The 57,671-nt window shown below is 62.5% G+C and carries 47 protein-coding genes (1 of these 47 only partly in view); 17 read left to right on the top strand and 30 right to left on the bottom strand.

Annotation, left to right across the window (positions count from 1 at the left end):
• Positions 1-106: 106 nt before the first annotated feature.
• The 4 genes from R3F00_RS01680 to R3F00_RS01695 form a co-directional block, all read right to left on the bottom strand.
• The gene (locus R3F00_RS01680) at positions 107-1,195 is read right to left on the bottom strand and encodes a peptidoglycan -binding protein (RefSeq protein WP_371279956.1); all 1,089 of its coding nucleotides are present in this window, start codon (positions 1,193-1,195) and stop codon (positions 107-109) included.
• Positions 1,192-2,247: a MotA/TolQ/ExbB proton channel family protein gene (locus R3F00_RS01685; RefSeq protein WP_371279957.1), complete on the bottom strand. Its 1,056-nt coding sequence runs from the start codon at positions 2,245-2,247 to the stop codon at positions 1,192-1,194. Before R3F00_RS01685 ends, R3F00_RS01680 begins: the two co-directional genes overlap by 4 nt.
• 513 nt (positions 2,248-2,760) lie before the next feature.
• Complete coding sequence (gene hrpB / locus R3F00_RS01690; protein ID WP_371279958.1) at positions 2,761-5,265, bottom strand: ATP-dependent helicase HrpB; 2,505 nt, start codon at positions 5,263-5,265, stop codon at positions 2,761-2,763.
• Between the two features lie 109 nt (positions 5,266-5,374).
• A complete protein-coding gene (locus R3F00_RS01695; RefSeq protein WP_371279959.1) occupies positions 5,375-6,553 on the bottom strand; it encodes a hypothetical protein in 1,179 nt (392 codons plus the stop codon).
• Between the two features lie 147 nt (positions 6,554-6,700).
• Between R3F00_RS01695 and R3F00_RS01700 the strand changes: the two genes are divergently transcribed.
• A complete protein-coding gene (locus R3F00_RS01700; protein WP_371279960.1) occupies positions 6,701-7,486 on the top strand; it encodes a TatD family hydrolase in 786 nt (261 codons plus the stop codon).
• A gap of 186 nt (positions 7,487-7,672) precedes the next feature.
• Here the strand turns inward: R3F00_RS01700 and R3F00_RS01705 are convergent, their stop codons facing one another.
• Positions 7,673-8,455, bottom strand: coding sequence for an ABC transporter permease (locus R3F00_RS01705; protein ID WP_371279961.1), 783 nt, complete (start codon positions 8,453-8,455; stop codon positions 7,673-7,675).
• Positions 8,452-9,387, bottom strand: coding sequence for an ABC transporter ATP-binding protein (locus R3F00_RS01710; protein WP_371279962.1), 936 nt, complete (start codon positions 9,385-9,387; stop codon positions 8,452-8,454). The genes R3F00_RS01705 and R3F00_RS01710 overlap by 4 nt, the downstream gene beginning before the upstream one ends.
• 124 nt (positions 9,388-9,511) lie before the next feature.
• On the opposite strand from R3F00_RS01710, the gene R3F00_RS01715 reads away from it, so the two are divergent.
• From R3F00_RS01715 to putP, 7 genes are all read left to right on the top strand, one after another.
• On the top strand, positions 9,512-10,222 hold the full coding sequence (locus R3F00_RS01715) for an FAD-binding oxidoreductase (protein ID WP_371280031.1): 711 nt from the start codon (positions 9,512-9,514) through the stop codon (positions 10,220-10,222).
• Between the two features lie 164 nt (positions 10,223-10,386).
• A complete protein-coding gene (locus R3F00_RS01720; protein WP_371279963.1) occupies positions 10,387-10,794 on the top strand; it encodes a hypothetical protein in 408 nt (135 codons plus the stop codon).
• Entirely contained in the window at positions 10,791-10,985 is a 195-nt protein-coding gene (locus R3F00_RS01725) for a helix-turn-helix transcriptional regulator (protein ID WP_371279964.1), read from the top strand. Before R3F00_RS01720 ends, R3F00_RS01725 begins: the two co-directional genes overlap by 4 nt.
• A gap of 12 nt (positions 10,986-10,997) precedes the next feature.
• Positions 10,998-12,539 (top strand): alpha/beta hydrolase, encoded by a 1,542-nt coding sequence (locus tag R3F00_RS01730; protein WP_371279965.1) that lies wholly within the window; start codon positions 10,998-11,000, stop codon positions 12,537-12,539.
• Positions 12,536-13,270 carry an ATP-binding cassette domain-containing protein gene (locus R3F00_RS01735; RefSeq protein WP_371279966.1) on the top strand — a complete coding sequence of 245 codons (735 nt, stop codon included), beginning with the start codon at positions 12,536-12,538 and terminating at the stop codon, positions 13,268-13,270. The genes R3F00_RS01730 and R3F00_RS01735 overlap by 4 nt, the downstream gene beginning before the upstream one ends.
• The gene (locus R3F00_RS01740) at positions 13,267-14,442 is read left to right on the top strand and encodes an ABC transporter permease (protein WP_371279967.1); all 1,176 of its coding nucleotides are present in this window, start codon (positions 13,267-13,269) and stop codon (positions 14,440-14,442) included. The genes R3F00_RS01735 and R3F00_RS01740 overlap by 4 nt, the downstream gene beginning before the upstream one ends.
• A 282-nt stretch (positions 14,443-14,724) precedes the next feature.
• Positions 14,725-16,212 (top strand): sodium/proline symporter PutP, encoded by a 1,488-nt coding sequence (gene putP / locus R3F00_RS01745; protein WP_371279968.1) that lies wholly within the window; start codon positions 14,725-14,727, stop codon positions 16,210-16,212.
• Between the two features lie 229 nt (positions 16,213-16,441).
• Here the strand turns inward: putP and R3F00_RS01750 are convergent, their stop codons facing one another.
• Positions 16,442-17,539: a PA0069 family radical SAM protein gene (locus R3F00_RS01750; protein WP_371279969.1), complete on the bottom strand. Its 1,098-nt coding sequence runs from the start codon at positions 17,537-17,539 to the stop codon at positions 16,442-16,444.
• Positions 17,540-17,658: 119 nt separating this feature from the next.
• On the opposite strand from R3F00_RS01750, the gene R3F00_RS01755 reads away from it, so the two are divergent.
• From R3F00_RS01755 to R3F00_RS01765, 3 genes are all read left to right on the top strand, one after another.
• Positions 17,659-19,674 carry a S9 family peptidase gene (locus tag R3F00_RS01755; protein WP_371279970.1) on the top strand — a complete coding sequence of 672 codons (2,016 nt, stop codon included), beginning with the start codon at positions 17,659-17,661 and terminating at the stop codon, positions 19,672-19,674.
• A gap of 212 nt (positions 19,675-19,886) precedes the next feature.
• On the top strand, positions 19,887-20,729 hold the full coding sequence (locus R3F00_RS01760; protein WP_371279971.1) for an SDR family NAD(P)-dependent oxidoreductase: 843 nt from the start codon (positions 19,887-19,889) through the stop codon (positions 20,727-20,729).
• Positions 20,730-21,379: 650 nt separating this feature from the next.
• A complete protein-coding gene (locus R3F00_RS01765) occupies positions 21,380-23,980 on the top strand; it encodes a choice-of-anchor Q domain-containing protein (protein WP_371279972.1) in 2,601 nt (866 codons plus the stop codon).
• Between the two features lie 187 nt (positions 23,981-24,167).
• Here R3F00_RS01765 and R3F00_RS01770 read toward each other — a convergent pair whose 3' ends face one another.
• The 3 genes from R3F00_RS01770 to R3F00_RS01780 form a co-directional block, all read right to left on the bottom strand.
• Positions 24,168-24,644 (bottom strand): PA2169 family four-helix-bundle protein, encoded by a 477-nt coding sequence (locus R3F00_RS01770; RefSeq protein ID WP_371279973.1) that lies wholly within the window; start codon positions 24,642-24,644, stop codon positions 24,168-24,170.
• 302 nt (positions 24,645-24,946) lie between these two features.
• Positions 24,947-25,903, bottom strand: a complete 957-nt coding sequence (locus tag R3F00_RS01775; RefSeq protein WP_371279974.1) for a hypothetical protein — start codon at positions 25,901-25,903, stop codon at positions 24,947-24,949.
• Positions 25,900-28,158, bottom strand: coding sequence for a VIT domain-containing protein (locus tag R3F00_RS01780; RefSeq protein WP_371279975.1), 2,259 nt, complete (start codon positions 28,156-28,158; stop codon positions 25,900-25,902). Before R3F00_RS01780 ends, R3F00_RS01775 begins: the two co-directional genes overlap by 4 nt.
• 422 nt (positions 28,159-28,580) lie before the next feature.
• On the opposite strand from R3F00_RS01780, the gene R3F00_RS01785 reads away from it, so the two are divergent.
• On the top strand, positions 28,581-28,865 hold the full coding sequence (locus R3F00_RS01785) for a hypothetical protein (protein ID WP_371279976.1): 285 nt from the start codon (positions 28,581-28,583) through the stop codon (positions 28,863-28,865).
• A 232-nt stretch (positions 28,866-29,097) separates the two neighbouring features.
• Here R3F00_RS01785 and R3F00_RS01790 read toward each other — a convergent pair whose 3' ends face one another.
• The gene (locus tag R3F00_RS01790) at positions 29,098-29,988 is read right to left on the bottom strand and encodes an energy transducer TonB (RefSeq protein ID WP_371279977.1); all 891 of its coding nucleotides are present in this window, start codon (positions 29,986-29,988) and stop codon (positions 29,098-29,100) included.
• Between the two features lie 101 nt (positions 29,989-30,089).
• On the opposite strand from R3F00_RS01790, the gene R3F00_RS01795 reads away from it, so the two are divergent.
• The gene (locus tag R3F00_RS01795) at positions 30,090-30,218 is read left to right on the top strand and encodes a hypothetical protein (RefSeq protein ID WP_371279978.1); all 129 of its coding nucleotides are present in this window, start codon (positions 30,090-30,092) and stop codon (positions 30,216-30,218) included.
• A gap of 75 nt (positions 30,219-30,293) precedes the next feature.
• Here the strand turns inward: R3F00_RS01795 and R3F00_RS01800 are convergent, their stop codons facing one another.
• From R3F00_RS01800 to R3F00_RS01810, 3 genes are all read right to left on the bottom strand, one after another.
• A complete protein-coding gene (locus tag R3F00_RS01800; RefSeq protein WP_371279979.1) occupies positions 30,294-32,195 on the bottom strand; it encodes a gamma-glutamyltransferase family protein in 1,902 nt (633 codons plus the stop codon).
• A gap of 188 nt (positions 32,196-32,383) precedes the next feature.
• Positions 32,384-33,076, bottom strand: a complete 693-nt coding sequence (locus tag R3F00_RS01805) for a DUF4328 domain-containing protein (RefSeq protein ID WP_371279980.1) — start codon at positions 33,074-33,076, stop codon at positions 32,384-32,386.
• Positions 33,077-33,167: 91 nt separating this feature from the next.
• The gene (locus tag R3F00_RS01810) at positions 33,168-33,695 is read right to left on the bottom strand and encodes a hypothetical protein (RefSeq protein ID WP_371279981.1); all 528 of its coding nucleotides are present in this window, start codon (positions 33,693-33,695) and stop codon (positions 33,168-33,170) included.
• A gap of 391 nt (positions 33,696-34,086) precedes the next feature.
• On the opposite strand from R3F00_RS01810, the gene R3F00_RS01815 reads away from it, so the two are divergent.
• Positions 34,087-35,646, top strand: coding sequence for a M20/M25/M40 family metallo-hydrolase (locus R3F00_RS01815; protein ID WP_371279982.1), 1,560 nt, complete (start codon positions 34,087-34,089; stop codon positions 35,644-35,646).
• 57 nt (positions 35,647-35,703) lie between these two features.
• Here R3F00_RS01815 and R3F00_RS01820 read toward each other — a convergent pair whose 3' ends face one another.
• Together R3F00_RS01820 and R3F00_RS01825 are read right to left on the bottom strand one after the other, a co-directional pair.
• Complete coding sequence (locus R3F00_RS01820; protein ID WP_371279983.1) at positions 35,704-36,522, bottom strand: class III extradiol ring-cleavage dioxygenase; 819 nt, start codon at positions 36,520-36,522, stop codon at positions 35,704-35,706.
• 210 nt (positions 36,523-36,732) lie between these two features.
• A complete protein-coding gene (locus tag R3F00_RS01825; RefSeq protein WP_371279984.1) occupies positions 36,733-38,223 on the bottom strand; it encodes a S41 family peptidase in 1,491 nt (496 codons plus the stop codon).
• Positions 38,224-38,334: 111 nt separating this feature from the next.
• Between R3F00_RS01825 and R3F00_RS01830 the strand changes: the two genes are divergently transcribed.
• Entirely contained in the window at positions 38,335-39,711 is a 1,377-nt protein-coding gene (locus R3F00_RS01830; RefSeq protein WP_371279985.1) for a winged helix-turn-helix domain-containing protein, read from the top strand.
• A 146-nt stretch (positions 39,712-39,857) separates the two neighbouring features.
• Positions 39,858-40,877, top strand: coding sequence for a DsrE family protein (locus tag R3F00_RS01835; protein ID WP_371279986.1), 1,020 nt, complete (start codon positions 39,858-39,860; stop codon positions 40,875-40,877).
• 36 nt (positions 40,878-40,913) lie between these two features.
• Here the strand turns inward: R3F00_RS01835 and R3F00_RS01840 are convergent, their stop codons facing one another.
• On the bottom strand, positions 40,914-41,780 hold the full coding sequence (locus tag R3F00_RS01840; protein WP_371279987.1) for a pirin family protein: 867 nt from the start codon (positions 41,778-41,780) through the stop codon (positions 40,914-40,916).
• 211 nt (positions 41,781-41,991) lie between these two features.
• Here R3F00_RS01840 and R3F00_RS01845 point away from each other — a divergent pair, with 211 nt between their 5' ends.
• Entirely contained in the window at positions 41,992-42,390 is a 399-nt protein-coding gene (locus R3F00_RS01845; protein WP_371279988.1) for a hypothetical protein, read from the top strand.
• 413 nt (positions 42,391-42,803) lie between these two features.
• Here R3F00_RS01845 and R3F00_RS01850 read toward each other — a convergent pair whose 3' ends face one another.
• From R3F00_RS01850 to R3F00_RS01910, 13 genes are all read right to left on the bottom strand, one after another.
• The gene (locus R3F00_RS01850; protein WP_371279989.1) at positions 42,804-44,618 is read right to left on the bottom strand and encodes a Mur ligase family protein; all 1,815 of its coding nucleotides are present in this window, start codon (positions 44,616-44,618) and stop codon (positions 42,804-42,806) included.
• Positions 44,558-47,359 (bottom strand): cyanophycin synthetase, encoded by a 2,802-nt coding sequence (cphA, locus tag R3F00_RS01855; protein WP_371279990.1) that lies wholly within the window; start codon positions 47,357-47,359, stop codon positions 44,558-44,560. Before cphA ends, R3F00_RS01850 begins: the two co-directional genes overlap by 61 nt.
• Positions 47,360-47,364: 5 nt before the next feature.
• The gene (locus tag R3F00_RS01860; RefSeq protein ID WP_371279991.1) at positions 47,365-48,207 is read right to left on the bottom strand and encodes a cyanophycinase; all 843 of its coding nucleotides are present in this window, start codon (positions 48,205-48,207) and stop codon (positions 47,365-47,367) included.
• Positions 48,207-49,427 (bottom strand): beta-aspartyl-peptidase, encoded by a 1,221-nt coding sequence (iadA, locus tag R3F00_RS01865; protein WP_371279992.1) that lies wholly within the window; start codon positions 49,425-49,427, stop codon positions 48,207-48,209. Before iadA ends, R3F00_RS01860 begins: the two co-directional genes overlap by 1 nt.
• A 223-nt stretch (positions 49,428-49,650) precedes the next feature.
• Positions 49,651-50,211: an NADPH-dependent FMN reductase gene (locus R3F00_RS01870; protein WP_371279993.1), complete on the bottom strand. Its 561-nt coding sequence runs from the start codon at positions 50,209-50,211 to the stop codon at positions 49,651-49,653.
• Positions 50,212-50,281: 70 nt separating this feature from the next.
• On the bottom strand, positions 50,282-50,803 hold the full coding sequence (locus R3F00_RS01875; protein ID WP_371280032.1) for a lysophospholipid acyltransferase family protein: 522 nt from the start codon (positions 50,801-50,803) through the stop codon (positions 50,282-50,284).
• A gap of 71 nt (positions 50,804-50,874) precedes the next feature.
• A complete protein-coding gene (gene arfB, locus R3F00_RS01880) occupies positions 50,875-51,300 on the bottom strand; it encodes an alternative ribosome rescue aminoacyl-tRNA hydrolase ArfB (RefSeq protein ID WP_371279994.1) in 426 nt (141 codons plus the stop codon).
• Between the two features lie 178 nt (positions 51,301-51,478).
• A complete protein-coding gene (locus R3F00_RS01885) occupies positions 51,479-52,183 on the bottom strand; it encodes a pseudouridine synthase (protein WP_371279995.1) in 705 nt (234 codons plus the stop codon).
• Between the two features lie 17 nt (positions 52,184-52,200).
• Entirely contained in the window at positions 52,201-53,853 is a 1,653-nt protein-coding gene (gene ubiB / locus R3F00_RS01890) for a ubiquinone biosynthesis regulatory protein kinase UbiB (protein ID WP_371280033.1), read from the bottom strand.
• Positions 53,854-53,861: 8 nt separating this feature from the next.
• Positions 53,862-54,524, bottom strand: a complete 663-nt coding sequence (locus tag R3F00_RS01895) for an SCP2 domain-containing protein (protein ID WP_371279996.1) — start codon at positions 54,522-54,524, stop codon at positions 53,862-53,864.
• Positions 54,525-54,576: 52 nt separating this feature from the next.
• Complete coding sequence (locus R3F00_RS01900) at positions 54,577-55,575, bottom strand: NAD-dependent epimerase/dehydratase family protein (RefSeq protein WP_371279997.1); 999 nt, start codon at positions 55,573-55,575, stop codon at positions 54,577-54,579.
• Positions 55,576-55,707: 132 nt separating this feature from the next.
• Positions 55,708-56,097, bottom strand: coding sequence for a DUF4156 domain-containing protein (locus R3F00_RS01905; RefSeq protein WP_371279998.1), 390 nt, complete (start codon positions 56,095-56,097; stop codon positions 55,708-55,710).
• 230 nt (positions 56,098-56,327) lie between these two features.
• Positions 56,328-57,671, bottom strand: the final stretch of a protein-coding gene (locus R3F00_RS01910) for a M16 family metallopeptidase (RefSeq protein ID WP_371279999.1). Its footprint extends 1,479 nt past the window's final position; only the last 1,344 of its 2,823 coding nucleotides appear in the window; its start codon lies beyond the right edge, outside the window; the stop codon is at positions 56,328-56,330.

Consider the following 57,671-nt stretch of genomic DNA (forward strand, 5'->3'; position numbering starts at 1 on the left):
GCGACGGGTCGCCGAGCCTCCGACACCGTGTCGCCGTTTCCACGCGGGGAATCCGGCGATCGATGCAGCGCATGTCCGGCGCGCGCTCTGCTGACGTCCGATGTCGCTATCGGTTGGTGAGCTGCAATTCGATGCGCCGGTTCTGCGCAAACGCCTCGGGGGTATTCGCATTGTCGATGGGCTGGAACTGGCCAAACCCGTTCGCGGACAAGCGGTGCGCCGGGATGCCTTGCACGACCAGATACTTGACGATGGCCACCGCGCGCGCGGTCGAGAGTTCCCAGTTCGACGGGAACCGATCGGTATGGATCGGGCGCTTGTCGGTGTGCCCGTCGATGCGCAGCACCCAGTCGATGCTGGAGGGAATTTCCGCCGAGACTTCGCGTACCGTCGTGGCCAGCGATTCCAGGCGCGCCTGTGCGCTGCCATCAAGTTCGGCCGAACCGGACTCGAACAGGATGTCGGTGGGCAGGATGAAACGATCGCCCACGACCTGCACATCCGTGCGATTGCCGAGTGCTTCGCGCAGCTTGCCGAAAAACTCGGAGCGATAGCGCTCGAGTTCGCCGACCCGATTGGCCAGGGCGATGTTGAGCTGCTTGCCGAGGTCGGCGATCTTCGCGTCCTTTGCATCGAGATCCCGGTTGGCGATACCCAGCGCAGCTTCGAGTTTGCCCAGCTGCTCGCGGATCGCGGCCATCTGCCGATTCAGCAATTCGACCTGGGCCGTGGCCGCGTTGCCGAGTTCGGTCTGCTTGACCAGATCCTGATGGGTGCTGTCGAGCTGGGTGCTGAGTCGTGCCACCTCGGCTTCGAGTTGCGTCTTGAGCGCATCGAGCGCGGCAATATCGGCGCTGAGGCTGGCCACCTGCACATTCGCGGCGTCGAGCTCGCCGCCGAGCAGGTTGCGCTCGGCCTGGGTCGCGCCGAGCGAGGCGCTGAGCTCGGCCACGCGTGCATCCAGTGCGTTCTTTTGTTCTTCGCTGAGGGACAGCGTGCGTGCCAGTTCTGCAACCTGCGCGTTGAGCGAATCCAGCGCCTTGTTCTTGCCGGCCAGGGTGTCGGACAGCACGAACTGGCCGATCGCGAAAATCAGCAGCACGAACATCATGACCATGATCAGCGAGGTCAGCGCATCGACAAAGCCCGGCCAGATGTCGAAGGCGCGCCGGCGCCGGCGAATCAGTGCACTCATGCGCGCGGCTCACCACGACCGACGGCAGCGGCAATCGTGCGCGACAGCAGCCTGAATTCGCTGCGCAATTCATCGGACAGGCGCGAGTCGGATGCCGGATGACTGGCGATCTGGCGCAGCACGGTCTTCAGTTCTTCCTGCACCTGCTGGGCCCCCTGACGCTCGCGCGCATCGCGGCCGAGCAGGTCGTTGAGTCGACCGAGCTGGCTCGCGATCTCGGCAAACTGTTCGTTCATGCCGCGCCGCTCGCGGTCGTTCTCGACGATCGCGCGCTGCATGCGCTCGAGGCCGTCGGCAGTCTGTTCGAGCAGTGCCTGCACATAAGCCGGCACCGACGCATCGCCTTCCAGCGCGCTGCCCGAGGAAAGATGAGTCATGCCCGAGAGCCATTCTTCGAGATCATTGTAGAAGCGGTTCTGCGCGTGGCCGGCCTGCAGGTCGAGGAAGCCGATCACCAGCGAACTGGCCAGGCCGAACAGCGACGTCGAGAAGCTGGTCGACATGCCACCCAGCGGTTCCTTGAGGTTTTCCTTCAGCGCGCCGAACATGGTCAGTGCGTCATTGCCTACGTTCAGTGTGCTGATCGTTTCCGACACCGAGCGAATCGTCACGAGCAGCCCCCAGAACGTTCCAAGCAGACCGAGGAAAATCGCCAGGCCGATCAGATAGCGCGAGAGATCGCGCGATTCCTCGAGTCGTGACTGCACGCTGTCGAGGATGGTGCGCATCGAAGGTGCCGACAAGGCCGCCTTGCCGCGTTCGCGATTTCCAAGCATGCGCGCCATCGGCGCGAGCAGGCGTGGCTTGCCGATCGTGCCGCGTTCGGGGTTTGAACGCCGGAACGATTCAATCCAGCGTGATTCCTGGGCGAGCATCAGGACCTGTCGGATATTCACGATGATGCCTGCTGCGAGGACGCTCAGGATCACGCCGTTGAAAAACGGATTGGCGAGGAAGATCTCGACCAGTCGCGACCCGACCAGCGCACCCAGCACGGCCACCAGGGCGAGAAAGGCGGTCATCCAGAACAGGGCGCGGTTGAATCGGGACATGAGAACCTCGGTTTGAATGGGGGAAGGCTGTAGCGAAACGGGTTGTTCGGCCTGTCAACATTTGGAGCCAAAACTAGATGATTCTCCTCCGACAAGGTGCGGGCACATCGGCAGACGTCCCGGAAAATCCATCCTGCGATCGGGTCACTCCAGTACTCCAGGCCCGACATGTACTGTTGATCTGGCACTTGACGTGCCGAAGACAGTGCTTCTCCCGCCAGCGGGAGAATCTGCCAACAGGCTGATGAGGGTGGGCTTGCGTAGCACGGTGCAACAATTCGCCAATCAGAAGCACCACCCTCATCCCCCTTCGGGACCTTCTCCCGCCAGCGGGAGAAGGAAATGCTGCGTCAAACTCAATCCGTTCAAGAACGTGATCCCTGGTTCCGGAAACATTCGAGCTTCGGCGTGGACACGACTGACCGCACATGTCGCCCATTCTGATTGGATGCACGAAAACCCGCACACGTTGCGTAACCCTTGCACACTCCGACCCTTTTGCCCGCGCTTGGTTCATCGTCGTGGCTTGGCGCGGTGCGTGGCGACCGCAGTCCAGGGATCATCTGGCCAGGGATGTTTCGGATAGCGGCCTTTCAGTTCCTTCTTCACTTCAGGGTAGGTGCGCTCCCAGAAGCCGTGCAGATCCTGGGTCACCTGGATCGGTCGACCGGCTGGCGAGAGCAGGTGCAGGGTCAGCGCGACACGGCCCTTTGCGATGCGTGGCGTGTCTGACAGACCGAACAGTTCCTGCAGCTTGACCGCGAGGACAGGTCCCGCATCGGCAGCGTAGGCAATGCGGCGATCCATGCCGCTCGGCACGCTGATCGTCATGGGCGCGTGTTCATCGAGCAGGCGCCGGGTGGCGTAGTCGAGCTGTGCAGCGAGCGCATTGGACAGCTCTTCGGCACGCAGCGCGTCCAGTCGGCGCTTGTCCGCCAGCGCAGGCGCCAGCCAGTGTTCAAGCGTGGCCAGCAGCTGCGCATCGGAAAAATCAGGCAGGCCCGAGTCCGGCATCGCCTCGCGCAGGAATTCCACGCGCAGGCGCAATTCACGTGCCGGTTCGCTCCAGGGCAGCGCGTCGAGGCCGAGCTCGCGCACCGCGGCGAGCAGGGCCGGCAGCGCATCCCCGGGCCGCGCCGGCACGGCGCGCCGGCTCAACACGATGCCGGCAAAGCAGCGCTCCTCGAATGCTTCGATGGCGCGGCTGTCACGATTCCAGCGCAGACTGCGCTGATCGCGAAACGAGTGCGGAAACTCGCGTTCGAGCAGGGCCTCGTCGAACGGTGCAGCGGCGAGGATCAGGCTGTCGCGCTCCTCGTAGCGCAGGTCGATCACGACCAGCCACGGCTCGCCGTACAGGCTGCTCTCGTCGAGCAGGCGCGCACCGCGACCGTTGGCCAGTCGGTAGCGACGCGGATTGGCCGGATCCTGATGCGCGATGCGATCCGGAAATGCGTGCAGGAGCAGGTCACCGGCAGCGCTCAGGCCGCTGGCGGCCGGGTTGCCCGATCCAGCGCGTGCGCGCCGACGCCAGGCATCGGCCGACTGCGCGATCGCAGCGAGACTTGCGCGATCCGCACCGAGTTCGCGACTGGCCTGCGCATCGCGCTGGCGCCATGCCTGCAGCGCGCGCAGGCGAATCCGGAAATCGTCATCGCGAGAAGCCGTACCGCGCAAGGGATTGCGTGCCTCGATCAGGGCGACCAGATCGCAGGCGAGATCGCGCTCGCGCTCGTCGGCGCGCAGCACGGCGGCCGCCAGACGCGGATGCGCACCGAAGGCGAGCAACGCGCGGCCGAAGGCATTGATGCTCGAGTCGGCATCGAGTGCACCCAGTGCCACGAGCAGTTCGCTGGCCTGCGCCACGGCGCCCGTCGGCGGTACATCGAGCCAGTCGAGGGTGCTGCTGCCCCAGGCCTTCAGCTCAAGCACCAGTTGCGAGAGTTCCACCTGGGCAATCTCGGGCGTCCGCGATGGATCCAGGCGACGACTCTGCGGCCACAACCGGTACGCGACACCGGGGCCGAGGCGACCGGCGCGACCGGCACGCTGATCGGCGGAAGCCTGCGAAATGGTGACCGTCTGCAGGCGTGAGAAACCCGAGTTCGGATCAAAGCGCGGTTCGCGCGCAAGGCCCGTATCGATGACAACGCGGATGCCCGGCAGGGTCAGGCTCGATTCGGCCACATTGGTCGCCAGCACGATGCGGCGCGTCCCCGCGGGTGCCGAAGCCAGCGCGGCGTGCTGGTCGGCCAGGCTCAGTTCGCCATGCAGGGGGAGTACCTCGGCCGCGCAATCGGCGAGCACGGCGCGTGCCTGTTCGATTTCGCGTCGGCCGGGCAGGAACACCAGCAGGTCGCCTTCCTGGTCGGCCAGCGCCTGCATGGCGACGCGGCGCAGATGCGAGGTCCAGCCGCGTTCGGGCCAGGCTTCACCACTGCGCGCAGGCGGGTGTTCGATGCGTACCGGATAACTGCGTCCGGCGCTGCTCAGGCGTGGCGCATCGAACCAGCGCGCTATGCGTTCGCCATCGAGTGTGGCCGACATGATGACCAGACGCAGTTCCGGGCGCAGGTTGGCCTGCACATCGAGCGCAAGCGCCGCACCGAGATCACCGTGCAGATGGCGCTCGTGGAATTCATCGAACAGGATCGCGCCGACACCGGGCAGCTCGGGATCATCCTGCAGCATCCGGGTGAGGATGCCTTCGGTGATCACTTCGATGCGTGTGGCTGCCGATACCTTCGACTCGTGCCGGATGCGATAGCCGATCGTTTCACCGACGCGCTCGCTCCGTGCTGCGGCCATGAATTCGGCCGCAGCACGGGCCGCGATCCTGCGCGGTTCAAGCATCAGGATGCGCTGTTCATCCAGCCAGGCAGCGTCGAGCAGGGCGGGCGGTACCTGGGTGGTCTTGCCGGCGCCGGGCGGCGCCTCGAGCACGAGTCGCGGATGCGCGACCAGCGATTCAAGAAGCTCAGGCAGGATTTCTTCAATCGGGAAGTGGATGGGCGGCACGACAGTTCAGTACGGCGGAAGCACTCTCATCATCGCCGATCCGGGTCGGAAAAATGAAAACGGCGCGAACCAGTCGCGCCGTCTTCTCTACGCACATTGAAGGACAGGCTTACTCGCAGGGCAGCCCGTTGAGGGTGGCCAGGCGAATCCAGCTGCGCGAACCGCTGCCTTGCGGGACAAACGCGGGCAAGCCCGGATTGGACGCATAGGACAGATTCATGTGATTGCAATCCGGGAAACTGACGGTTGCCGTGCCCCAGATGGTCGGCGGATCGGCTGCGCCGGCATCGCCGCCCAGACCGCCGCCGGTCACATAGGCCATCGGTGTGGTCGCCACCTTGGCGCCGCGTACGATGTCGACCTGACCGGTCAGCCAGAATGGCAGGCCACTGGGATCATAGGCCGACCAGGTGAAGTTGAGCACGAAGGTGTTGGGTTCGCCCGGACGCTGGAAGACCTGCATCACGATACCCTCGCCACTGGCGGTCGGGTCGTAGTACGCGGTAGCCAGATAGCCCGAAATCGGCAGGTTCTGGAACGCGGCTGGATAGGTCAGGTTGCTCGGATTGTAGGCGGGGATATTGTCTATATAGAAGAGATTGTCGCTTGGAAAAAGGTTGTCGAACTGAACGCTGAACGGCAGGTTGTAGTCGAAGTAGTTTGCGCCAGCACCTGCATAGTTTTCGAGGACATACGTCGTGCTGTCGATAATCGGAGAGTCCGGCAGGACGTCGCTGACCACCGTATTGGGATCAAGCGCAAGTCGCGGGATTTCGTCGAAGCCGTTGGTACTCTGCTCGATAGCTATGACTGGAAACAACGGATAGATAACCCGGTCCCCCTCATACTGCCCCTGGCGCTGGATGCGCATCAGGGTGGCCGAGTTGAAGAAGATTGCGCTGCTGCAGGCGACGCGCCAGATGGTGATGGTTACACCCTCCAGCTCATAGGTTCCGTCGTTGGAGTTGTAGGCGGCGAGGTTGGCCGTGGTGCTGAAGAGCGGACCGCTCGGCACATCGGGCAGGGGATCAGCGAGGCAGGATGGGGGGTAGGCTCGAAGCGGATTCGGCGTCGGCAGCGAGGGTGTCGCGGAGTTGATCGCCTCAACCGCTTTCGGAGCGGCACCTTCCGCGCGCCTGGTCAACATCAACATGCGCTCCTGTTGCGCTGCACTGACGCGGGAGGCGCGGTCGGGGTCTTGAGCAACAGGAATGCGCGGATCGGCAAAAGCGGACATGGAGGCTGTTGCCACCATGACGGCCATAAGGAATCTGACAGGGGACTTCATTGCAGCACTCCAGCATGGATGGGGATGTTCAGGGCGAGTCTCGCAGTGACCCGGTGAATTGGCAATGAACCTCATTTTTACAAATCGCGATCTGGGCGGATCGGGAGCCAGTCCGCATAATGGCGTTTCACTCCATGCAGGCTTCCCATGCAGCTGATCGATATTGGCGCCAACCTGACCCACGAGTCGTTTCGACCGGATTTCGATCAGGTCCTCGAACGTGCCGAGGCGCAAGGCGTGACCCGGATGGTCGTCACCGGGGCCAGTGCAGCCGGCAGCCGCACGGCCCTGAGCCTGGCCCAGTCCCACCCGGGCCGGCTGTTCGCGACTGCGGGCGTGCACCCTCACCATGCAGTGGACTATGACGATGCCACCGACGCGCTGCTGCGTGAACTGAGTCTGTCCGACTGTGTCAGAGCGGTCGGCGAAACGGGCCTCGACTACCACCGCAACTACTCGCCACCGGCGGCCCAGGCCGAAGCCTTCCAGCGCCAGCTCGAGATCGCCGCAGGCTGCGGCAAGCCGCTGTTCCTGCATCAGCGCGACGCGCATGCCGACTTCATGGCCATGATGAAGGCTTTCGATGGCCGCCTCGGCAAGGTTGTCGTGCACTGCTTCACCGGCACCCGCGAGGAAATGGTCGATTACCTCGATGCCGGCTGGCACATCGGCATCACCGGCTGGCTCTGCGACGAACGCCGCGGTACCCACCTGCGCGAACTCGTGCGCGACATCCCGGCCGACCGCCTCATGATCGAAACCGACTCGCCCTACCTGCTGCCACGCACGGTCACGCCGAAACCCTCGCACCGCCGCAACGAACCCATGTATCTCAGGCACATCGTCGAGGAACTCGCTCGGGATCGTGGTGAAGAGGTTGAACTCACTGCCGCCAATGCGACGGCAACGAGCCGGGCGTTTTTCGGGATCTGAGTTTGTCGTGAGTGGGGGAGCGGCTAGCGGTAGACGGTAGGCGGGGAGCCATAAGCGGTCAGCGGGAGAAGGAAACAGGCGGATGGCGGAATCAACGTTGTGGCATTTGGCGTGTTGCCGACACGGCTCCGGGCTTTAGCCGCCAGAACAGCTCTTCCCGCTAACCGCTCCCCCGCTAACCAAAATTCAGCTTCGCAAGCCGATCCCGCGCTTCAGCAACCACAATCCCAGCGTGCCCAGCACGAGGACAAACCCGATCATCAGTGCGAAGGCGACGCCGACCGGGATATCGCTGGTGCCGAGCAGGCCGTAGCGGAAGGCGTTGACCATGTAGAACACCGGATTGGCGTGGGTCATGGTCTGGGCCCAGTCCGGCAGCATCTTGACCGAATAGAACACGCCGCCCAGATAGGTCAGCGGGGTCAGGATGAAGGTTGGCACGATGGCGACGTCATCGAACTTCTTCGCATAGATGGCGTTGACGAAACCGGCCAGCGAGAAGATCGTCGCTCCGAGCAATACGGTGGCGATCGTGATCAGCGGATGCGGAATGCGCACCCTGGTGAACAGCATCGCGATGCAGAGCACGATGATGCCGACCAGCAGGCCGCGCAGCACGGCGCCGACGACGTAGCCGCCGAGGATGACCCAGTTCGGCATCGGGCTGACCAGCATTTCCTCGATGTGGCGGCCGAACTTGGCGCCGAAGAAACTCGATGAAATATTCCCGTAGCTGTTCTGGATGATCGACATCATGACCAGGCCGGGCACGATGAAATCCATGTAGTCGTAGCCGCCCATGTCGCCGATGCGACTGCCGATCAGGCTGCCGAAAATCAGGAAGTAGAGCGTCATCGTGATCGCCGGCGGGACCAGGGTCTGGCCCCAGATGCGCAGGATGCGCATGACTTCGCGACGCGCGATCGTTAACAGTGCGGTCAGGTTCGGGTGTGCCGATGGCTTGCTCATGCCGCCGTCTCCTTGCCACCGGTGAGGCGGACGAACAACTCCTCGAGGCGATTGGTCCTGGTGCGCATCGAGCGCACGCGGATTCCGGCCGAATCGAGACTCGAAAAGACGCCGTTGAGATCGCGTGCGCGCGGCATTTCCAGATCCAGCGTGTGGCTGTCTTCGGCGCGGATGGTGACGCCGTCGATGCGCGGCAACTCGGCCGGCAGCTCGCCGTCGATATCGAGCAGGAATCCCTCGACATCGAGCTTGGCCAACAGGGTCTTCATCGGCCCGTTCTCGATGATGTTGCCACCATCGATGATGGCAAGGTTGCGGCAGAGGCTTTCCGCCTCTTCAAGGTAATGCGTGGTCAGAATGACCGTGGTGCCTGCCGCATTGACCTCCTTCAGGGTGCGCCACATGCCGCGCCGGATTTCGATGTCGACACCGGCCGTGGGTTCGTCGAGGATCAGCAGGCGTGGCCGCGTCATCATGGCGCGGGCGATCATCAGGCGACGTTTCATGCCACCCGAAAGCGTGCGCGACATCGTGTGCGCCTTGTCCCAGAGCTGGGCGCGGCGCAGTTCCTCCTCGGCGCGGACTTTTGCTTCGGCGCGAGGAATGCCGTAGAAGCCGGCGTAGTTGCAGAGGATGTCGAAAGGCTTTTCGAAGAAGTTGAAATTGACTTCCTGCGGGACCAGGCCGAGCAGGCGCATGGCCGCCTCGCGGTCTTCTTCGATATCGACGCCGAACACCTTGACCGAGCCCGAGCTGGCATTGACCAGCGAGCTGACGACACCGATCAGGGTCGACTTGCCGGCACCGTTGGGACCGAGCAGGGCGAAAAAATCACCGGGCTGGACGCAAAGCGAAACGCCCTTGAGGGCTTCGACGCCGCCGGCGTAGATCTTGCGCAGCTCGTGGATTTCGAGCGCGGGGACTGTGCTCATGGACAATTTCAGGAATGATGGGGCGAAGAGGCCAACTCGGCCCTGATAGTATAGCGGGCTACTCCCCGTCCCCGTATTTGCCGTGGCCATCGTCCATTTTCCGCTTCGCCTCGTCTCCGCCTACATGCTCGCACCGGCCGTGCGCCACATGGCCTTCGAACGCGCCGATGGCCTGCCATTCGCCTTCATCCCGGGTCAGTTCATCCAGATCCATTTCAACTACGAAGACGGCAAGCCGACCAAGCGCAGCTATTCGGTGGGCACGGTTGCTCAGGGCGACGCCACGCCGATCAGCCTGATCGAGATTGCCGTGTCCTATGTCGACGGCGGCGCGGCAACGGCCCTGCTCGGCAATCTGGAAGTCGGCGGAACAGTTGATGCGAGTGGCCCCTTTGGACGCTTCTGCCTGATGGATGCCGATACCAATTCGCGCTACCTGCTGGTCGCCACTGGCACAGGCGTCACGCCCTATCGGGCCATGCTGCCGCTGATCGCCCGCCTTGTGCAGAGTCGTGGCTGTACCTTCGAACTGATCTACGGCGCGCGCAACGAAGCCGACCTGCTGTATGGCGAGGAGTTCGCGGCGTTCGCCGAAGCCACGCCGGGATTTCGTTTCCACCCGTGTTTCAGCCGCGAACCTCGTGCCGTACCGAGGCCGGGCGACGTCCACGGTCGCGTACAGGTGGCGCTCCAAACCCTGCAGCCCGACATCGAGAACGATATCGTTTACCTCTGCGGCAATCCCGACATGGTCGACCAGAGCTTCGCGATGCTGAAGGAGGCTGGCCTGCCGGTGCCGCATATCCGCCGCGAGAAATACATCTCCTCGCGTTGAACGGGCTTTCGGTGCTTGCCCAACGGCCTGGATTCCGTAGCATCACGGCTGAAGCCCGGTCCTGCAGAGTCCTTGTGCTCCAGGCGACAAATGTCAAGTGTCCTTGACACATCGCCTGGTGGCCGTTACTCTTGATGTCAAGCTTACTTGACACAGGTCGACACATGAACGCCCCACAACCTTCGCCGCGACGCCTGCACGGTTGCCTGATCGCGGCCCTGGCCTATCTCGCCACTACCGCGCTCTGTCTCTGGCTGCTCAGGCAGCCACTGGCCGAGGCGCCGACCCTATTGCGTGCCGGCGTGAGTCTGTTGCCCGTGATAGCCATTGGCTTCTCGATACGCGAGGTGCTGCGCCTGGTTCGGGCCAGCGACGAACTGCAGCGCCGAATCGATCTGGAGGCGCTGGCGGTTGCCGCGATCACGGTCGGGCTCGGATGTCTGAGTCTGTCTTTGCTGGTGGGAGCAAATGTATTGGCGATCGAAGGCAAGACCGTCCTGACCTGGATCCTGCCGGCCCTGTCGGTCACCTATCTGATCGCCCGGTTCTTCGCTCAGGCGCGTTATCGATGAACAACCGCGTCCGCGAACTCCGCGGCGCCAGCGGCTGGTCGCAAGCCGAACTGGCCGAGCGCCTGGCCGTGTCACGACAGACCATCAACGCAATAGAAACCGGCAAATACGATCCCAGCCTGCCGCTCGCCTTCGCCATCGCGCGCCTGTTTGGCGAAGCGATCGAAGCGATTTTCACCCCCGACCCCTGAGACGCCGCATCGATGAAGAAGAACCACCGGATTGCCGTTGCCGTCGCGCTTGTCGTCGCGGTAGTGGCCTATTCAAGGCTGCACAAGTCGACCGGGGCCGATACGACTGCCCCGTCATCGCGTGGCCAGTACCTGATTTCCGCGCATGCCGAATCCTTTCGCTTTGGCAGCCTCGAATTCAAGGCTTGCGCGTTGACCCAGGAACACTCGGCCGCGACCACCGAAGCGTATTGCGCGCCGTTCGAGGTCATGGAGAATCGAGCCGATCCGGCCAGCCGCAGGATCCAGCTTCGTCTCGCCCTTGTCGCGGCCAACGGCGCGGCCGATGACGACTTCATCGTGTTCCTTGCCGGTGGCCCGGGTCAGTCCGCCGTCGACAGCTGGCCGCGCATCGCACCGGCACTGGCGTTTGCGCGCAGGCACCGGCACGTACTCCTGCTCGACCAGCGTGGCACCGGCGAATCGAATCCACTGAACTGCGCGGCGCTTGCTGACGGAGACGCCATGCCGGAGTTCGATCCGCAGCGCATGGCAGAACAGACCCGCGCCTGTGCGGAAGAAGTCGGCATGCATGCCGACCCGCGCTACTACTCGACGTCCGATGCCGTGGCCGATCTCGAAGAGCTGCGCCAGGCGCTGGGCGCGCCGCGCTTCGATCTGGTCGGCGTCTCCTACGGAACCCGCCTCGCCCAGCATTACACCAGGCGCCACACCGAGGGCGTGCGCAGCATGGTCCTGGACAGTGTCGTGCCGAATGAGCTCGCGCTCGGCGGCGAGTTCGCAATCAACCTCGATAACGCACTCAAGGCCCAGTTCGCCAATTGTGCGGCTCATCCAGCTTGTGCAGCGGCCTTTCCGGACCCTTACACCGACCTGATGCGCCTGCGCGACCAGTTGCGCGAAGCGCCGCGCGACGTGCACTACGCCGATCCGATCAGCTTCGAAGCCAAAACCGCGCGACTCGATGCCTTCGGCCTGGCCGGGCTGATCCGTCTGTTTGCCTACTCACCGGAAACGGCCGCGCTGATTCCGCATACGGTTTCCGAAGCGCTTGCCGGCAATGACGCCGCACTGATGGGACAGATGGGCGTCATCGCGCAAGGCGTGGAAGAGCTCGCCGGCAGTGGCATGCAGCTTTCGGTGGTCTGCGCCGAGGACGCTGATCGCCTCGTTGCCGATGCCAGCGTTGCGGACACCTTGCTGGGCAACCAGATGGTCGAGATGATGCAGTCGCAATGCGCGATCTGGCCGCATGGCGAACGACCGCCGGATTTCAATGAGCCGGCGCGTGGCGACACGCCCGTGCTGGTGCTGGAAGGCGAGCTCGATCCGGTCACACCGCCACGCTACGGCGAGCAGGTTGTCGCCGGACTCGAAGCGGCACGACTCATCGTCGTCAAAGGCCAGGGTCACAACGTGATCGGGCGTGGCTGCCTGCCGAAACTGGTCAGCGAATTCATGGACACGCTGGATCCGGCAGCGCTCGATGTCGCCTGTGCCGACGAACTCGGCCAGATTCCCCATTTCATCGATTTCAACGGAGCCGCGCCATGATCGAACTGAAGGATCTGCACAAGGCGTTCGCTGCCGTGAAGGCGGTTGATGGCGTGTCGTTCATTGCACGCGATGGCGAAATCACCGGATTGCTCGGGCCGAACGGCGCAGGCAAGACCACAACCCTGCGCATGCTCTACACCCTGATGAAGCCGGACCGCGGCCAGGTGCTGGTCGACGGCATCGACGCCGCCACCGATCCGATCGCGGTACGTCGCCGGCTGGGCGTATTGCCGGATGCGCGCGGCCTGTACAAGCGTCTCAGTTCGCGCGAGAACATCGAATACTTTGGTCGCCTGCAAGGCATGGACGAAGCATTGATCAGAACGCGCTGCGATGCGCTGATCAAGGCGCTCGACATGGACGAGATCGCCGAACGCCGCACCGAAGGATTCTCCCAGGGCCAGCGCGTCAAGACGGCGATCGCACGCGCGCTGATCCACGATCCGAAGAACTGCATCCTCGACGAGCCGACCAATGGTCTCGACGTCATGGCAACCCGCGCGATGCGCGACTTCCTGCGTCGCCTGAGAGACGAAGGACGCTGCGTGCTGTTCTCCAGCCACATCATGCAGGAGGTCGCTGCGCTGTGTGATCGCATCGTCGTCATTGCGCAGGGTCGCGTCGTCGCCGACGCCTCGCCCGAGGCCCTGCGCGAACAGGCGGGTACGCCAAACCTCGAAGATGCGTTCGTCAAGGTGATCGGATCCGCAGAAGGACTCGCCGCATGAAGTCCATACTGACCGTGTTCTGGAAGGAAGTGCGCGAGAACATCCGCGATCGTCGCACCGTGCTGAACACCCTGGTCACCGGCCCGCTGATGGCGCCGCTGATCTTCGTCCTGCTGATCAACGGCATCGTTTCGCGCGAACTCGACAAGGCCGAGAAACCCTTGCCGGTGCCCGTGATCGGTGCCGAGCATGCGGCCAACCTGATCGATGCGCTCAAGCAGAGCGGCATCATCATCAAGGAGGCCATCGCCGAGCCCGAACGCGCCGTGCGCGAACAGGAAGTCGATCTCGTGCTGCGCATTCCGGAACGCTTCGGAGAGGCCTGGAGCAAGGGCGAACCGGCGGAAGTCGAACTGATCTACGACGAATCCCAGCGCGATGCGCAGGGTTCGGTGGGCCGGCTGCGCGCGATCCTGGAGGGCTACGGCCAACGCACCTCGACCATGCGCGTACTCGCACGTGGCCTGTCCCCCTCGATCATGCGACCGCTGGTCGTGGCCAATCGGGATCAGTCCACCGCGCAGGCGCGTGGCGGCATGATGTTCTCGATGCTTCCTTACTTCTTCATTCTCGGTGCCTTCATTGGCGGCATGGCCCTGGCCATCGACACCACCGCCGGCGAGCGCGAGCGCCAGTCGCTCGAACCGCTTTTCGCCAATCCGGTCGCGCGTTCGAAGATCCTGCTTGGCAAGCTCGGTGCGACCGGCATGTTCGCGCTGACCACCCTGTTGCTCAGCATCATTGCGTTCTCCTTCGCCGGTCAGTTCATGCCGACCGAGAAGCTCGGAATGACGCTTTCGATCGGCCCCCGCTTCGCCCTGCTGACCCTGCTCGTGATGTTCCCGCTGGTGTTCCTCATTTCCTCGCTGCAGACGCTCGCTGCCGCGTTCGCCAGGACCTTCCGCGAAGCGCAGACCTATCTTTCGCTGCTGATGTTCGTGCCTGCCGTGCCGACCCTGCTGATGTCGGTATTTCCGTTCAAGACCGAAACCTGGATGTACGCGGTGCCGCTGGTCGGCCAGCAGGTCACGATCACGCGCCTGATGCGCGGCGAATTCGTGGCCAGCTCCGAGATCGCGCTCTGTGTGGCCTGCACCTCGCTCGCCGCCGTGCTGGTCTACTTCATCACTGCGCGCATCTATGACGGCGAGCGCCTGGCCATCTCGACCTGACTACGCGTGACACGAGGAGCCTCTATCCGGGTAGGAGCCCCCTTCAGGGGCAATGCTTTTCAACAACCTGCGAACAAGATCCGGTGTTTGAGCCATTTCTGCCCGAAAGGGCAAGAAGACGAAAGGCATCGCCCCTGAAGGGAGCTCCTACAGACGAACGGGAACTCTCTCGCGCGCGCCACACGAGCCGCACGTTGGGCATCAACCCGTGGACACGCGTTAAGCTGTCGCACTTGAGCGGGCCTTCCGGGCCCGTTTTTCTCGCCTGCCCAGGGAGCTGCAATGACCGCCAGTACGCCGTTGATCGTCACTTTCGCCGTCTACCTGTTCGCGACGATCGCGATCGGTTTCTATGCCTGGTACTCCACGCGCACCTTCGACGACTACATCCTCGGTGGTCGCTCGCTGGGCAGTTATGTCACGGCGATGTCGGCAGGCGCCTCGGACATGAGCGGCTGGTTGCTGATGGGCCTGCCGGGCGCGCTGTATGTTGGTGGCGCATCGGAAGCCTGGATTGTCATCGGACTGATTCTCGGTGCCTGGGCCAACTGGCGCTATGTCGCCGGACCGTTGCGCGTCTACACCGAGCGCACCAACAACTCGCTCACCCTGCCCGACTACTTCACTCATCGTTTCGCCGACGACAAGCGCATCCTCCGCGTCTTTTCCGCCGTCATCATCCTGCTGTTCTTCGCGGTCTATTGCGCCTCGGGTATCGTCGCCGGTGCGCGCCTGTTCGAAAGCACGTTCGGCGTGCCCTACGCACAGGCGATCTGGTACGGCGCCGCCGCCACCATCCTGTATACCCTGATCGGCGGCTTCCTTGCGGTCAGCTGGACCGACACCGTGCAGGCCACCCTGATGCTGTTCGCGCTGATTCTCACGCCCATCATGGTGATCGTGGGCAACGGCGGCTTCGATTCGAGCCTGGCCGTGATCGAACAGGTCGACCCGAAACGCCTGGAGTGGGTCGGTACCGGCGGCGTCATCGCGATCATTTCGTCGATGGCCTGGGGACTCGGCTATGTCGGCCAGCCGCATATCCTGGCCCGCTTCATGGCCGCCGACAGCGTCAAGTCGATTCCCGCTGCGCGCCGTATCGGCATGGCCTGGATGATCATCTGCCTGACCGGATCCATCGCCGTCGGCTTTTTCGGTATCGCCTGGTTTGGCGCCAACCCGACCTTTGCAGGCGAAGTCAACGACAACTCCGAGCGCGTCTTCATCCTGCTTGCCCAGCAACTGTTCAACCCGTGGATAGCCGGCATCCTGCTGTCAGCCATTCTGGCCGCCGTCATGAGTACCTTGTCCTGCCAGTTGCTGGTCTGTTCGAGCGCCCTCACCGAGGATTTCTATCGCGGCTTCCTGCGCAAGAGTGCGGGCAGCAAGGAGCTGGTCTGGGTCGGTCGCACCACGGTTCTGATCGTGGCCCTGATCGCGATCGCCATCGCCTCGGATCCGGACAGCCGCGTGCTCGGCCTGGTCAGCTATGCCTGGGCCGGTTTCGGTGCCGCATTCGGTCCGGTCATCCTGCTTTCGCTGTACTGGAAGCGGGTCAATCGCAATGGCGCCCTGGCCGGCATGGTTGTCGGCACGTTGACGGTCGTGCTGTGGAAGCAATCCGGCAGTGCCCTGTATGAAATGATCCCCGGCTTCATCGCAGCGACGATTGCCATCGTCGCGGTCAGCCTGCTTACACGCGGACCTTCGGCGCAGGTGCAGGCCACGCACGAAGAAGTCATGAAGGAACTGCGCACGACCGGCTATTGACCTTGGTTCCCTCTCCCGCCGGGAGAGGGTGCCCCGAAGTGCGAAGGATGCGAGACCGATTCCGTCTCCCAACGGGAAAAGGTGGCCGCAGGCCGGATGAGGGTTCCTGCGAAGCCCGGACTTCAATCAGACGGGCAGCTTCCATCTTCTTTGACACCTTCTCCCAAGGGGAGAAGGACCAAACATCGGGGCCCTGCATGTGATGCGCCGTAGCGCGCTAAACCGAAGTTCAAAACAAGTCGCCCTGCGCCGAATCCCGACGCGGCGCCACGAACTTCGAGCGATTGAGCGACAACTCGCGCGAACGCTTCAGGCCATGCTTGCGACAGGCCAGCGCGAAGCGCTGCCGGATCAGGTCGGCATAGGGACCTTCGCCGCGCATCCGAGAGCCGAACCGCGCATCGTTGTCGCGTCCGCCGCGCATCTGCCGGATCAGGCTCATCACGTGTTCGGCGCGATCGGGCACGTGCAGGTCCAGCCACTCGCGGAACAGATCCTTCAATTCCAGCGGCAGGCGCAACACGGTGTAGCCGGCGATGTTCGCACCGAGCGCGGCCGCTTGTTCGAGCACGTGTTCCATGTGCATGTCGGTGACCGCCGGGATGATCGGTGCGACCAGCACGCCACAGGGCACGCCGGCCGCGTGCAGATTGGCAACGATCTGCATGCGTCGGTGCGGCGCGGTTGCGCGCGGCTCCAACGTGCTTGCCAGACGGTTGTCGAGAATGCCGATCGAGACAAACACCTGGACCAGGTTTTCACGCGCCATCGGCGCCAGCAGATCGAGATCGCGCTCGACCAGCGCATTCTTGGTCACGATGGTCAATGGATGCCGGCAGTCGTGCAGCACCTCGACGATCTCGCGCGTGATCCCATACTCCCGCTCGATCGGCTGGTAGGCATCGGTGTTCGCGCCCAGGGTGATCGGCTCGCAGACGTAGCCCGCCTTGGCCAGCTCGGCACGCAGGCGTTCGGCGGCATTGGTCTTGGCGTAGAGCTGCGTCTCGAAATCCAGCCCCGGCGAAAGATTCAGGTACGCGTGCGTCGGCCGCGCATAGCAATAGTTGCAGCCATGTTCGCAGCCACGATACGGGTTGATCGATTGCGTGAACGGAATGTCGGGGGAATCGTTGTGGCTGATGATCGAGCGCGCCCGCTCAATCGAAACGCGCGTCGGCGGTCGTGTCGCAGCTTCTTCCTCGCGATACCAGCCGTCATCCTCCAGTGTTTTCGACAACGCCTCGAAGCGCCCCTCGCGATTGCTGCCCGCGCCGCGTCCCTTGATCCGGATCGGTCGGTTGAGGTCGTCGGGATCGTGCCTGGCCATGGGCTGATTATGAGCGCATCCGTCGCAGCAGCCGAGACGTCGGACGAGGCCGGACCGGCGTTGTCGCGATGATCGCTGCGATGGGTTAGGCTCCCGACAAAATACTGCGGAGAATGCCCATGCGGTCTTGCACCTTGAACGTTGCCTTTCGCGCTGTTGCCGGCTTCACTGCAACGCTGGCAATGCTGCCGTCCTTGGGTTTGGCGGACAACCCCGTCAGCCGCGAGGAAGTGGGCAATCGCGTCAGCGAGAATATCCCGCCGATACCAGCCACGCTTACCGATCAGCTCAACCGCTATCAGAACACGCGGGGCGCGCCTGTTGCCGGCTGGCTGGATTCGGAGTGTCTGCTGATCAGTACCCGCTTTGCCGAGACCAACCAGGCCCATCGCGTATGCGAACCACTGGGCATGCGCGAACAGCTCACGTTCTACAGCGAGCCGGTGGGCAGCCTGACGCCCGCACCCGCTGCCTCCGCGCGCCAGGGTTTCGTCTTTTCGCGCGATGCCGGTGGCGACGAGTTCTCGCAACTCTACTGGTTCGATCTTGGTACACGCGACACCACGCTGCTGACCGATGGCAAACGCTCGCAAAACAGCGGCCCATTGTTTTCTGCAGACGGCAACCTGCTTGCGTACACGAGCACCTCTCGCACCGGCAAGGACTACGACATCTGGATTCGCGACATGCAGGCAGGTACCGCAAAGACCGTTGTGACCGAGGGCGGCGCCTGGGGGGCGATGGATTTCTCCGCCGATGGAAAGCGCCTGCTCGTCATTCACTATGTTTCTATCAACGAATCCTATCCGGGCGAGGTCGATCTCGAGACGGGCAAGCTCAGGATGTTTCCGGTTGACGGCGACAAGGCGGCGTTCGGCGATTTCCGCTTCGCCGGCAAGGACAATGCGGTGTATTTCGTCTCGGACGAACCGTTCAAGGGCAAGCCCAGCGAGTTCAAGACGCTGCGCTACCACGATCCGGCCAGCGGCGACTACAAGCAGTTGAGCGGCGACATTCCCTGGGATGTCGATGCGCTGGAAATCTCCGACGACGGTGCCCATCTCGCCTTTGTCAGCAACGAAGACGGCATCGACACCCTGCATGTCCTGAGCTTGCCGGAGCAGCGCGAGATCGCCCTGCCGACGCTGCCGGTGGGATTGATAGGCGGCTTGTCGTTCTCGCCGGACGGCAAGCGGCTGGCGCTGACCCTGAACTCGGCCACTTCGCCGAGTGACGCCTATGTCATCGACCTGGCCGAAGCCGGCATGACACGCTGGACACGCAGCGAAGTCGGCGGCCTCGACACCGCGAAATTCGCATCGCCCACGCTGATCCGCTTTCCGACCTTCGACAAGGTCAACGGAAAGGCTCGCACGATCCCGGCCTTCTACTACAAGCCGGCCAATGCCAGCGCCACCCGCAAAGTGCCCGTCGTCATCAACATCCACGGCGGGCCGGAAAGCCAGTCCACACCGTATTTCAGCTCGACCACCCAATACATGGTCGGGGAGCTCGGCGTTGCCGTGATCTACCCCAACGTGCGCGGCTCTTCCGGTTACGGCAAATCCTTTCTGCGCCTGGATAATGCCGAAAAGCGCGAGGATTCGGTAAAGGACATTGGCGCCCTGCTTGACTGGGTTGCCCTGCAGCCCGAACTTGACGCCAATCGTGTGGCGGTATTCGGCGGCAGCTATGGCGGCTACATGGTGCTGGCCACGATGACCAACTATCCCGAGCGCATCAAGGCGGGTATCGATGTCGTCGGCATTTCGCACTTCGGAACCTTCCTCAAGAATACGGAAGATTACCGCCGTGACTTGCGACGTGCCGAGTACGGCGACGAACGCGATCCGGACATGCAGAAGGTGTTCGAGCGCATCTCGCCACTGAACAACGCGCAGAAGATTCGCGCACCTCTGTTTGTCGCCCAGGGCAAGAACGATCCGCGCGTGCCGTTCACCGAAGCCGAGCAGATCGTCAAGGCCGTGCGCGACAATGGTGAGCCGGTCTGGTATCTCCTTTACAACGATGAGGGCCACGGCTTCAGGAAGAAGACCAACAGCGACTACTTCACCGCGGCGTCAATGTTGTTCCTGCAGCGCTATCTGCTGAACGAGACCAGGCCGTCGCCGTAGCAGACGCACTGGCACGAATGCGCGAGGGCACATCGCGCCTATGCCATGCTCGAGATCATTGCTACCCCAGGGTTGCGAAGCTCGGAGGGAGCTTCGCACCGGATCACGAACCGGAGACCATGCTCATGCGGATTACGTTGATTGCAATCGCCGCGCTATTCGGATTCTCCTCACTCGCGGCCCATGCACAATCGGAAGACTCGGCGAAAACGATGTCCGAGCCAGCCAAGGCCGTGCTGGTCACCGGCGCGAGCAGCGGCATCGGCAAGAAGATCACCGAGCATCTCGCTGGAAAGGGCTATTTCGTCTATGCAGGCGCTCGCAAGCAGGCCGACATCGACATGCTCAATGCGATCGAGAACGTGCAAGCGCTCCAGCTCGATGTGACCAAACAGGCTGACATCGATGCCGCAGTCAAGACGATCGAGGACGCCGGCCGCGGGCTGCATGGGCTCGTCAACAATGCCGGAGTCGCGACCCTGGGATTTCTGACCGAAACCAGTCCGAAAGAATTCGACCTCGTCATGAAGGTGAATGCCTACGGCCCCTACCTTGTCACGCGCGCGTTCGCGCCGATGATCATCGAACAGAAGGGGCGCATCACGACGATCGGTTCGATCTCGGGCATTCTCGCTTCGGAGAGGCTGGGTGCCTACGCCATGAGCAAGCATGCAGTGGAAGCGTTTACCGACTCACTGGCGAAGCAGATGCAGCCACTCGGCGTGGAAGTCAGCGTGATCGAGCCGGGCAACTACGATTCGGAGATAGGCAAGAATGCGGCACAGCGAACGGGAGTCGACTCTCCGATAGCGGATCGCAGCAAGTACAAGCAACCCGATGAAGTGGCCGCCGCGGCCGAGCTGGCCCTGTTTGGCGACAATCCCAAGCGCCGCTACATGGTGGTGCCAAACCAGCGCGAAGCCGAGATCACGATCCGGAAGCAGATCGAGCAGTTGGTCCAGCTCAATGAAGGCCAACCCTACACGTATGACCGTGATGCGCTGGTGAAAATGCTCGACGAGGCACTGGCGACATCACGGCCGCGCAGTCCGTAGAAAAGCGAAAGCGCGTGGCTGCCTGTGCAGCCACGTCGGACTATGCTGCGTTGGTTGTTTCCTTGCGAGGGAGCCGCTCTGCAGGTTGCTTCGCAATCGGGCGTCCAACCGTCAATGCCTTGCACAAGTCTGCGTCCATGTCGGCGAATTCCTGGCCCGGTTCGGAACCCGGCGCGTTGAAACGCCGCCGAACGATGTTGTCTGGCAAGTGCCGGTGGTGTCGGCACGCAAGCTGTAAAGCCCTCGGTCCAGGCGGCCGCCAAGGCGAGAATCGACCTGGGCTCAATCCCTGGGGAGGGCATCCTTTCAGCCCTTCACGAGCTGTGAGCCAGCGCCATGCTATGTCGGCGGCCCGCATCTCGAACAGTTCGCAACCCGTCCTGCGGGCAGACCATGTGCCATGAAAGAGAGCACGAGATGGAGATCCATCTGGGCATTCCAGTTGGCATCGAGAAACGCGCCGTTTTGCCAATGAGTCGGAGGGCGCCGCGGGTCCAGCTTCAAGCCGGTGCCATCAGCTCGCCGATTTCGCCATATCAATGCCTGGCGCCCAGATTTCACGACAATTTCAGGATTCCTGAAGGTAAATCCCCCGTCAGCCAGCCATGCTCGTCGTTCCTTTCGTTGCGCAGCGAGCAAACATGAGACGCATGATTACGAGCCTGTGCCTGGCTTCGCTGTCAGGGGCTGCGATGGCCGCGAATATCAACATCGGGCCGAACGGCTGTACGCTGGCGGACGCGATAACGGCAGCCAATGTGAACGCACCGATCGGCAATTGCGCGGCCGGTTCGGGCAGCGACGTCATCATCGCCCCCGATGGCTGGGTGGTCACCCTCACTTCGGACCTGCCTCCCATTGCCTCCGACATGACCATCCGTTCAGCCAGTGCCGCAGGCATCTTCTACATATTGGGGAATGATCAACGCAGGGTGCTCAAGATCGTCGGCAACAACACCGATGTGACCCTGCTGCGCGTGGAGATTGGCGGCGGAAAGACCGGCTTGCTGGACGGTGCCGGCGCGGGCATTCGTATCGAAAACGCGAACGTCCAGCTGGTTGATTCGGTTGTGATTTCAAACGAGTACACCCAGGGGCAGGGCAGCGGAATCTATGTAACCGGCGGCGACCTCACTCTGGAGCGCACCAGGGTGCAGGCGAACAAGAGCGGCTCCGCTGTCTCCGCCCAGAATGCTTCTGTTCATGTGGTCGATTCCCTGTTCCTCCAGAACTCACAAGGCGCGATCGGCGTGTCGAGCAGCACTCTGCTGGTCGAGCGCAGCCTGATTGACGAAATGGAATTTGGCATTGGCGGTAGCCAGTCGGTCGCGGAGATCATCAATACGACTTTTTCCTCGAGCATTCCCAACCCGGATTTTCCACCGACTGCATTCAGCTTCACCAATTCTTCATCCGTAACGCTCAACCACGTGACCAGCAGCTACAAGTTCAGACTCACGGACTCCATTCTCAGTGCAAGCAATTCGCTTCTCTTGAGCTGCGAATTGTTCAGCACCAACGTGATCCTCAACACGAACAATCTGTATGCCACCAACTACACGGCCAATCCTGCCAATTGCCTGGGTGATTTACCCGAGAATGTCTTCCTGCGACCGCTCGCCGATAACGGCGGACTGACCATGACACGCGCAATTGGCAGGCCGGATTCGGGAGCGATCAATGCCGGCAATCCAACTTATTGCGAGCCGGTCGATCAGCGTGGCCAGCTACGCGGAACGCTTTGTGATATCGGTGCCTATGAAGCGACCGGGTTTGCCGATGTATCGGTCGATGCCCGTATCGAGCCCGGCCCGGACTATGTCAGTGGTCAGCGCATCGTCGTCTTTGCCGAGCTGGAGAACGCTGGCCCCGGCCCCGCTACCAACGTGCGTTTCGATATGGATGCCACCCATGCCTTTGTCGCAAGCGTGAACTCGGCCTACTGCAATACGATTCCCTGTGTCATCACCAGCATTCAGCCAGGGCAGACGCTGACCATTCCGATCGAGATGACCCTGGGAAGCTATCTCAACAGTCCGTTCACGCTCGATCTGAACGCACACACGACGGTGGATTCGACCTACGAAGACGCCGACGAAGACGATCCGAGTGGCACCAACTTCTTCAGTATCTTGCACCCGATCTACCAGGGCTCCGACCTCTCCCTGGTGATGGACCTGATGACCGATGCGCCGTTCTTTGTCGGCCAGACGATCGAATACGAGGCGCACATCGCAAACCTCGGACCGCAAACAGCCAGTGGAGTCGAGCTGCGATTCACCCCGGACAGCCTGAACAACATTGCATTTTCCGGCTGTACGTCGGTGTCGGGACTGACCTGCGACGTGGCCAATATCGGCAGCGGTGGATCACGCACCGTTGCCATCCAGGCGGTTGTCGCTGACGATCAGTTCAATGCCATCGCCTCAGTGAACGCAAATCAGGTCGACATCAACCTCGGCAACAATATCGACAACCTCAACAATGGCGGCGGCGTTGAAAAGGCCGATATTGCCGTGGCATTGGCACTACTGGATGCCGGGCCGTACTACAGCTATCGCTACCTGCAGTTTGAAATTGCCATACAGGCCGGCGACGATCCGGCTTCGAACATCCAGCTCAACTACACGTTTCCCGGCGCCGAGCTGATCGATATTCAGGGCTGTGCGAGCTATCCCTGTGTGATCCCGCAACTGGCGGCGAACAGCCAGATCATTTTGCTCGCACAGTTCTTCGCCCCAATTGCCGTTCCAGGCACCGTCGACGCTCTCAATTTCCAGGTGTATGCAATACCCGGGCAACAGGATCCGAATCTCGCCGACAACGAGGCAGCGCTGATCAGGCCACTGGTTCCCAATGCAGATGTCGCCGCGCAACTGGTCCTGGTCAGTCCACCGCCCTACTACGCCGGTCAGGAAATCGAATATGCCCTGCGCATTCCAAACGGCGGCCCCAATGCCGCGACATCGGTCGACATCAGTGCGAATCCACAAAACCTGACCTTGCTGAGCGCATTCGGGGATCTGTGCCTGAACCTCGATTGCACCATTTCCCGGCTCAATGAGTTCGACGAGGAAAACATCACACTGATCTACCAGATCAATCAGGCCGGTGCTTTCAACCTGACCGCGACCGTGGATGCCAACGAGCTGGACGTCAACCTCGGCAACAACACCGATAGCACGGGCAATGGCGGCAACGCGGTGTCGCCACCCAGCAACGACGTGCTATTCGCTGACGGCTTCGAGTAGCGCACTCCACTACTGGCACCCTCGATCCTGCTGGTTGACCCGAGCGAAAAGAAAAAGGGACGGAGCTGTCGGCTCCGTCCCGCGTTTACTTCTGACACCAGGATTTCTGTTTTCCGACGTAGCCAGAATCCCTGGTCAGATCATTTGCATCACGCCATTGCCCGAGGACGCAGGGACTTGGCCCAACTTAATGCCTCGCTTCCATCTTCCACTTGCGGTCGCGCAAGGTGTCGTGGTGCGCCTGCACGGTTGGCAGATAGCTGCGCAGGGATTCCTTCACTTCCTTCGGCGCGGAGTCGCTCTTGATCACGTCATGGAAGGCCTCCATCAGCTGATCTTCGCTCTTCTCGAGTTCGCTGACGTAACTGTAGTCGCTCTTTTCCCGGCCCATGCTGGTGCGGACCTCTTCATAGACTTCACGAAGGGCGCCACGGAACGTGCCAGCCTTGGCCGGTTCGGCTCCTTCCGCACGAACCTCCTTCGACATCGAGCCAACCAGCCCGTTCTTGGAACTGGCCATGTGGTCGAACAGGCGGCGGAGCTCCGGGTTGTCGACGGATTTGGCGGCGTCCGTATAGAAATTCGCGCTGTCGCGCGTGGCCTCGATCAGTTCGTTGAGGGTGCCAATCTTTTCAAAACGGATTTCATTCCGGGTAGTCGTCATGGGATAGCTCCTTTGATTTGGCCACGGAGTCAAGCCGAATAGCCATCGGCGACGTGGCGAGTGAATGCTTTCCTGCCTATGCAGGACACTCACCCTACAGGACCAGCAGTGAACATCGCATGACCCCACTTGTTCCACAAAGTGTTTCACGCGCAATGTGTTCTTGCGAAGCGAGGAAGCCATGATCACCGGACGAGAACGGGCGCGACAGTGGACAGCTTGTCCATGCCATGCATTGCACATATCGGAATCGAGCAATGATCCGAGCGCGTTCACGCGTCTGGCGCGAAGCCCGAACCGACCTACTCTGGCAACAGCTCGCCCAAAAGACTGCCTTGGCCAAGAACCGCCAGGGTGCCCTGACCGACCAGGGTACATCCCGATGTCGCGGCATCGACATGCCAGGCGAGGTCGCCCCTGTCGAGACCGTAGGCCCTGAGCTTGTCGATGACGGAGGCATGCGAACTGAGTCGTCGAACCGCACGATCCGACCGGCACGCAGTGTTGTCGGTAATCGCCAGCTCGATGCGAACCGGCGCCGTGCGCCATGTCAGTTCGCCGGCGAAAGATGTCTCACCGGCCGCTTCTGAAAGCCGCGCAGTCAGCTGCTTGCGAATGCGCTCTTCGCGAGTGGCGTCAAGCTCTGCGCGCGGTGCCACTTGCGCTTCGAACAGGCGCTCGCTGCGCCAGTTCCTGGCACCACCATCCGCATCAACAGTCTGGCCGAACTCGATCCAGTTGTAGCTGGCCTCAACAACGCGCCGATTGGCATCTGCGCCCCCAAACAGACGTGCATAGAGATCCAGCAGGTCGACACGCCGGCCGACTCCGCAGGATTCGATGAGCAGTCGAGTCCGGGTGTCGAACATGCTGCGCGGCAGGGCCGGAAACTCTCCGCGTTGCAGCGCGCGTTCGAGATCCGGAAGATCGGCACGGGTGCCGTCGGCATAGAGTGGAACGGCCAGCCCCACCCAGGGTGAGCCGTGCGCAACGAGGATGATGCGCCCCCAGGGCGGGTCATCCGACTTGTGCGAGCGTACCAGCCATTCGCGTGCCTCCTGCAACGATCGAGCACCCACCACAAGCAAGTCGGTGTCCGAGCGCATGCGCTCCTTGTAATACGCCGTCGCAGGCGCGTAAAAGCTGCCTGCATCCGCCGTGTCCTCGCCGAGAATGAAGACGGCATCTCGTCTGGACGGTTCGGCTGCGGCGCCTGTCAGTGCTGCCAGCAGACCGAGTGCGAGCAGAATTCGTGTCATCCACGCAACAGGGATTGCAGCGTCGCTTCCGGATAATCGCTGAACCCTTCTGGCGCGATCAGCAACGCGACATCTCCGATGACAATGATGACGCGCGTGCCGAGTGCAACGGCTGCGGCCCATTCGGGTCTGGCTTCAAGTAGGCGGGCAAGGGCCGTGCTGTCGGCACGCAGGCGCAGCAAGGTCATGTCATCCCGATAGCTCAGATCGGTCCAGGTAGCATCGCGAAGTTCGAAAGTTCGCTTGCCGATGGTGTGAACGGCTGTAACGCTACCAGAGGGAACGAGACTTGCGCCGAGCGCAGCACCAATGGTGCGTGTCAGGCCAAATGCGCTACCTGTTCCCGCGCTCCTGTAACTTGGGGCTGGCGGTGGCGGCGGTGATGCTGCCACGAGCGGGGGTTCCTCCGGACTCTCAAGTGTCTTGGAAATGGCCGGCTGCTGGACTGATCTCGCAGCCTGATCGGCACGCACTACTTCGTCGACAGCGACGAAGGACGTGTATGGCGACAGAAGTCCGTAGGCCAGCGAAAGTTCAGTGATTTCGGCTGCGTTCGGCTCTCCTCCCGAGTATCCCCAACCGGGTGACGACTGTTCATCGAGCAAACGCTGCATGCGCGTACGTGCCCAGAGCAGACGAAGCGCGGAAAGCTGCGGTGAAATGGAATTTGCATCGGGACTGACCGCTGCCTGATAGGGACCGTTGCCGGAAACGCCACTGACCAGCATGGCGCCCTGCGCCGGGCCCCGATAGCGGCCGACCACGATGATCGGTCGCTCGGCGAGCAGGTCGGCGACCTGACTCGGCTCCAGGTCATAGGCTTCGAGGTCTTCGGGACGCAAGCTCACATTTGTCAGCAAGGGGCGATCGATGTAGCTGCGCAGACGCTCTGCAACCGCGTCACTCTCATTGAAATTTTCGAGAATGAATGGCTCGCCATTGCCAGCGCGTGCCAGCAGTTCGATCACGGGTCGATTGACGTTGCCACCAACACCGAAAGCGAACGTGTTGGCCCGCCCCAGTTGTGATCGAGCGACGGCAAATGCTTCGCCGCCAGCGGCGATCTGGCCATCCGTAATGACGATCACCGAGCGCGCCATGCCGGGTTCTTCCGGCAGGGCATAGGCGGTCTCCAGTGCAGCGACCAGATTGGTGCCACCGCCGGCATTCTCGCTGGATACGGCATTGAGCACCCGATCAAGGTTGTCCGGACTCGCCGTCAACGACCGCTTCGGCGAAAGCACGCGGGATCCGTGCTCGAACAGCACGATATTGAAGCGATCGGTCCACCGCAGGCTGGTGAACAGATCACGAATGAGTCTCTTCGAGACATCCAGCGGCTGTCCGTTCATCGAGCCGGAGACATCGATCACGAAAATGAACTCGCGCGCGGTGACTGCGTTCGCGGAGACCCGGGTCGGAGGCTGGGCCATCATCAGGAAGTAGCCTCCGTCGCCCGCCGGATACATCAGCATGCCGGTCTGGATGGCGTCGCCGGCCAGGGTGTAATGCAAGACATAGTCGGCGGCGCCGGCCCGTTGAAACTCCGCCTCCGACAGATTGATGTCTGCCTCCATCGTGTTCGGATAACTGACGTCGACCGCATGCGAAGGGCTGCTGACATCCTGCAACGGGATGGCGCTGCGGATTCGCGCATGTATGCTGAAGGCATAGTCGACGACTTCGCTGTCCGAGGATGTCTTCACGGGCAACGTCTCGCCGTAGCGACTGCCCATCGTGTTCGGAAACACGAACTCGTAGGTGCCGCGATCAGGTACCAGGAGTTCGGTGTACTTGAGTACTACTTCGATGCGGTCGCCCGGCAGCACATTGGCCACATTCATACGAAAGATGCTCGGGTCGAGCTGCTCAAGCAGGCTGGCGGTCTTGCCCTCGGCACGGGCTGCCTCGTAGGTTTCGCGCGCCTCCTCTTTCTCCGCGATCTTTGCCGTGATCAGGCGATCACCCACACGCATGGTCAGGCCGTAAACGGCGGCGCGAGGTGATCCTGGAAACACGTACAAGGCCTCGATCGGTACATTGCCCCGATTCTCGTAGACCTGCTTGACGGTGACATCGGCGATGACACCCGCGATCAGTACATCCACCTGGGTCGAGGCCAGTGGCAAGTGCTCGACCTTCTCGCCCACTACAGTGAGGTAAGGCGCCTGAGTATTCTGCGGTGCCGAAGCGGCCGCTTGCAGCACGAACAGCAACAGACCGAACACGATGAATGATCGGAGCAATCCTCGCATGGTGATATCCCCTGGGTGGAAAATGTTCTGTCTTGATCAATTAACAGAAATATGGAGTACCCACAAGACAAGACTGGACACGCAAGATGCAGGCAAGTCGCGATTTCGGCGAACTCGACTGAGCCTCAAGTGTCATGAAGAAGCCTACGCCCGACACTCGGTTGACAGCGGAGCAACGAAGAGATCTGTTGGTTCGCCCCGAACTCGGGTATTGCGGCGTTGCCGTATTTCGCTCAGGCAACCGCGCCACTCACGAAACAAGGGACAGGCGTCCTGGCGACCTGGGGCACCTTGTGGGAAGAGCCGAAAGCGCCCGAATGCACTGCAGCCACTGTCGGGCGCAGACGGGTACAGGATCTTCCTATACCCTGACCGTTCGAGCGGAATGCCCCGCAAGACCACAACTGAACCGGGAGTATCAATTGGCCGTCTATCGAATCACGCGTTTTGCCGCATCCGACATGGGCAAGGTGGGAGAATTTACCGAGGCCATGCGCAGCGAGCTGGAAAGCCTCGGCGCCGACTTCATCGACCTGATCTCGTATGGCAACGGCAAGGGCGTCGTCATTGCGAAATATCTGGATCAGGCGGCATCCGACGCTGCATCGGCCACTGCCAGCAAGGTATTCGCCGAGATGATGGAAGCAGGGATCGTCGAAAAAGACTCGGTGCACCCGCACATGGGCGAGGTGTTCAATTCGTTCTAGGCTACATCGCGCCTGGACATGGGAGAGTCGGTGCAGATCGAGTATTGCGGCCAGTTGGAGTCGCGACGAGGAAATCCGGGGAGATGACAGATATGCTTGCTCGAGATCGGCGGGCACCTTGGCATGTGCGTCGCCACCGCTTTTCGGAACGCGTAGGCGTGATTGGTCAACCCAGGTTGCGGACTGGCTAGCTCAGCCGTTGTATGGGCAGGATTCCTGCCGAGTATTCGTGCTAGCTACCGTCGGCCATTCCCAGCATTGGCGACTTCAGACGCAAGCCATTGTTGGAGTAGACACCTCCATTGGCAGCCAGTGCGTCGGGAGCGAAGCCGGGATTGTCATCCGCATTTTCCCACGGATTCGAATGCCGGGGACCCGGGATATAGGGAGTCCATTGGCCATACTCCGCCTCCTTTTTGCGACGGAGGTTGAAACTGATCGGTACTCGGGCAATGAAGGCGTCGCTAAGCGCCTGCTCGCCACGCGTGGGAATGGTGAACTTCCAGCGCTTTACCGCCTTGAGCGACGCCTGGGCCAGCACGTTGCGCCAACGTTCCATCTCTTTTTCGTTGTCGGCAACCGCTTGCAGATTGACCTGTTCGGCCATGGCCTCTTCGACGTTGCCATTGCGATCGATCCTGACCAGCAGGAAGACCTTTCCGCTGACGCCTGCGCGCACCGCGCTGAACGGATACTCCGGTGGCTTCACGCTCCTATAGCGCACTTCTGTGTCCGGCTCGGGTTCCTTCGCGCTGAAGTACGAGGCCGCGATCCTCAGTGAGAAGGTGTCACCTTCGATAGGCTTGGCCACGACCAGAATACTCATGTTGTTGAGGATCGTGGCGTTGGCGGGCACGCCTGTTGGCAGCGACCCGACCTCGAACGACCAGGACTTGATGTTGCGCTCGACGAAATCGCGAACGGCCAGATCGATCTTCTCCGGGTGGTCCAGTTCGAAGCGGCGCAACGTGCCTTCCTGTGTCACCTCCACCGACCCGGTCAACAACATGCTGGCTTCGGCCTGCTTGCGCAGTTCGCTGACGCTGCCGGCCGAGGCAGCGAAGGCGACCGATACAAGCCCCAACGCCAGACAAAAGCGCATCGCCAATCTTCCAGCATTCATTGCTCTCTCCTTGATTCCATTTGATGGGTTCTGATGCTGAAAATGCACCCATTCCGTCTTTGCCACGTTTAAATTATAAGCAAATAATTGGATTGTCGGCTATGAAGACAAACTGGGGCCACGGTCAGCTTGTCGAGAATCGCGCCGAAGATCACTACACCGGTCAAGTGCTCCACGCAGTAAGCGTGTTCGGAGTTCGCATGGGGCCTGTCGATCACCGTGGCTTCTGAATGGCCGAACTACCTGAAGCTCTTCCGTCAGAAACTGCGTAGCGCTCCGAGAACGCACTGTTCTGGATTGCCCATCTACCACGCAATCCCGTAGTCATCGCCCTGCTCACTGGCGCCACCCCACATCGTTCCATTCTTCTGATCCATCCAGATCGCGGTGATCGGGCTGTAGGTGCGGTCGACGACTTCGACCTCGTAGCCCATGCGGCCGAGTTCGTCGCGATCCCATTCGGAGACTCTCGGGGTCAGCTGGAGTCGACCAGGTTGAGATTGATGCGCTCCAAAGGAACTCTGCATCTGGTAGCTGAGGATGTTGTGCGCCTCGGCGGCCTGCTGCACGTTCATGTTGAACTCGACCATGTTGAGAAAGAACTGCAGCAGGTTCTGATCCTGGGTATCACCGCCTTGCACCGAGAAAGCCATCAGCGGCTTGCCGTCCTTGAGTGCGAGGCTCGGGGTCAGGGTTGCGCGCGGGCGCTGCCCCGGCTGAACCACGTTGAATGGATTGAGCGCTTCGTCAAGCACGAAACTCTGCATGCGCTGGCTCAGGCCGATGCCGGTGCCTTCCGGGATGAAGGCCGGAATCCAGCCGCCGCTCGGGGTGACCGAGATCACCCAGCCTTCGGCATCAGCGGCCTGGATCGATGTCGTCCCGGCGAGAAAACCTTCATCCTTGCTCATCAGGCTTGATTGCTGAAACCCCTCGGCACCTTCGGCGATCGCCTTGGGCGGGATGGGCGTCCACTTCTTGAGCAAGTCGAGATACGGATTCTTGCCATTCTGGAACGGATACGGATCACCCGGCTTCACGTCCGGGTCATTACGTTCATTGTTGATCAGGGCGCGGCGCTGGTCGGCATACTCCTTCGACAACAGCCCGGCGATCGGCTCGACCGGCGCCACGTAGGGATCGCCGTAATAAAAGTCGCGATCGGCGAAGGCGAGGTTCATGACCTGATACAGGGTGTGGATGTAGCGCGTGCTGTTGTAGCCCATGCTCTTGAGATCGAGCTTTTCGAGCATGTTCAGTGCCTGCAGCATCACCGGTCCCTGCACCCAGGTGGTCAGCTTGTAGACTTCGATGCCCTTGTAGCCGGTGCTGACCGGTTCCTCGATGTGGACCTGCCAGCGGTCAAGGTCCTCGAGCGTCATCAGGCCGCCGAACTTGGCCGAGCCGGCAACGATCTGTTTGGCAATGTCGCCGCGATAGAAGCGATCGTAGGCGGCCTGGATGGCCTGCTTGCGCGTCTTGCCGGCGGACAGCGCTTCGGCTTCGGCATCGACCAGCTTCTGCAGCGTGGCCAGCAGCTCGGGTTGGCGGAATATTTCGCCGGCTTCGGGCGCAGCGCGCTTGCTCGCATCCTTGCTGTCGAGATGCGGCAGGAACACCTTCGTCGATCCCGGCCACTGTGCGAGCACGTCGCGGCGCTTCTCCATGTTGTCGGCCTGCGACTGCTCGATGGGATAGCCCTTGGCCATTTCCATTGCCGGGGCCAGCACTTCGGCCAGGCTCAACTTGCCGTATTCGGCCAGCATCACCATCAGGCCGCCCGGCGTGCCCGGCGTCACTGCGGCAAGCGGTCCGTATTCGGGCGGATAGACCATGCCCCTGTCGCGAAAGAACTTCGCAGTCGCACCCGTCGGCGCAACGCCCAATGCATTGATGCCTTTCACCTCGCCGGTGTGCGGGTTGTAGATCAGGGCCTGGGTCTCGCCACCCCAACCGAGCGTGTCCCACATGGTTGAAGTCGCCGCCAGCATCGCGCAGGCCGCATCGATTGCATTGCCACCGCGGGCAAAGGTCAGTGCGCCTGCGGTCGCAGCGAGCGGCTTGCCGGTGATCGCCATCCAGTGTTCGCCATGCAACACTGGTTTGACGGTGCGCTGGGCCAGCACCGACGTGCTCGACAGGGCTATCAGCGTGATCAGCCAAATACCGCCACGCGCAGGCGTTTGGATCGAACGAAACCGGACCATGTGCCGCTCCTGCTGTTGACCATCAAAGGTTAGCAGACGGCGGAAATTGAGGTTGGATCAGGCAGCGACCGGGCATAGCTTGCCGACAGGCAGGGAATCCGACCTCGGCGAACGGGTAGTCGTGACACAGACTTGTGGAGCCCGCGTGTTCCGGTGCAAGCAGAGCGCGGTTGCCCGCGCCATCCGGCTCACACAGGAACTTCGACTGCTTCGACCTCACCCTCTGACTCGATTCGCCTGCGCTGGGTGGTTTGCATTGCATGGATCTCATTGACGAGGACCAGCAAGGCCAGGGCCAGGGGAATATCGAGAAAATCCGAGATCTGCGAGACCAGATTCAGGCCGATCAACTCCGGAATCTCTTCGGCACGCCGCGCAAGCCGGAAGATGACCTGGCCCAGGATGTTGGAAGTGATCCAGAGACCCCACCAGAGTGGCAGGATTCGGCTGGCTGGCTGGGTTGCCCACCTGGAGGGATTCTTGCTCGCCTTCCAGATCTCCTTCATGGCCCGATAGGGTTTGAACAGATTCAGAATGGGGATGAAGTAGTAGCCCACCGCCCATCCAGGCGTGAAATCCATGCCCTTCGCGCCGAGTTGCCTGGCATTGTAGTTGGCCCGATGGATCCATTTGAGAATCACGACGGCCGAGACAATCAGCAGGATCAGATAGACGACCCCGACCACCAGTTGGCGTCGATCGCCGGCTGCGCTCTCGGCCAAGGCGATTTCCACGGCCTCGAAGGTTCCGTTCTGCAGGCTCAAGAGCAGCTGGTACTCGAGGTAACCCGAGATCAGCGAGGCAATGGCGACGACAATCTGCGCATAGAGCAGGATCCGGACCCAGCGCGTCAGATTTTCCGAATCCCTGAAGTGGGCCACCGTCTTCCTCCTTGAATGGACACTGTCACGAACGTTGCGAATGCGGGTCCGGCTTTCGGCAGAAGGACCCAATGAATGCGGGGGCAGGACGCTACTCGCGCTGGGTGAATCCAGCTGGCAGTTGCAGCGGTGCGCTGCGGTACATGTCGACGAACAGGTAAGTCTCACCGATCCGTCCATCGACTCGCAGCCGGTAGATGTCGAGCAGCCCACCCTGCAATTCGTTGTCGATGTCGAACGGGCAGCAGGCCCCAAGGCGCTCGTAATCCAACGGCTCGCCATTGGGACCGCGTAGTGAATTCAGGTAAAGAAGGTGCGGCATCGTTTCATCGAACGGCCCGACCTTTACCGGATTGTGCTCGGTTAGTCCGAAGTCCGGCGCGGTGGCAACCGGCATCTGGAGTCTGAGGTACGGCTCATCAGAATCGCTTCTGCCATTCGGAATTCCGCGACCGTCTCGTGTTTGTGCCGAGACGATGGCGGGCAGTGATGCCGGTACACCGGACTGTATCGATAATGGCCGTGTTTCGCCCTTGTGCGCCTGCTGGCAAGCGGCCAGTGGAAGGACGAGAAACAGGAGAATCACGCCCCAAAGATGTCCATGACGTCCAGTCTTCACGCTGCCTCCAAGCTGCCAATCCGCTGTCGTGACGGGAATTCGGGGTTGAGCCTATCACGGGAGAATATTGCAGTGCTGCAGGAAATACATTGAGGAGATCTGCATCGCGCACGCAGTCCGATGACTTGAGCATGGACGGTGCCGTTCCAGCTCAATGCGGTGAACAGGCAGGCAGTGCTAGCATCGAGCCCTTGAAGTGACTCCAAGCCGCATGCCACGCGTAGTGAGCCGTTGAATCTTCCTTCGTCTTCTACCCAACCTCGCGATCAGTTCCTCGCGACGGCTCGATCAGCTTGGTAGCGCGGCAGCTTTGAATGTGGCAGCAGGTTGGTTGACGCGCGTGCAACATGCAAGGATGGGTCGGCATGCAATTTCGGAAAGGAAAAGGCACATGAAAATCTCGGGTACGTGGTTCGCTGCATCGCTTGTTGTCCTGCTCTGCATGCATTTGCCACCCTCTGCAGTTGCCGCCCCGGTCGACGGCATCGCCGAATGGACCGCAGCGCACCAGCATGCACTGCTCGATGAGTACGAGGCCTTCCTTGGTTTGCCCAACGTGGCCACCGACGCGGTCGCGATTCGCCGCAATGCAGATGCGCTGCTTGCGATGATGAAGCGTCGTGGCCTGTCGCCGCGCCTGCTCGAAAATGCAGATCGCAGTTCGCCACCGGCCGTATACGGAGAGTGGAAGGTGCCCGGGGCGACGCGCACCCTGGTCCTGTATGCGCACTACGACGGTCAGGCCGTGGATGCGAGCGAATGGGCCAGTGATCCGTGGAAGCCGGTGTGGCGAAAGGGACGACTGGACACTTCGCCGCAAATTGTCGACCGGGACAGGAATCATCCGATTGATCCGGACTGGCGCCTCTACGCGCGCGCGGCCTCCGACGACAAGGCCGGCGTTTTTGCGATGCTTGCCGCGGTGGACGCGCTCAAGGCCACGAACCAGCAGCCCAGCGCGAACATCAAGTTTTTCTTCGATGGCGAGGAAGAACAGGGCTCGCCGCACATGCGCGAACTGCTGGAACGCCATCGCGACTTGCTGGCTGCCGATGCCTGGCTGATCTGCGATGGGCCGGTGCATATCAGTGGTCGCCCGCAACTCGTTTTCGGGGTGCGTGGCGACGCCAATGTCGATATCACCGTGTACGGCCCGAAGCGGCCGCTGCACAGTGGACACTACGGCAATTTCGCGCCGAATCCGGCCTTGCGCCTGGCCCGGCTGCTGAGTTCGATGAAGGGTGAAGACGGACGCGTACTGGTCGAGGGCTGGTACGAGGGTGTCGAACCACTCGGCGAGGCCGAAGAGGCTGCATTGGCGGCGGCACCGGATGACGAAGCCGGACTGCTGCGCGATCTTGGCCTGACCGAAAGCGAGATGCGTGGCGTGTCTCTTCCGCAATCGATCAATCTGCCCTCGCTCAACATCAACGGCATTCGTTCCGCCGATGTCGGCAGCCAGGCGCGCAACGTGATTGCCGTTGAAGCGCGCGCGACGCTGGACTTGCGCATGGTCAAGGGCAATACCGTCGAAGGCCAGTACCAGCGCCTCGTAGACCATATCCGCAAGCAGGGGTATTTCGTGATCGATCGCGCACCGACTGATGCCGAGCGCCTCGCCCATGCGAAGATCGCAACGGTCGTGCTGCAACCCGGTGGCTATCCAGCCTCGCGCACGGCGATGGATCTGCCGGTCGCACGCGACGTCGCCACGGCCATGCGCAGCGTTGCTGGAGATTCGTTGCTGATGACGCCGACCATGGGTGGCAGCCTGCCGCTGTTCCTGATCACCGAGATCACCGGTGCACCGACCCTGGTCATTCCACTGGCCAATCCCGACAACAACCAGCATGCGGAGAACGAGAACCTGCGCGTCGGCATGCTCTGGAACGGCATTGCCACGATGGCTGCGGTCATGCGTTTGCCGGAGCAGGCTTCGATGGCGCGATGAGGAGTCTCACTGGTCGGAGCTCGCACGCTGGCAACGAGCGGTGGCCGTCCCGGCAGGTCAGCCTGGCACCCAGCCGAAAGCATAGGCCGACTGCACACTGCCCAGCACGCGATCCTCGAACAGCCTGACGCCCGATTCCTCGCCCGCGGCGGCGCTGATCACATGAAGGGGCAACAAATGCTCTTCGCGCGGATGAGCATCCCGACCACCGGGCGCGTTCGCCCAGTCCATCAAGCGTTGTTCCCGGAATTCGCCCGGCAATGACATCGTTTCGCTGAGCCAGGCATCAAAGCGCAGCGATTCGGAATCGACCCCGAAATTGTCGCGTCGAAAGCGCTGCATGTTGTGGAAGCTCATGCCGCTGCCGATGATCAGAACGCCCTCGCTGCGCAAGGGAGCCAGTGCGCGGCCCAATGCCAGGTGTTCGGCAGGATCGAGCCCTTGCTGCAACGACAATTGCACGACAGGTACCCTTGCCTCGGGAAAGACGAGCTTCATCGGAATGAATACGCCGTGATCCAGTCCGCGCTGGCTCTCCTCCGCATGCTCGATTCCAGCCGCAGCTATCAGTTCGCCCACGCGCGTTGCCAGCGCGGGTGAGCCAGGTGCGGGCCACTCCAGCCGATAGGTGTGTTCGGGAAATCCCGAGTAGTCGTAGAGCAGACCCGGTGCGGCCTGCGCGTTGACAGTGAAGACCGGCGCCTCCCAATGGGCGGAAACCACCAGCAGCGCTTTCGGCGTCGCACCGAGTTGCGCGCTCAGGCCACCCAGCCAGCGCGCCATTCGATCCCAGGTGCCGGCAGGCTGCCAGTCCATGAAGAAACAGGGTCCGGCGCCGTGGGGCAGGAAGACGGTCGGTAGCAAGTGCGCGCTCATGGGGTTTCCAGACGTCGGGTTCCTCAACAGATGGAGACCGGAAACGCACAGCCAAGAGTGCGGGCATGAACAGATTGTCGGCGTATGGGAAACCCGGCAAGCACCGGCACGCTCGGGACCCGACAGCCTGCCTGGCCACGAATGACAGGGAAGCCGCGCAGGCATTCACGCGTTCAGGCTACCGTCGCGGTGATTTTCAGGTCTGCGGCATCAGTTGTCCGCCCGCGCAATCCTGATGGCGCGATCGAGCACCGGATCGTTCTCGCCTTCGAGCAAGGGTGTCTCGATGACAATATCCGGAACCACGCCACGCGACGCTTCGTCGCCGCTCGGGCGGACGATATGTGCCTTGGGAAAGCCGACGGCGATGCCGCTGTGATCCAGCGTGAATTGCTCCATGGCGCCGTAGGTACTGGCCAGATCGGCAGTTTCCTCGCCGATGATGGTGGCGAAATGGAAGTCCTGGCTCAGCGCGGCGAGCATGACCGCGTTCGAGTACGAGTAGCGGTTGATCAGGACGAACACGCGTCCTTGGAAGCGCTGCGTTTTGGCGGCCGGGTCGACGCCGGGAACAGGGAAATCGATGATCTCTCCCGGTTCGTGCCCTGCATAGGCATTGGCGAGCTGGGCTGCCGTGCCCGTGTTCTTCCCGGGGTGCAGCCGCTTTGCATTGGATGCGATGGCCGCCTCGCTGACCCTGATCTTGAAGTCCGAGGCGAAGCGGAAGGTCTGATCGGCATAGCGCCGTGCGAGCAGGTCGCTGAAGGAGTTGTCACCGCCCGGGTTGTCGCGCAGATCAATGATCAACGATTGGGCCCCGGACTCCGCGAACTCAGCCAGGCTGGTATCGATGAACGCCGCGAATTCGGTGGTGTCCCACATGTCCTGCGCGTCGGGACGCGCATCGAAAAAGGGACCCGGGCGCAGATAGGCGACATTCGCATCCAGCATCCGCGCTTCGCGCGTGCTCCAGTCGAGCTCGAGCCGCTTCGGCTGACGGCGTGCGGCTGCCTGCATCTGCTCGCGACTGCGCACAGGCCGCTGCAGCGTACGAACCTTGCCGGCTTGGTCGCGGATGGCGAGTTCGAACGATTCGGTCGGGCCGAGTTCGAGCCAGAGCAGGGCGGTGAAACGCAGCTCCAGCAAGGTATCGGCGAGGCGATCATTGTCGGCCGAAACGTGCGCCACGAGGCGCTCGCGCCACTGCTTGAATGAGCTTCCGTTGATCGCGACAATCTCTTCGCCTGCGGCGATCTCGGGATCTGCAGCTTCGCCAAGATCGGCGACAACCCAGGCGCGTCCGTCCCGCAACTTCACCTGCAGCGGAAGGATCCCACCCCCCGAGGCCCGGTAGCGTTCGAATTCCAGCGAGGGAAAGTCGATGCGCGAATGGGCCACGCGCCCGAAGGCCATGAACTTCTGCAGGGCAACTTGCAGCTCGAATTGCGAAATGGGCGAATCGAGCGCTTTCAGCAAGGATTCGTAGCGCTGGTCGTACTCCGACCTGGAACGGTGGACGAACAAGTCGAAGTGCGAAACCTGCAGCGTCTCGTACAGCTGCTTCAGGTCGGAGCGAGCCGCTTCCGCCGAATGGATCGAACCCTCTTTCGCGGGGCTGGCGGGCGTCTCTGCCGAGGCATGCGCTGCAAGCAGCAGGAAGGCAGCGAAGATGACGGCGAATCGGTGGGTAAAGGGGGGCATGAAAATCTCCTGTGCGTGAAACCGCGTCGATGGCGAAACGCACTGGCATGAGACAGACTGCCCCGGCACACTGCCAGAACGCAATCCTCCTGAATCCCTGACCAAAAGATTTTGAACGAACCATCAACAACTTGCGAAGGAACCAGGCAGCGCTTCCGCGTTGGCGACTGGCACGCCGATGCACGCACGGGCGAAATACAGAGCGGTGATCAAGTCGAACGGCTCGAGCCCAAGACCATGGACTTGCTGCGCCTGCTGGCCGATCACCCGGGCAAGGTGCTAAGCCGCGAACAAATACTGGAAGCGGTATGGCCACATGTTGTCGTCGCCGACGACGCATTGGCACGCGCCATGTTCAAGTTGCGCCGAGCTCTCGGCGACGACGCCAAGGCGGCGCGTTACGTCGAGACGCTACCCAAACGCGGCTATCGACTGATTGCGCCGGTCGAGACCCTGACGACTGCCGAAGACGAGTCGACCCGCCGGGACAGCCCTGGCATTCCGGCGATGGCGGAGAAATCCGCCCATCCGAACCGCCATGTCACGCACTCCGGGCGGCGCGGCTGGGGCGTCGCCATCGTTGTCCTTGCTGCGGCTGCGATTGCGATCACGCTTGCCTTGTCTTTTGGCGACTCAGCCGAGACGCCCGACTTGGCGGATTCGATTGACTCCACCGTTGTCGAGCGTGCGGACGATTTCTACTACCGCTACTCGCGCGCAGGCAATGAAGCGGCAGTCGAGTTGTACGAGCGCATCCTGACGAAAGAGCCCGACAATGTGGCGGCCTTGCGCGGGCTGGCCAACGCCCTGACCCAACGCCAGATCCGCTGGCCTTCGAGGCCATCGGGCGGATCGGAAACGTTTTCGACACTGACCGCATCGCTGGCCGATGGCCACCTGCAGGAACCCTCGGCAACCCGGATTCTCGAGCGCGCCGAATTGCTTGCGCGGCGCGCGATTGCGCTTGCTCCCGGCGACAGCCTCAGCTACCGGGCACTGGGTCTGGTTCTGGCAGCACAGTCGAAGTTCGATGATGCGATCGACGCCTATCGGACCGCACTGCGACTGGATGCCGACGCCTGGGGCGCGCTGATCAACCTGTCCGAAGCGCTGGAACTGACCGGCAAGCGGGAGCAGTCCATCCAGGCCATGATCGACGCCCACGCGGCAATGACGCGTCGCTATGCGGAAGAGAAGCAGCACATCCTGCCGTACTACACCGAGCTTGCCGTGCTGGTGGGCGACCGTCTCGTCGAAGTGGGCAGGCGCGACGAAGGAGAGGCCTGGTACAAACGCGCGCTGGCTCATTCGCCCCTGCATCCGGGTGCTACGCTGGCTCTGGCTCGTCTGCTGGAGGGCGACGGCCGCATCGAGGAGGCACGACAGCTCTGTCTGGAACTGAATGCGCGCCTTGGCGACCAACCGGGATGCAGCAAGCTGCCTGATCAGGCAGACCGCGGTACCGCGGAGCCCGAGGCAGGACACTGAGCGTCGCCCGTCCTTCGGATGCTGAACTGCCTGGTCCGCGCTCGCCGCGCGGGCTGCCGGCTACCAGACATCGGTGCTACCGTGACAGCGCCATGCAGCGGCGGCCGTACGCGGTGTGCCTGAAACAATCATTCGAGGATTCCCCCATGCGCCTGCTCGTTCCGATAGCGATGCTCATGCTCTGTACGCCAGCGATGGCCGCAGCCACTCTGGATCACAAGTCACTCGAAGGCTTGCCCAACATGAGTCGACACGCGCCGAATTTCATCGCCAGCGGTCGCCTCGGGGCCGACGATATCGGCGCGCTCTTGCAGGCGGGTATCGAAGTCGTCATTGATCTGAGCGACGATGAAGAGACGCCCGACTTCGACGAGGCAGCGGCCGTCAGCGAAGCCGGCATGCGTTATAGCAACTTGCCCATTGATGGCGCCAGCGGCCTTACTCGCGAGAACGTCGAGCGCTTCGACGAGCTCGTCACCGCCTCGGGCAATGCACCGACGCTGATTCATTGCGGTTCGAGCAATCGAGTCGGCGCCCTGATCGCGCTGCGCGCTGCGACCCTGCACGGAAAGTCCACCGAGGATGCGATAGCGCTCGGCACGAGCTGGGGACTCAAGGGACTGGAACCTGCCGTGCGCGAACAGCTTGCCAAGTCGGAGACGGAGAGGACGGTGGCGAAGGAACCCTCAAGACCGCCCCTGCTGTTTCCGCGCATTGTGGCTGGCGGCGGCGTGTATGCGCTGGATGGCGCTGCCGCATTGCCGGCGACGGGCGTCATGCATCGTGTCGTCATCGACGCGACAACGGGAGATGTCAACGACGCAGGACAGAATCGTCGCATCGAAGCGGCTGCCCGCGCAGTCAACCTCTATGCCATGGCCAAGGTGCCAGCCGACAGGCTCAAGCTCGCCGTCGTGATCCACGGCAAGACCACGCCAAGCGTACTCACCGACAGCGCCTACCAGGCACGTTTCGGTTCACCGAATCCGAACTCGGCGCTCTTCGCCGCGCTGCATGAAGCGGGCGTCGAGTTCTATCTTTGTGGCCAATCCATGGTTCACGCAGGTTATGCACGCGACGAAGTGCGCAGTGAAGTGCAGGTGGCCTTGTCGGCGATGACAACACTGGCCGATCTGCAGACTTCCGGTTACGCGCTGATCCCGTAGGTGCTTGCCGGGCCCTTGCGGCCCGGCTCGCTCCCTTCAGCGTGAGATCTGGCCAAACTTTCCGCTGTTGAAGTCATCCATGGCCTGGCGGATTTCGGCCTGCGTGTTCATCACGAACGGCCCATAGCCGGCGATCGGTTCCGCGATCGGCTCTCCGCTCAGCAGCAGGACCGTGGCATCGGTGTTGGCTTCGATCGAAACCTGCTCGCCATCGCGGCCAAGCACGACCATCTGCGCTTCGCGCGCGACGCTTTCGGCGTTGACCATGATCGTGCCCTGCAGCACGATCAGCGCCAGCGTGCGCCCGGGTGGAACCTCGAACGTGCCGGTTCCACCACGATGGAGGCGGATATCCCAGACATCGATCGGGGTGAACGTTTTTGCAGGGCCTTTTTGCCCGGCGTGCTCGCCGGCGATAACGCGAACCTTGCCCGCGTTATCGGCCAGTTCGACAACCGGAATTTCCCGATCGAGCAGGGTCTGGTAGCGCGGCGGTGACATCTTGTCCTTTGCCGGCAGGTTGACCCAGAGCTGGACCATTTCGAGCACGCCGCCTTCGCGCGTGAATTCCCGGGAATGGAATTCCTCGTGCAGGATGCCCGAGGCCGCGGTCATCCACTGCACGTCGCCCGGGCCGATCTTGCCGCCGGCACCGGTGGAATCCTTGTGCTCGACCTCACCCTTGTAGACGATGGTGACCGTCTCGAAGCCGCGATGCGGATGCTGGCCGACGCCGCGCGGGCGCGTCGCCGGCTCGAACTTCATCGGGCCTGCATAGTCGAGCAACAGGAACGGGCTCAGCTGTGCGGCGTGACTGTGATAGGAAAACATGGATCGCGCCGGAAAGCCGTCTCCGACCCAGTGGGGCGCCGGCGCATCCTGGACTGCCAGTATCTTCTTCATGCTCATCTCCCGGTGGACGCGCGTGCTGCAGCGTCTTCGATGCACCCACAATAGGGCCTGACCGGCGTCGACAGTAGGCCATCGCTTGAGGACAGATTGTTCACCAATTGGAACAATCGGCGCAAAGCTGACCCGAGTCGCGTTTCAACCCGGGTCAAAGTAAAGTTCGACGCAGTCAAATCAACCGGAACAGGAAGCAGAGGAGCGCGCCATGACCCACTCGATCAATCATCGCCTGTTGCAGAAATGGGCCGTCTTCGTGCTCGGTGTGCTGCTGGCCACGGCGGCCTCGGCCAGCCCGTCCAACAAGTGGCGCATCAAGTGCAATCACAAGGCCAAGGAAGCGGGAGTCATCGTGTTGCGCCTGACCCCAGAAGGCCAGGATGCGGTGGAAGTCACGGTGAACATTCCGAAGGGCACCCGCGAAAACAGTGCGGCCCGAATGATCCGCAAGGCGATCAAGAGCTCAGCCCTGGGCGAGCGCTACAAGATCGAGATTGACGATGGCGAAGATGTGCTGATCAAGCGGCGCAGTCGCCAGCCGAACATCGATCTCGAGATCCTCAGCAATACGGCGGAAGGGCTTTCGATAAAGACGCACAAGGAGTAGGTGCGTTCCTGCACTCTCCTGCAACGGGCGATGATCGCCGGTTCATGTGTAGGGGAGGGTCCAAGACCCTTCCGTTTTTTCCCTGATTGCTTGAGAAGCATGGAGCGGGCGGGTCTGAGACCCGCCCCTACAAATCATCGAAGAGTCGCTGAGACCGGAACTTGCGTCGTGCAGGAGCAGACCGCAGGAGCAAACCGTAGGAGCAGATTTCAGTCGCGATGCGTTTCTGCAACCCGGGTCAAGAGTATCGCGACTGAAGTCAACAACGAAGCAGCAGCGCGAGGACGGTGGTCGAAACCCCGCGTCGTCTATCGGTCTTTACCAGCCATTCGGCTAATGAAGCCCCAGGAGAAGCCTTCAGGCTCGATGCCTTTCGGCCCGTGAAAGGAGAGCATCACGGCTGAAGCCGTTTCCTACGAAGTGCCGGGTAACGCTTGACCGGCTTGCCAACCGGTCTCCTCCAGATGATCGAGTAATCGCCTGACCGCATCCCTTGCCGCTCTCTCGTGAACCGGCAGGACGATCGTGTCGCCGGGTCGTGCCCAGGCCAGAGCCTCGCGCGCTGCGGCCTGTTCACTGGGCATCATGGGCAGGGATTCGGGCGTCATTCCGAGTGCAAGCAGCGCGTCGCGCAGTAGCTGCGCCACTTCGGCTCTGGCACGTCCGCGCATGAAGCCTTGCATCTCCTTGAGCACGACGATGGCCGGTTCGAACCTGGCCGCCATCGCGGCGAGGGAGCGGATTTCGGTGTTGCCGCGATTGCCGGCCTGGCCGAGGATCAGGCCCAGGCGACCGGAGCCGCCCAGCGCCCGGGCGATCGAAAGCAGACCGTGCAGTCCTTCCGGGTTGTGCGCATAGTCCATCAGAACGCTGATGCCGCCGAACTGCCAGCGTTCGAGTCGACCGGGATTGTCCTCGCGACCCAGGCCGAACCGAAGCACTACATCGCTGATGGTTGTAGCGGGGACTCCCAGCGCGTCAGCCAGCAAGCTCGCGCCTGCGATGTTGGAAATATTGTAGGCAGCGTGGCCATTTGCGCTGAGCGGCATCATGCTGACCGCGCCGAGATCAAGACGCGCGTCGCCATGGCTGAGCCAGAGGCGATTGTCCAGAACGCCGCAGGTCGTACCGCCATTCGCCCGATGACTGCGCAGCAGCGGGTGACTGTCGTCGAGCGAGAACCAGGCCACTCGGCAGGGCTGGCCTTGTGCGCGCTTGCGCAACAGTTCGTTGTCGGCGTTGAGCACGAGCGTGCCGCGTGGATCGAGCGCGCGGGCCACGATCAGCTTGGCGTCGGTCAGGCCTTCGAGATCGTCGATGCCGTATTCACCGAAGTGATCGTCACTGATATTGGTGACAATAGCCGCATCCGCCCGACCGACCGCGAGGCCGCGCCGGAGCAGGCCGCCGCGCGCGGTTTCGAGAATGGCGGCTTCGACCGGTGCACGAAGCACGCTGCGCGCACCGGCCGGGCCGGAATAGTCACCGGCCTCGAGCATGCGACCGTCAATGAACACGCCATCGGTGCAACTGAAACCACAGCGCAGGCCATGCGCGTTCAGCATCGCTGCGAGTAAACGCACGGTCGTGGTCTTGCCGTTGGAACCGGTCACCAGGGCGGTGGGGATGCCGCCCAGCCGGCTCCATGCGACAGTATCAGGATGCGGCAGCGCGGCCAGCGGCCAGATCTGGCTGCGCTTGCCGGAGCCGATGCTGAGGCAGTCATCGTCGAGCAGCACCGGCACTCCGCGCTTGCTTGCGATCTCGATCAGGGCGAACAGGTCCGGGCGTCGCTCGGCGGCCGAATGGCGCAGCAGCATCTGCAATGCCGAATCCGGATCGGTGCCGTGCGGATGGCCGGGCGCGAACAACTCGGTCTTGCCGATCGCCGCCATCCAGGCCCACTCATTGACTTCGGTGGCCGTGAACAACTGGTCGATCGGGGCCGCGAACGCAAGCGCCATGCCGCCACGATGCGCCCGCACGCACAGCGTCGCTTCGGGCCAGCCCAGATGCTCGCGCATCGTGGCGATGTTTGCGCGCCACGCCGCGACGGCGCTGTCGGCGACTTCGCCGACCGCCTCCAGCACTGCGCCGGGCTCGGCGAAGTAGAGGTTGGGTCCGGTCAGCCGACGCGAGTCCTCGAAGGAAAGGGAAACGATGGCGCTCAGTCGTCCTGCTCCCGCGAGAGATGGATGCCGCGCTCGTCGCGCACGACGCCGTCCCATTCGCTGGGAACGAACGCTTGCTCCGCGACGGCAACTGCGTGCGCGGCTTGAGGCGCAGGCGGTGTTTCGACCACTGGAGCTTCCGGCACTCCTTTTGGCCTGAACTTGATCACCTGCTTCCACGAACGAACGAGGGCATCGGCGAAGATCAGCAGGAGATCGCCGGATTCACTCATGCCGAGGCCGGCATCGATGGCCTCCTGTTCATCGGGAATGATCGAGATCGCCGATTCGGAAACGCCGAGCTCGCGCAGGCGCGCGGCCTGGAGTTTCGGTACTTCGTCCGGCTCGCGCCCGCGCAGCGAATCATCGCGGCGACAGATGTAGTGGTCGAAGCGGCCGGCGACCGCGTCGGCGATTTCGCGCAGATCCTGATCGCGACGATCGCCGGGCCCGGCCAGCACGACGATGCGCCGACCGCTGACATCGAGGCGCTGGGCCAGATCCGCCATCACGCCAACTGCATGCGCATTGTGGCCGTAGTCGAACAGGACCTTGAACGGATGTTCGCTGAACACGTTCATGCGTCCGGGTGCCTGGAAGAAGGTGCTGTCGAAGGTGCGCAGTCCCTGGCGGATCGCATCGAGCCTGATGCCCATCGAGAACGCCATCGCGGCGGCGACCATCGCGTTCTGCACATTGTGCATCGCGCGCCCTTCGAGGGTGGCCGGGATCAGGTGCGTCCACAGCAATGGAATGTGGCTGCCCTTGTCGTAGAGCGTGATCATCTGCCCGTTGATGCCGGCTTCGAGCGCGCAGGCGCGACCGCCGGCGCGGATATGCTCGCGGACCAGGCCGTGCTGCGGATTCATCGTGACGTAGCAGATGACCTTGGCATCGGTGTAGCCCGACATCTTCAGCACATTGGGATCATCCGCGTTGAGCACCGCGCACTCTTCGGCAACCTCGACCACGATGCGCTTGATCTCGGCCAGCTGTTCGAGCGTGTCGATGCCCTTCATGCCGAGATGATCGGACTGCACGTTGAGCACTGCACCGACATCGACCCTGGGCACGCCCATGCCGGCGCGCAGCAGGCCTCCGCGCGCGGTTTCGAGCACGGCAAAATCGATCTGGGGATCGGCCAGCACCATGCGCGCGGAAACCGGGCCGGTCATGTCGCCTTCGACCGTTCGCTGACCATCGATGTAGACGCCGTCGGTGGTGGTCAGCCCAGGCGTATAGCCGGCCATCTTGGCGATATGCGCAAGCATGCGTGCCGTAGTGGTCTTGCCGTTGGTGCCGGTGAGCGCGGCGATCGGAACGCGCGAGGGCGTACCCGTCGGGAACAGCATGTCGATGACCGGACCGGCAACGTCGCGCGACTTGCCTTCGCTCGGGGCGACATGCATGCGGAAGCCCGGTGCGGCATTGCACTCGCAGATGCCGCCGCCGATCGACTTGTAGCTTTCGGTGATATTGGTGGTCAGGAAATCCACGCCGCCGACATCGAGCCCGATTGCGCGGATCGCACGCACCGCCATGTCGCGGTTGTCGGGGTGGATCACGTCGGTGACATCGGTGGCCGTGCCGCCGGTGGAAAGGTTGGCCGTCGAACGCAGGTGGATGACCTGGCCTTCGGCCGGCACGCTGTCGGCGGTGACTTCGGCGCGCGCCATCATCATTTCGGCCTGGGAATCGAGTTCAAGTCGGGTGAGTACTTTTTCGTGCCCGACGCCGCGACGCGGATCCTGGTTCACGATCTCGACCAGCTCGGCGATCGTGTGCTTGCCATCGCCGATCACATGACCCGGCGTGCGTCGCGTCGCCGCAACGAGTTCGCCGTTGACCACGAGCAGGCGATGGTCATCGCCCTCAAGGAAGGTCTCGACTATGACCGATCGCGAGTGCTCGCGGGCCTTGGCGAATCCTGCGGCCACCTCGAGATCAGTGTTCAGGCGAATCGAAATGCCGCGACCATGGTTGCCGTTGTAAGGCTTGGTCACGACTGGATAGCCAAGCCTGCGCGCCGCTCGCTGCGCCTGTTCGGACGACTGCACGAGTTCCTGGCGCGGCACCGGCAGGCCGAGCGAACCGAGGATCTTGTTGGTTTCCTCCTTGTCGCCGGCCAATTCGACCGCGATCTGCGAGGTGCGCCCCGTGATCGTGGCCTGGATGCGTTGCTGGAACTTGCCATGCCCCAGCTGGACGAGTGACTGGTCGTTCAGGCGTAGCCACGGAATATTGCGCTCCTCGGCTGCCTTGACCAGCGAAGCTGTCGACGGACCGAGTGCACGACGCTGCGCATAGCGGATGAAGGCGTCACGCGCTTCCGGCCAGTTCCAGTCCTCGGGCACGATGTCGGCGGGTCGGATCTCGGCCGGCAACAGCGAGCAGAGCAGGCGCTGGGCCAGTTCGCCCGCAGCGATACCTTCCTCGCGCTGGGCGTATTCGTAGACCACCGAATAGACGCCGGGTCGGTCATCGATGCTGCGCGTCTTGCCGAAGGTGACGTCCTCGCCGGCGATGTTCTGCAGTTCGATCGCGACATGTTCGAGGACGTGGCCGAGCCAGGTGCCTTCGTCTTCCTTCATGCGTCGTATGAAACCGCCCGGCTCACGGTACGAACAGCCGTGTTCGGCAAGACCTGGAAGGGCTTCGACAAGGGCGTCGACATAAGCCGCGCCGAGCTTGCCGGTGGGCCAGGATTCGAGTGCTTCGAGGTCGAGAATCAGGCGGATAACCGGGAAATGCGCATACGCCGAGGGGCCGACATACACCGAACGATCGAGAATGCGCATTGCGATTACTCCTTGGCAGAGATCAGCGTTCCGGCTCCGGCACGACGCGTGTGCAGATTAAAGGTAGCGCCATGTACGAGCATGTGCACGCCGAGGCCGAGCAGGCAGACGGCGTCGCCTTCATCCGCGCGGTCCATCGACGAGAACTGGAGGTCGGCGGCGTCGACGACGGTAACCGAGCCACTGCCCTCGACTTCCAGCGTGTTGTCCGGTCCGATAAAGGCGGCGGTATCCTCGTCGAGACCGATACCGATGGCGAAGGGGTTGAAGGCCAGCGCCGTGGCCAGGCGGCCGAGGCGGTCGCGCTGGCGGAAATGCTGGTCGATGATGAAGCGGTTGGTCAGGCCAAGCCCCGGCGCCAGACGTACGCTGCCGGCGCGCGGCGAGCCGCCTTCCTCGCCGAAGGCGATCATGTGTTCGCTGAGTATGGCCGCGCCGGCACTGGTGCCGGCCACATGCACGCCGGTGGCGTTGCGCTGGCGGATCAGCTTGGCCACCGGAGTGCCGCCAAGCAGGGTGGTGATGCGCAACTGGTTGCCGCCGGTGAAGAAGATGCCGCTGGCGCGTTCGATGCGTTCGAGCCGGCCCTTTTCCTCGCAATCGCGTCGTGTGTCGAATTCGATCGACTCGACCTGCGCAGCGCCGAGATCACGGAAAATCTGCTCATATCGCGGACCGGTATCGAGCATTCGGCTGGCCGTCGGCAGAACAACGATGTCGGCCTCTTCGCCACCGCAAAGATCAACGAAACGGCTCAGGATGCGAGGATCGTTCTCCTTTTCCTCGGCGCCGCCAATCGGAATGATCCAGCCGCGCTCTTCACCGTCTGCCACCTTGCTTGGACACATCAATTCGAACCAGTCTTGTCGTGGGTTGCGGATGGTACCGGTTCAAAAGGCCCGCGTCGCAGGGACGCGCCGTCGCGCAGGTGCCACTCACCCCCTAGCATGACGTCCCGGAGAACCGCATTGTCGTCGAGAACCAGCAGGTCGGCATCGCTGCCGACGGCAATGCTCCCCTTGCGCGGCAGGCGCAGCAGGCTCGCGACATTGCTGGTGAAGGCCGGAAGGATACGCTCCAGCGGCAAGCCACGGCCCAGCAGTTCCTGGAGCGTGACCAGCAATGCTCCCGGCGTGCCGACATCCATGTGGCTGAGCCGACCTTCCCCATCAAAGCACGGCAGACAGCCGCCGGCATCGGAACTGACCGTCACGCAACGAGGAGGTGCGCCGGAGTCCAGATAGCGCTGCAGCGCATCGGCCGCACTCCAGGCATCCTCACCGTCCTCGACCGGGAACGCGGTGATATCAACGTGGCAGCCCTTTCCGGCGAGCTCGACGGCTTCCTCGAAAAGGGCTCGGCGACGGTTGACGTGGGTCGGATTGAATACGCGTGCCGGCAGCTCGGTTTCGGCCACGGCGCGACGGACAAGATCGAGCCCGCGCGGCCCATCGCCCAGGTGCAAATGGACGATGCCGGCCTTGCCGCTCATGAGTCCGCCGACATGGGCCTCGGAGGCGATGCGCAGCAATTCGTCGAGACTCGGCTGGCTGCTGCGGTGGTCGCTGATGGCGAGTTCGCCGACGCCAATCAGCGGATCGACAAAGGCGATATCGCCGCGCACGCTTCCGGTCAGTGTCGTTGGCGGCAGATGATAGCCGCCGCAGTAGCCCCAGGCGCCCAGCCCCTGTTCGCGCAGGGCGAGCAGGCTGGCCACCAGTTCGCGCGTGCTGCGTGCGCAATCGTCGGTGCCGAGCAGGCCGATCACCGAGGTCACCCCGCTGTGCGTGTATCGGCTCAGCGGCAGCGGCGAGATGCGCGTGGCAAAGCCGCCTTCGCCGCCCCCGCCCGTTACATGTACATGGCCATCGATGAAGCCGGGGAGAAGGCGCGCGCCATCGAGATCAATGACCTCGATGGGCATGCCATGCGGAGCATCCGCATCGGCAGCCAGGACGGCGAGGATGCGGCCGCCACCGATGAGGAGATGCCGGCGGCCCAACGGCTCCGGCGCGAACACCTCGGCGTTGCGCAACAGAATCATGGCGGATTGTTCGGGGGCGGACATGGGTGAACTCTAGCAGGTCGGAATTCACCGTTGGTTCGTCAGGAGCGCCATTGCCGCCCCAAACAATCACCCGTGTATCCGAGCAATCCTACCCAGCGGGTCTCCATGGCTCAAATGCGTCCGCAGTGCGGCGGGAGAAAGCAGAAACGGCGGGTCCCTCCCCCAGAGCCAGTGGCAGCCACCGGTCGGTCAAATGCTCCCGAAGCCTGGAGCGGCCAAGCCCTCAGGCATTGTTCGCCGCAAAGTCCACGAAGCCGGCGAGGAACTTGCGCAACTGCTCTCGGGTGTTTTCGTCGACCAGCTCGCCTTCCTCGTTGAATGCCTTGCCGGCGCGCGAGACCATCAGGCGGCCTTCGGCCCAGTGCCGGACGCCGAGCGTGCGCAGCACGGGCAACCATGCGTTCTGCGAGAGGATGGTCCCGAAACCGCCTGGCGAAGCGCCGATCACGGCGACCGCACGGCCCTTGAAGATGCGTGCCGCATCGTCCGGTGGTCGCGACAACCAGTCGATCGCGTTCTTGAACACACCGGGCATGCTGTTGTTGTATTCGGGTGTCACCAGCAGCACTCCGTCGCTGGCAACGATCTTCTCCTTGAGCTCGTCAACGGCCGATGGAATGCCATCCTGCGCCTCGACATCTCCGTCGTAGAGTGGAATGCCATGCAGGGTCGCGGCCTCGAGGGCATCGCCCTCGGGCATCAGCGTTTGCGCCGCGCGCAGCAAGGCGGTGTTGAGCGATTTGCGACGCAGGCTTCCGGAGAGGCCAAGGATGCGTGTACTCATGGGTTGCGATTCCCTCTGCATGGATGGTCAAGCAGTGGACACTAGCGCAGTCGAATGACCCTGATCTGAATCACCCGATGCTGCGGTACTTGCCGCGCCACGGCGCATAGAAATCGCGCAGGCGGTCGAGGTCGGCTTCCATGTCATCGGTGGTGTGGAACAGGGGGCCGAATCCGATGGTACGCTCGGGATAGTGAAAGTACACCAGCACGATCGGCACATCGGCCTTGCGGGCGATGTGCCAGAAACCGGTTTTCCACTTGGAGACCTTCTTGCGTGTGCCTTCCGGTGCGATGCCGATCCAGAGCTGAGTGCTGTCACGCAGGCGTGCGGCCATCTGCTCGACGACGCCGCGGGTCGCGCTGCGCTCGATCGGGATGCCGCCGAGCTTGCGCAGGAACCAGCCCAGCGGCCAGAAAAACAGTTCGCGCTTGGCCATGAACGAGACATCGGCACCGATCGCGATCTTGACCCCCAGGCCCCAGACGCCGTCCCACCACGAGGAATGCGGCGCGGCGATCAGGATCGCCCGCGGCACGTCAGGCATCTCGCCGGCCAGCTGCCAGCCACAGCCGACAAACAGACGGCCCATGAAACGACGCCATGCACTTGGTGCGAACTGGGGCACGGAAGGTGGCAGGCGAGCCGGCAGCGCGGAAGTCTTCAATCACTGCTCCAGTTCTGCGCGCCACGTCCGGACTTGATCGTCGCGCGCTTCTTCTTGGCACTGATCCGGCGCTCCTTCGATGCGCGCGTCGGACGTGTTGCCACGCGCTTTTTCGGCACGAACTGCGCGGCGCGGATCACTTCGGCAAGGCGCGCCCGAGCGTCGTCCCGATTCTTGGCCTGGTCGCGAAAGCGGTTGGCCTGGATGACGAGTACGCCATCGTCGGTCAGGCGGCGGTCACGCCGTGCCAGCAGGCGCTCGCGCAAGGGCTCGGGTATCGACGGCGAGTTCGCCACGTCAAAACGCAACTCGACCGCACTGGCGACCTTATTGACGTTCTGCCCGCCCGGGCCGGACGAGCGCACGAAGCGCTCGACCAGTTCGTCGTCGGGGATTTCAAGCTGGGCGTCGATTTCGAGCATGCGGCTATTCTAGCGGGGTGGGGCGAATGATGGTGGAGGAGGGGTCAACTGCGGATGACGCAGAGTTTCCCGAACCACATCCATTTCGAAGAGGACTCGTAGGGGCGAGTCTCAGACTCGCCCGCTCCTGGCTTGGTCGCCGGATTCCCGTAGAAGCGGGAGGGTCTGAGACCCTCCCCTACGATTCTTGTTTTTCGCTCGGCAGGCGCCACTCGAAGCGCTGCAGCAAACCGGTGTATTCGGCATCCAGAGGTGCTTCGATTGTCATGCGTCGCTGCTCGACAGGATGCTCGAACCGCAGGCGCCACGCGTGCAGGAGCAACCGGTGCACACCGAAATGCTGCTTGAACAGCCGGTTGTGCTCGGTGCGGCCATGGCTGGTATCGCCGATCAGGGGATGGCGCAGATGCGCGAAGTGGCGACGGATCTGCCGGTAACGGCCGGTTTCGGGCGAGATCTCCACGAGGGCATAACGCTGCTGTGGGTAGCGGTTGATCGCGATCGGTACTTCCGTGGTATGCAGTCGCTTCCAACGCGTCAGTGCCGGTTTGCGGTCACTGTTCTCGCGCACGCCGGGAAGGGCGTAGTCGAGCTCACCCGTTTCTTCCGGCCAGCCGCGACAGACGCCGAGATAGGTCTTCTCGACATCGCGCTGCATGAACTGCCGGCCCAGGGTGCCGGCGATTTCGCTGTTGCGACCGATCAGCAGCACGCCGCTGGTGGCGCGATCAAGTCGATGGATCAGATGCAGCCGACCACCGAGTTGATCGCGTAGCACATCGATCAGATAGGCGTCATCGTCGTTGACCATGCGGCTGCGATGCACAGGCATGCCGGCCGGCTTGTTGACGACGACGAGATGCTCGTCGCAGTGGAGGATCATGGTGGAGTCGGTATCCGTCAGCGTGAGCGAAACGCTGCGATGAAACCGACCACCGCGCCCAGCGCCAGGCCCGCTGCGCCGATCGAAACGCCGGACCAGCGCGGCACCTGGCTGTCCAGTATCTGCAGCAACACGGCACAGATCGCCAGGGTGGCGCCGAGCACGAGGGGCACGGCGATCCTTGCACTGCGTCGCGAGTTTGCCTCGAGCTTGCGCAGATCCTCCGAGGCAATGTGCAGCTGCAGCGAGCCGCTGGTCACCTGATCGAGATAGCTGTGCATCAGTTGCGGCATGTCGGGTGCTGCGGCCAGCCACTCCGGCACGCGTTGGCGCAGACGCTTGAGGAACATCTTCGGGCCGCGCTGCTTCTGCCAGATACGCTCCAGTACCGGGCGCGCGGTCGCCCAGATGTCGATTTCAGGATGCAGCAGTCGGCCAACCCCCTCGATATTGAGCAGGGTCTTTTGCATCAGGATCAGTTGCGGCTGCAGGGTGAGCTGATAGCGCTGCGCCATCTGGAACAGCTTGACGACCACCTCGGCCAGCGAGATTTCACTCAACGGGCGTGTGAAATACGGCTCGCAGATGGTGCGAATGGCCGATTCGAGCTCATCCATGCGCACGTCGGCAGGCATCCAGCCGGCGCGCAGGTGCAGCTCGGCGATGCGCTTGTAGTCCTGGCTGAACAGGGCCAGAAAATTCTCGGCGAGCCAGTACTGATCCTTTTCCGGCAAGGTGCCCATGATGCCGAAGTCCAGCACGATGAAGCGCGGATTCTGCGGTCGCGAGGCATCCACCCAGATATTGCCCGCATGCGCATCGGCGTGGAAGAAGTTGTCGCGGAACACTTCGGTATAGAACAGCTGCACACCCTTTTCGGCAAGGCGCACACGATCAATGCCGGCGGCATCCAGGGTGGCCAGGTCATCGACCGGAATGCCGCGCACGCGTTCCAGGGTGAGCACGCCCACGTGGGTATGCGACCAGATCACCTCGGGCACATAGAGATCATCGGAGTCGAGAAAATTGCGTCGCAGCAGGCTGGCGTTGGCGCCTTCGCGCTGCAGGTCCAGCTCGTTGCGGAGCGTCGTCTCGATTTCTGCAACGACGGCCAGCGGACGGATCTTGTCGGCGCGAGGATGCACGCGCTCAACGATTTCGCCGAGGGAGCGAAGCAGGTCGATGTCACTTTCGATACGTGCGTGGATATCCGGGCGCAGCACCTTGACGACGACCTCCCGCCCGTCCGGCAATTGTGCGGCATGGACCTGGGCTATCGAGGCAGACGCCAGCGGTTTCTCGTCGAATTGCGCATAGCGCTCCGCGATTCCGGCCCCCAACGACGACTCGATCGCCGCACGCGCCTGTGCGCCCGGAAACGGAGCGACCCTGTCCTGCAGGGCGGTCAGCTGGTCGGCGATATCGGCCGGCAGAAGGTCGCGTCGGGTCGAGAGAATCTGGCCGAACTTGACGAAAATCGGGCCGAGCTCGGTCAGCGCGAGGACCAGGCGCTTTCCGCGCGGCAAAGCGGCCACCTCGGCGGGCGCGCGGCGTACGACCAGGCGTGCCCAGCGCAACAGGCGAAAGCGATGGGATTCGTCGATGACATCATCAAGCCGGTAACGCACGATCACCGCGGCGATGCGCAGCAGGCGCGGCAGTGAGCGCAGGGACTTCCTCATGCGCGCAGCGCCGGATCCAGCCGACGGATGCGCGCTTCGAGGCGATCACCGCGTTCGCGCAATGCGTCGACCTCGTCGAGGAATTCTTCCATCTCCGGTTTCGCAATGAGGTCGCGGCTCTCCTCGACCAGATAGTCGGCGCCGTCGCGAACCAGCGAACGGGCGCTTTCTCGTGCGACCGTGAAGGCACGCCGGAACAGGCGGGCGATCTGGAATCCGACCACATCGCCGAACACTCGCGCGAACGCTTCGTCGATATCGGGTTCGAAACGCGTGGCGAGGCGCTCCAGGCGCCGCGCGAGCTCGGCATCGCCGGCAATCTCGACCTGGCCCGGCGGAACGGCCGCATCGGAATCACCGCGCAGACGTGAAAATGCCATGCCAAGCAGGCTGCCGGGTGTGGCCGATACACGCAGCTGGCTGTCGCCCGCGAAGGCGGGGCCAACAGCGAGGCGCTCGCCGTCGACCACCAGGCGCAGGGCCAGTCCGCTGCCGCGGAATTCCACTGTCACGGCACGCCCATCGAGCTTGGTCAGGGCGGATCGGGTTTCAGGATCCAGGCTCAATGCGTGATTGAGCGCCCTCTCAAGTCCTCGTCCGAGCATCTGCAGGATCGGGTTCGGTGCGCGTTGCGTTTCGGCAGGGTCGGAAATCGTCATCGGCACATTCTAGCCCGGACGCTGCCAGAGCGGCGCAGAGACTCCGGCGGACTCAAGGGGTCCGGTTCTGCATGCGCGAACGGGTCAATGCCGTGAACAGGCGACTCATGCCTTCGGCGGTACTGAGTTTGGGCGTGTAGCCGAGATCACGCTTGGCCGCGGCCAGATTGAACCAGCTTGCGTGGCTGAAAAGTTCAAGCAGGTAGGGGTTGATCAGGGGTGAAGTGCTGTCGGAGCCGGCACGGGCCGCAGTCGCCAGGGCACGCGCACTGAGTGAAGACATGCGGCGCTTCTCGGGTGGAAAGCCCCCTGCACGCAACAGCGCATTGAGAAAATTCTCGATGCTGATCGGTTCGCCCTGGCCGATGAAATAGGCCTTTCCGGCGATCGCAGAACCCGGGGCCAGCTTGTCGATGGCGAGGACATGAGCGACCGCCGCGTTCTCGATATGGCATGGATCGATCTTGCAGTCCGGCTCACCGAACAGTCGCAGCTTGCCGCGTCGGGCCAGATCGAGCAGGGCAGGAAGGATTCGCCTTTCGCCCGCGCCCCAGAGCAGATGCGGACGCAGTACGCAGGTGCCCAACTCGGAACTGTTGGCGGCCAGTACACGCTGCTCGGCCAGAGCCTTGGTATGCGGGTAGGCCGACGTCCAGCGATCGGGATAGGCCTGACTCTCGTCCACCCCAGCCAGGTCTACCTGACCCACCACCACGTTGGCGCAGGATGTCAGCAGCAGACGCGGTACTCCGACCAGTTCGCAGGCGCCGAGCATGCAGTCGGTCGTGCGCACATTGGCTTCATGCAGGGTCTCGATGCTGGCGAGCGGATCGCTGCAGCCAGCCGAATGCACGATGGCTTCGCAGCCGTCTGCAGCGGCACAGACGTCTTCGAACGCGCTGGCCTGACCATGTTTCTGCTCGACGCCGAGTTCGGCGAGTTCACGACTTTCGGCACGCACCAGCGCGCGCACCTTGTGGCCGCCGCCCACCATCGCGGCGGCAATGCTGCGGCCGAGAAATCCGCTGGCTCCAGTCAGAAGAATCTGCATGCTGTAGACACTGTGCTCGTCATCGTGCCGCTTGGCGGCACCCCCTGGACTGGAGTGTGCAGCAGTGCAGGATCAATTTCGAGTACGGGCAGGCGAAACCGTGACGTCGGACGCCCGGAAATTCCCCGGCCTTCACTGTTCCTTGATTGGAAAGGTTTCCACGGTATCGTTCGAAGGCGCGGGTCTGGTGCCAGCGGATGCTGCGTCGCCGGACTGGCAGGCATACGCCCCCCAACTCTGCTCACCGTTGGCGGCATCGCCGAGTGGCTTGATCGTGTCGGCCTGCATGCCGGCCGCTTCGTTGCGCGCCATGACTTCAAGTTCGTCATTGATCTTGATCTGGCTGCGGTCCACGGGCCCGACCTTGTCGAGCACCGATACGGTGATCTTGCCGAGGTCGCGACAGCCGCTGACATCGTCATTCCAGGCAACACGCACTTCACGCCCTGCGGAATCGAGCTTGATGCCCCAGCTGCAGGCGGCCAGAGGTGTGATCAGGATCAGGGCAACGAGGGTTTTCATTGCGGGGGCTCTCGGCAAGGGTGGCAGTGGACTCGGCGAGTTTAGGTGGGGGCGGCTGAATGGACTCGGATATGGGGTTTGATCTTGTTGTGCTCGAGGAGGACTTGCCTCTACCGAGCGTCCGTCAAAGTACGAAGGAAGCAACGCTTATGGTTTCCGACCGGATTCGTCAGCGACAGTCGAGCACGTGTCGGGCGGATACACACTCACAATCAGGCCAAAGCGCGCCCTCAGCGCACAACCTTCCCATCCACATCCAGAACCTTCACCTCCCCAAGCTTGAGCGCGCGCATCGGCTTCTCGATCTGCTTGAGGTCGCCGACGATCACCCAGGTGATCGCGTGGGGATGGATGATCTCGCGTGCCGCGGCTTCGACGTCTGCATCCTTGATGGATTCGATGCGGGACTTGAGTGTCTCGATGTAGTCATCCGGGCGATCGTAGAGGGCGTTGCGGGCGAGTACGCCAAGGACCGATCCGGTGGTTTCGAAACTGCCCGGCAGTTCGCGCACGTTGTTGAGCTTGATCTTGCTGATCTCGGCATCGGTGAGCGGTTTGTCGCCGATGATCTGGCGCGTTTCCTTGAGCACTTCGGCAATGGATTCGGCGGTCTTGTCGGTCTGCACGGACGCGTAGGTCATGAATGGCCGCTGGCCGATGGCGTCGGGAAGGAAGCTTGATGCGCCATAGGCCCAGCGCTTGTCCTCGCGCAGGTTCATGTTCAGCCGTGAGCTGAAGGTGCCGCCGAAGGCGCCATTCATGGTCTGGATCTCGAGATTGTTGGGTGCGCGCGTCGAGGGTGCGAGCAGTCCGGTCAGGATCAGCGACTGCGGCGATTCGGGGCGATCAACGAGAAAGACGCGCGGCTTCTTCTGCGCCTTGACCTTGCCGATATTCTTTTTCGGCACCGGTGTCTCGGCGCTGTCCCAGTCACCGAAGGCCTTGTCGAGCTGGGCGGTTATCTCGGCCAGGGTGGTATCGCCGGCGATCAGGATGCGGACATTGTCCGGGCGGATGAAATCGCGATGGAATTCGCGAAGGTCTGCGGCGTCCAGCGACTTGATCGAGGCTTCCGTGCCGCTGCCGGTGAACGGAATGCCATAGGCGTGCTTGTCGCCATACAGCAGGGGCGGCAGGGTGCGTAGCGCGATGCCGGTGGATTGCGTTTTTTCCTGGGCTATGGAGGACAGCCACTGACCGCGAATGCGCTCGATATCGGCGTCGCGAAAGGCCGGGTTTCGCACGATGTCGGAAAACAGGGCCAGCGAGGCCTGCAGCTGCGAGGTCAATGCGTTGAGGCTGACTCCCGAGCTGTCGAGCCCGGAGCCCGCGTTGATATAGGCGCCGAGTCGCTCGCTGCGTCGGGCAATCTCGACGGAATCAAGTTCCAGCGTGCCTTCATCGAGCATGGCCATTGCGAAGGAAGACGTACCCAGGGTGCGCCCCTGGTCGCTGGCATAGCCGGCATTGAACAGAAGTTGCAGTTGAACGACCGGAATCGTGTGGCGTTCTGCCAGGGTGATCTCGATGCCGTTCTTGAGCATGCCGTGCTGTATCGTCGGGAACTCGAGATT

The sequence above is a fragment of the Dokdonella sp. genome (assembly GCF_041395345.1).
Classification (GTDB): domain Bacteria; phylum Pseudomonadota; class Gammaproteobacteria; order Xanthomonadales; family Rhodanobacteraceae; genus Dokdonella.

Bases quoted from the DNA above. Each gene is read 5' to 3' on its own strand.
- R3F00_RS01760 (WP_371279971.1), top strand. From the start codon at position 19,887: ATGTCCGAGCCAGCCAAGGCCGTGCTGGTCACCGGCGCGAGCAGCGGC.
- cphA (WP_371279990.1), bottom strand. From the start codon at position 47,359: ATGCGCATTCTCGATCGTTCGGTGTATGTCGGCCCCTCGGCGTATGCG.
- R3F00_RS01735 (WP_371279966.1), top strand. From the start codon at position 12,536: ATGATCGAACTGAAGGATCTGCACAAGGCGTTCGCTGCCGTGAAGGCG.
- arfB (WP_371279994.1), bottom strand. From the start codon at position 51,300: ATGCTCGAAATCGACGCCCAGCTTGAAATCCCCGACGACGAACTGGTC.
- R3F00_RS01835 (WP_371279986.1), top strand. From the start codon at position 39,858: ATGCGCCTGCTCGTTCCGATAGCGATGCTCATGCTCTGTACGCCAGCG.
- R3F00_RS01720 (WP_371279963.1), top strand. From the start codon at position 10,387: ATGAACGCCCCACAACCTTCGCCGCGACGCCTGCACGGTTGCCTGATC.
- R3F00_RS01780 (WP_371279975.1), bottom strand. From the start codon at position 28,158: ATGCGAGGATTGCTCCGATCATTCATCGTGTTCGGTCTGTTGCTGTTC.
- R3F00_RS01895 (WP_371279996.1), bottom strand. From the start codon at position 54,524: ATGACGATTTCCGACCCTGCCGAAACGCAACGCGCACCGAACCCGATC.
- R3F00_RS01705 (WP_371279961.1), bottom strand. From the start codon at position 8,455: ATGAGCAAGCCATCGGCACACCCGAACCTGACCGCACTGTTAACGATC.
- putP (WP_371279968.1), top strand. From the start codon at position 14,725: ATGACCGCCAGTACGCCGTTGATCGTCACTTTCGCCGTCTACCTGTTC.
- R3F00_RS01885 (WP_371279995.1), bottom strand. From the start codon at position 52,183: ATGATCCTCCACTGCGACGAGCATCTCGTCGTCGTCAACAAGCCGGCC.
- R3F00_RS01825 (WP_371279984.1), bottom strand. From the start codon at position 38,223: ATGCCCCCCTTTACCCACCGATTCGCCGTCATCTTCGCTGCCTTCCTG.
- iadA (WP_371279992.1), bottom strand. From the start codon at position 49,427: ATGTCCGCCCCCGAACAATCCGCCATGATTCTGTTGCGCAACGCCGAG.
- R3F00_RS01815 (WP_371279982.1), top strand. From the start codon at position 34,087: ATGAAAATCTCGGGTACGTGGTTCGCTGCATCGCTTGTTGTCCTGCTC.
- R3F00_RS01875 (WP_371280032.1), bottom strand. From the start codon at position 50,803: ATGGGCCGTCTGTTTGTCGGCTGTGGCTGGCAGCTGGCCGGCGAGATG.
- R3F00_RS01860 (WP_371279991.1), bottom strand. From the start codon at position 48,207: ATGTGTCCAAGCAAGGTGGCAGACGGTGAAGAGCGCGGCTGGATCATT.
- R3F00_RS01750 (WP_371279969.1), bottom strand. From the start codon at position 17,539: ATGGCCAGGCACGATCCCGACGACCTCAACCGACCGATCCGGATCAAG.
- R3F00_RS01845 (WP_371279988.1), top strand. From the start codon at position 41,992: ATGACCCACTCGATCAATCATCGCCTGTTGCAGAAATGGGCCGTCTTC.
- R3F00_RS01710 (WP_371279962.1), bottom strand. From the start codon at position 9,387: ATGAGCACAGTCCCCGCGCTCGAAATCCACGAGCTGCGCAAGATCTAC.
- R3F00_RS01840 (WP_371279987.1), bottom strand. From the start codon at position 41,780: ATGAAGAAGATACTGGCAGTCCAGGATGCGCCGGCGCCCCACTGGGTC.
- R3F00_RS01740 (WP_371279967.1), top strand. From the start codon at position 13,267: ATGAAGTCCATACTGACCGTGTTCTGGAAGGAAGTGCGCGAGAACATC.
- R3F00_RS01725 (WP_371279964.1), top strand. From the start codon at position 10,791: ATGAACAACCGCGTCCGCGAACTCCGCGGCGCCAGCGGCTGGTCGCAA.
- R3F00_RS01905 (WP_371279998.1), bottom strand. From the start codon at position 56,097: ATGAAAACCCTCGTTGCCCTGATCCTGATCACACCTCTGGCCGCCTGC.
- R3F00_RS01800 (WP_371279979.1), bottom strand. From the start codon at position 32,195: ATGGTCCGGTTTCGTTCGATCCAAACGCCTGCGCGTGGCGGTATTTGG.
- R3F00_RS01730 (WP_371279965.1), top strand. From the start codon at position 10,998: ATGAAGAAGAACCACCGGATTGCCGTTGCCGTCGCGCTTGTCGTCGCG.
- R3F00_RS01695 (WP_371279959.1), bottom strand. From the start codon at position 6,553: ATGAAGTCCCCTGTCAGATTCCTTATGGCCGTCATGGTGGCAACAGCC.
- R3F00_RS01680 (WP_371279956.1), bottom strand. From the start codon at position 1,195: ATGAGTGCACTGATTCGCCGGCGCCGGCGCGCCTTCGACATCTGGCCG.
- R3F00_RS01755 (WP_371279970.1), top strand. From the start codon at position 17,659: ATGCGGTCTTGCACCTTGAACGTTGCCTTTCGCGCTGTTGCCGGCTTC.
- R3F00_RS01870 (WP_371279993.1), bottom strand. From the start codon at position 50,211: ATGAGTACACGCATCCTTGGCCTCTCCGGAAGCCTGCGTCGCAAATCG.
- R3F00_RS01795 (WP_371279978.1), top strand. From the start codon at position 30,090: ATGAAGACAAACTGGGGCCACGGTCAGCTTGTCGAGAATCGCGCCGAA.
- R3F00_RS01775 (WP_371279974.1), bottom strand. From the start codon at position 25,903: ATGACACGAATTCTGCTCGCACTCGGTCTGCTGGCAGCACTGACAGGC.
- R3F00_RS01715 (WP_371280031.1), top strand. From the start codon at position 9,512: ATGCTCGCACCGGCCGTGCGCCACATGGCCTTCGAACGCGCCGATGGC.
- R3F00_RS01790 (WP_371279977.1), bottom strand. From the start codon at position 29,988: ATGAATGCTGGAAGATTGGCGATGCGCTTTTGTCTGGCGTTGGGGCTT.
- R3F00_RS01685 (WP_371279957.1), bottom strand. From the start codon at position 2,247: ATGTCCCGATTCAACCGCGCCCTGTTCTGGATGACCGCCTTTCTCGCC.
- R3F00_RS01765 (WP_371279972.1), top strand. From the start codon at position 21,380: ATGATTACGAGCCTGTGCCTGGCTTCGCTGTCAGGGGCTGCGATGGCC.
- R3F00_RS01770 (WP_371279973.1), bottom strand. From the start codon at position 24,644: ATGACGACTACCCGGAATGAAATCCGTTTTGAAAAGATTGGCACCCTC.
- R3F00_RS01700 (WP_371279960.1), top strand. From the start codon at position 6,701: ATGCAGCTGATCGATATTGGCGCCAACCTGACCCACGAGTCGTTTCGA.
- R3F00_RS01900 (WP_371279997.1), bottom strand. From the start codon at position 55,575: ATGCAGATTCTTCTGACTGGAGCCAGCGGATTTCTCGGCCGCAGCATT.
- R3F00_RS01850 (WP_371279989.1), bottom strand. From the start codon at position 44,618: ATGGGACGGCGTCGTGCGCGACGAGCGCGGCATCCATCTCTCGCGGGA.
- R3F00_RS01820 (WP_371279983.1), bottom strand. From the start codon at position 36,522: ATGAGCGCGCACTTGCTACCGACCGTCTTCCTGCCCCACGGCGCCGGA.